Source organism: Ruegeria sp. ANG-S4, assembly GCF_000814005.1.
Taxonomy (GTDB): Bacteria; Pseudomonadota; Alphaproteobacteria; order Rhodobacterales; family Rhodobacteraceae; genus Ruegeria.
In genome coordinates, this window is sequence record NZ_JWLK01000010.1 from 1 (window position 1) to 57,671 (window position 57,671).

Genomic DNA, 57,671 nt, shown 5'->3' on the forward strand with positions numbered 1-57,671 from the left:
ACCGCAGGTCGAGCGGCGTTCGTCCTGCCGCTCATTCCGCCGCCACCTTGTGCTGTGCAACCGTGACTACCGGCGCATCGACGATCTCCAACGTGGCGCTGATCGATCCTTTGCGACCGTCCTCATACGTCACTTCGGTTGTGGTCGAGACGGTCTTGGCCCCGTCATAAAGCGCGTCGATGATGTCCTGAAACTTCTCTTCGACAAAGCGGCGACGGACCTTACGAGTGCGGGTCATCTCACCATCGTCCGCATCCAGTTCCTTGTGCAGAACCACAAAGCGATGGACCTGACAGCCCGACAGCATATCGTCAGCAGCGACCGACTTGTTCACGGCCTCGACATGGGACTTTATCGTCTCTAACACGCGCGGATTTGCCGTCAGTTCCTGGTACGAGCCGTAAGCCACGTTGTTCCGCTCGGCCCAATTTCCGACAGCGGTCAGGTCAATATTGATGAAGGCCACACAGCGGTCCTTGCCGTTGCCAAAAAGGACGACTTCAAGAATATCGGGATAGAACTTCAGCTTGTTCTCGACATATTTCGGCGCGAACATTGACCCGTCGGCCATTTTGCCAACATCCTTGGCGCGGTCGATGATCCGCAGATGACCTGAACTTTCCTCGATAAACCCGGCGTCCCCGGTCGCGACCCAACCCTCGGCGTCCTTGGTCGACGCGGTTGAATCCGGGTTGTTGTAGTACTCAACAAACACACCGGGTGAGCGATAGTGGATCTCGCCCGCGTCATCGATCTTCAACTCCACCGCAGGGGCGGGCACGCCAACCGTATCCGCGCGCACCTCACCATCGGGCTGCTGTGTGATGAAAACGGTCGCTTCGGTCTGACCATAAAGCTGTTTCAGGTTGATGCCCAAAGACCGATAGAAATCAAAGATTTCCGGCCCGATTGCCTCGCCCGCCGTATATCCGACACGGAACCGGCCATAGCCCAGAGTGTCCTTGAGCGGGCCGTAGACCAGCATGTTGCCCAGCGCGTATTTCACCCGGTCCGCAAATCCGACCGGCTTACCGTCAAGCAGCAGACCCCCAACCTTTTTGGCGTGCTCCATGAAGTTGTGGAACATTCGCTGCTTCAGCTTTCCCGCATCCTCCATGCGGATCATTACGTTGGTCAGCTGGGTCTCGAACACGCGCGGCGGAGCGAAGAAATAGGTTGGCCCGATTTCGCGAAGGTCGGTCATCATCGTGTCGGCGCTTTCGGGGCAGTTCACACAGAACCCGCACCAATAGGCCTGACCGATTGAAAAGATGAAATCGCCGACCCATGCCATCGGCAGATAGGACAGAATGTCTTCATTGCGGGTCAGGTGGTCGAATTCGGCAGAATTCTTTGCACTTTCAATGACATTGCGGTTCGACAGCACAACGCCTTTGGGCTTGCCCGTGGTGCCCGAGGTATAAAGCATCACGCAGGTATCGTCATAGGTGATCGCAGCGATCCGCTTGTCCAGTTCCGCGTCAAACCGCGCGTGACTGGCGCTGCCCTCGGCCATGATGTCCTCAAGCGCGTTCATCTGGGAATGATCGTATTTCCGCATCCCGCGCTTGTCGGTATAGAGTATTTGTTTGACTTGATGGAGATTTTCCTGAATCTCGATGACTTTGTCGACCTGCTCCTGATCGCCGCAGACAACATACTTCGCGCCGCAGTGTTCCAGCACATAAGCCATCTCTTCGGCCACTGAGTCCTGATAGAGCGGGACGGGAACCGCGCCCACCATTTGCGCTGCGACCATCGACCAGTAATGCGCCGGACGGTTACGGCCAATGACGGCGATATGGTCGCCCTTCTCAACACCAAGCTCCAGAAACCCAAGCGCGATGGCGCGAACCTCATGGGCAGACTCTGCCCAGGACCAGCATTGCCAGATCCCGAATTCCTTTTCCCGATAAGCCGGAGCGTCCCCGAACTGGGTCGCATTGCGGTGTAACAGCGCCGGAAGGGAGGTCATCCCTTCGGCGCCCGACTGCGTCTGAGCCAATCTTTTTCTCCTCCCCACCCGACCCCTCCCCGGGCCGGAAATGGCGGGTCCGGGTCAGGCCCGAACACCAATGCCCCGATTAGGAGCAAGCGGAGGATCAGCGTCAAGTTTTGCCTGATGTTTTCTCAATTCTTACGAATTGTAACAGGGTTCGAAGGGTGAACTTCCGCGTTGTGCAAGATGTAAATCGAAAGGTTCCAAAACGGCGCGGGTTAGTGTTCAGCTCATTATCCACATGTTGCTTGTATTGCGGCAAGATGCGTTGGTGTGCGACGCGGCGAAAGGCAAGTAAGAACCCGCGAAGAGCCGCGCCAGAACTTCAATATTTCTTTTCGAAATGCCGCGCGAACGTTTCAAATCGCTTTAAAACTCTTTGCGCTTCTTCCGGCACAAAGGATTTTTCTGGGTCGCCACCTGCCATCAGTTTGACACTGTCCATTTTGTCAAAACTATATTTGGTCATGAATTCCGTCTCGTCCTCGGTTTCGCGGCGAAAGACCTCAACATCGAGCAAACCTGGGATTTCCTTGGCAAGAATGGCAGGAATTATCTTGGTGGTTAAAAGGTGCTCGTACGCGTCTGCGTTTTCATGGGTGGTCCATCCTTGCCAAATTCGAACGATCATAGAAAGCCCCTTCGTGAATCCGATCTAATTCATCTCATTTGACACTACACCAGAATCCAAACCAGATTTCGCAAGCGTGTCGAGCAGCCGATCCGCGTACAGTTTGGATAACGACGTGGGCCACCAAGCGCGGCAACCTTGGACCCAGACCCACCCGTCAACTGTGACTACCATTTCGGTTCGTGGAACCGGTCAAATGGGATGACCGCGACCGGGACGAGTTCGACCAAAAGCTCGGGCGTGACCAGACCCGGCGTTTGGATAAGAATGCTTGCCGGCGCGATGTCTGGCGCGAGTTTTTCGGCGCGCACTTTTTGAATGGCGGGCATGTCCTCGGCGTGCAGAAAATAGATGGTGAGCGAGACCATATCCTCGAACCGGCCACCAACCGCGCGTAGAATATGTTCCACGTTATCAAAGCATTGCCTGATTTGCGCCTCGCAGTCGTTTTCCCCGATCAGATTGCCGTCACCGTCCCAGGCAACCTGCCCTGTCATGCGAAGGGTCTTGCCTTCGGGTTCAATAATTCCGTGATTGAAGGCGCGACCAAATTGTGGCCAACCCGTTGGCGGGTTGAAGCGTGTCGTCATAACGATCTCCGAGATGTATTCGGGCGAACCTTACGGTTCACCTGACACGGCAGCAAGGCGGATCTGCGCCGTCTCATGGCGTTGAAAGAAGCCAACACTATAGGCCGATCTGACAGATTTATCGTCGCACCCATCAATGGCCTGCCGCACGAGGTTGGAACGCCGGACCACCCGCAAGCTTGGCTTTCCGTCCGGTAAACGGATCACCCAGCTGAATGTGCCCTGCCTTCCCGTCGGCGGGTGTTGACGGCCCGAATAACGGCTTTTGCGTCTGCGGGCGGCTCTTGCTCCACGCGTCGATAGTTGGTTCCGTCAATGTTGCGCGAGAGCAAGCCGCATGAGATCATGGACCGCCTCAAAGTCGCCGGGTCTTCAAACAGATGTTCACCGGAGAAGTGATCGTTTACAGCCCGCTCTCCAAGCGCCCGCTTTGCGGGAAAGTTTGCCCAAAGTGCCCACAGGGCCAGCGTTTGGACAGAGCGCCGGGACGGCCACTGGCGCAATCGGCCAAATTGATCGAACTGGTTCAGAACACGGTGAGCCGTTCGCGTGTCGGCAACGGTGTTTTCCGATGTCTCTTTAAGACGATCGGCGACAACAACAGAGGCCCGCATATGTTGAATGTTCTGAAATCCGGCCGCACGCGCGACCATGTTCATCAGCTTAAGGTGGGATGGGCTGGTGTCGCCCAACTGCCTTGCGAGAGACCGCGCAAAAACGGCTACGTCTTCGACCCGCAATGGGATAGGTTTTTTGGTCATCATACATCCAAGCCGGGCGTGCCACTGCATTGCCGGTCGCTGCTTGACAAAACGACGCCCTACCGAATGCGATGTCGTTATGGTCTGTTTTGGCAGGTTTAGCACTCCGACTGGAGCAGCGACGCCTCGGTGTCTGCCGACCGTAGCCCACTCATATGCAGAAACAGCCAACGGCGCAACCTTGGGGGGCGTCTACGACCTGACGGGCAACTTCTTCTTGATGTTCGGCACCGTCCACGGAACCGCGTCAGAAGCGATGTGTGAACCTTTTGTTCACAACCAATCCCTGAGCACAGGGATCAGTGGCACGTCCGCCGCGGGCATCGGGTAGCTGCGCAGGTCATTTGCGCGGACCCATTTCAGTGTCTGACCTTCCTTGGATTGCGGGATGCCCTCCCATTTCCGGCAGGCAAAGAGCGGCATCAGCAGGTGGAAATCGTCATAGCTGTGGCTTGCGAAGGTCAGCGGGGCGAGGCAGGAGGTCCAGGTGTTGATGCCCAGCTCTTCTTCCAACTCGCGGATCAGCGCAGCTTCGGGGGTTTCGCCGGGTTCGACCTTGCCGCCGGGGAATTCCCAGAGGCCGGCCATGGATTTGCCCTCGGGGCGTTGGGCCAGCAGGACGCGGCCCTCGATGTCGATCAGGGCGACGGCAGACACTAAGACTGTTTTCATGGTCGCGATCCCGGGCGCAAAACCGGGCTCCACTTTTGCTGGAATTGCTCCGGCTTCACGAGCGATAATCCGCGTTGATCTCGATATAGCCGTGGGTCAGATCGCAGGTCCAGACAGTAGAGGCCCCCTCGCCCAAGCCTAAATCGACCGCGATCACGAGGTTCTGGCCTTTCATATAGGCGGCGGCGTCTTCTTCGCGGTAATCCGGGCTGACCCAGCCTTTTTCGGCGACGAGGATATCGCCGAAGGATATGCTCAGACGGTCGCGATCGGCGGCGGCACCGGATTTGCCGATGGCCATGACGACGCGGCCCCAGTTCGGATCTTCGCCCGCAATGGCGGTTTTGACCAATGGTGAATTAGCGATGGCCAGCCCGTGGGTCTTGGCGTCGGCATCCGTGGCGGCTCCGATCACACGAATTTCCACGAATTTCGTGGCGCCTTCACCGTCGCGCACCACCTGCTGCGCAAGATTCAGCATCACGGTTTCAAGCGCCTGTGCAAAGGCCGCATTGCCTGTGGCATCGACGCCCGAGGCCCCGGTCGCGCACAATAGCAGGCTGTCCGAGGTCGAGGTGTCGCTGTCCACCGTTATGCAGTTGAAGGTCCGATCAGTCTGTGCGCCCAGCATCGATTGCAGCGCCGATTGGTCAACCTGCGCATCGGTGAAGATATAGACCAGCATCGTCGCCATATCGGGGGCGATCATGCCGGAGCCCTTCGCAATCCCTGCAATAGAGACTGTTTTGCCGTTAATCTCGACCTGTGCCGAGGCCCCTTTCGGGAAGGTATCGGTGGTCATGATCGCCCGCGCCGCGTCCTCGATGGCGTAGCGGCTGAGGGTGGATTTCAGCGTCTCAAGCTGTGCGACGATACGGTCATGGGGCAGCGGCTCGCCGATCACACCCGTCGAGGAGGTGAACACCCGATCCACGGCAACACCGGTGGCTTTGGCGACCGCTTGGGTCAACTCGGCCACCGAGGCCTGGCCATAATGGCCGGTGAAAGCATTGGCGTTGCCCGAATTCACCAGGATCGCCGCTGGCCCTTCCGATGGGCCGCCGATCTTGTCCTGACAATCCAGCACGGGTGCTGCACGTGTGGCGGAGCGGGTAAAGACGCCTGCCATCGTAGTGCCCGGATCAAGCACAGCCAGCATCACATCGGTGCGGCCCTGATAGCGCACGCCAGCCTCGACCGTGGCAAAGCGCACCCCGTCGATTGCGGGCAGTTCCGGAAAAGCCGCCGGGGCCAGCGGAGAGACCTTGGTAATCGTCGCCACAGGAAGTTACTCCTGAATCAGGTCGATCTGGCGGATGATCTCGGGTCCTGCGCCTTCCAGCGCAGGCCGATCAATCTGAGCCTGCTGGGTCAGTTCGTCGATGCGGGCCTGAATTGCGTCTTGCTGCAATGTCTGTGCCAGATCCTCGCGAACAGCCGACAGGTCCGGTGCTTCGGACTTGCGTTTGTCGTTCAGAATGACGATGTGCCAGCCGAACTGGGTCTGAACGGGTTCGGATACCTGCCCTTTTTCAAGTTCCAGGACGGCTGCCTCAAATTCCGGCACCATACGGCCTTTGCCGAACCACCCGAGTGCTCCGCCATTGGGGCCGGACGGACCGGTGGATTTTTCCTGTGCCAATTCGGCAAAGTCCGCACCGTCATCCAACTGCGCCTTTATGGCTTTGGCTTCTTCCTCGGTCTCAACAAGAATGTGGCTGGCATCGAATTCGTCTTCGCCTTCGAAATTGGCAAACTCATTGTCGTAGGCCGCCTGAATCGCGTCCTCGGTGACTTCCGCATCCGAAATTGCATTTACTGTCTGAACCGCTTGCAGCGAGCGTTCCTCGTTCTCCAGCGACAACTTGTGCAACGTTGTCAGGGCCTCTTGCTGTTGCCCCAACAATTCCTGCCGCACCAGTTGTTCGAGGATAAAGTCATACAGAACGTCGTCTTCCAATTGCTGATACTGCGGCGGCAGGGCCGCCACGGTGGCGATAACGTGACCCAAAGTGATCTCGTCCCCGTTCACCCGCGCAACGACCGTATTCACATCCGGGGTGGTTTCGGCGGCAAGCGGCAGGGCCATCACAGCAGCAAGCGCCAGCGATGGCAGAAAAGTGAGGCCTTTGGGCATGGAATCATCCTATTTCTTTGCCGCGACAGGGCGCAGCGTTGACACTTCAGAACCTGCCGCTTACATCGCTTTGAAGCCTTGGACAGGGCCGCCTTTCACCCCCCGTATCTATGGGTTGCGCGCAAGGTGGGCAAGCCTGTCGCAACCAAGACAAGAACAGATCCGCTGGAGTGAACATGCTGGGACTCGGAACGCTGGCCAAAAAGGTGTTCGGAACACCGAACGACCGCAAGATCAAGGCGACCCGCCCGCTGATTGAGAAAATCAACGCGCTGGAGCCCGAGTTCGAAAAAATGTCGGATGATGCTCTGAAAGAAAAGACCGAAGAGCTGCGCAAACGTGCGCTGGACGGCGAAGCCCTGGATGACCTGCTGCCCGAAGCGTTTGCCAACGTCCGTGAAGGTGCCAAACGCGCGCTGGGCCTGCGGGCGTTTGATGTGCAGCTGATGGGCGGTGCATTTTTGCATCAGGGCAACATCTCGGAGATGAAGACCGGTGAAGGCAAGACGCTGGTCGCCACCTTCCCGGCCTATCTGAATGCCCTTACCGGCAAGGGCGTTCACGTGGTCACGGTGAACGAATACCTCGCCAAACGCGACTCGGAATGGATGGGCAATGTATTCAGCGCTGTAGGCATGACCACAGGCGTGATCTGGTCGGGCCAGCCGGATGCCGAGAAAAAGGCCGCTTATGAGTGTGATGTCACCTATGCGACCAACAACGAACTGGGCTTTGACTATCTGCGCGACAACATGAAGGCGGACCTGGATCAGGTCTATCAGAAGTTCCATAACTTCGCGATCGTGGACGAGGTCGACTCGATCCTGATTGATGAAGCCCGTACCCCGTTGATCATTTCGGGGCCGTCTCAGGACCGCTCGGACCTGTACACGGCGATTGATGAGTTGATCCCCGCGTTGCAGGACGATCACTTTACGCTCGATGAAAAAGCCCGGAACGTAACCTTCACCGATGAAGGCAACGAGTTTCTGGAAGAGAAACTGATTGCCGCCGGACTCATCCCCGAGGGCCACTCTCTCTATGACCCGGAAAGCACCACTGTGGTGCACCATGTGAACCAAGGCCTGCGCGCGCACAAGCTGTTTACGCGCGACAAGGACTATATTGTCCGGGATGGAAACGTCGTTTTGATCGACGAGTTTACCGGCCGCATGATGCCGGGCCGTCGCCTGTCCGAGGGTCTGCATCAGGCTATCGAAGCCAAGGAAGGCGTTACGATTCAGCCTGAAAACGTGACGCTGGCCAGTGTGACCTTCCAAAACTACTTCCGCCTCTACGACAAGCTGAGCGGGATGACCGGAACGGCGGCGACCGAGGCGGAAGAGTTTGCGGAAATCTACGGCTTGGGCGTTGTCGAGGTTCCAACCAACAAGCCCATTGCGCGCGACGACCGCGACGATCAGGTCTATCGCACCGCGATCGAGAAATACGGCGCGATGATTGATCAGACGAAAGAGGCCACCGAAAAAGGCCAGCCCGTTTTGCTTGGAACAACCTCGATCGAAAAATCCGAAGTGCTGAGCCAGATGCTGACCAAGGAAGGCATCGAGCACAACGTCCTGAACGCCCGCCAGCACGAGCAAGAGGCGCAGATCGTCGCGGATGCCGGGCGTCTGGGTGCAGTCACCATCGCCACCAATATGGCCGGTCGTGGAACCGACATTCAGTTGGGCGGCAATGTCGAGATGAAGGTCCTGCAGGCGATGGCCGAGAATCCCGAAGCTGATCCGGTCGAGCTGCGCGCCGCGGAAGAGGCCAAGCACGCGGAAGAAAAGCAGAAGGTGCTCGACGCAGGTGGGCTTTACGTGATGGCCTCGGAACGGCACGAAAGCCGCCGCATCGACAACCAGCTGCGCGGACGCTCGGGCCGTCAGGGTGATCCGGGTCGGACCGTGTTCTACCTTAGCCTCGAAGACGATCTGATGCGCATCTTCGGCTCGGAACGGTTGGACAAGGTCCTCACCACGCTGGGCATGAAGGAAGGCGAGGCGATCATTCACCCTTGGGTCAACAAGTCGCTGGAACGGGCGCAGTCCAAGGTCGAAGGCCGAAACTTTGACATTCGCAAAAACGTTCTGAAATTTGACGACGTGATGAACGACCAGCGCAAGGTGGTTTTCAGCCAGCGGCGCGAGATCATGTCAGCCGACGACTTGTCGGAAATCGTGTCGGATATGCGCGAACAGGTGATTGATGACCTGATCGATGAATACATGCCTCCCAAGTCTTATGCCGATCAGTGGGATACAGAAGGTCTGCACGAAGCGGTCAAGGACAAACTGAGCATTGACGCGCCAGTTCAGGATTGGGCCGCCGAGGAAGGCGTGGACGACGAGCAGATTCGCGAACGTCTGATCAAATCCGCCGATGAAATGATGGCGCAGAAGGCCGTTGCCTTTGGTCCCGAAAACATGCGCAACATCGAAAAGCAGGTGCTGTTGCAGACCATTGACACCAAATGGCGCGAGCATCTTCTGACGCTCGAGCATCTTCGCTCGGTCGTGGGATTCCGCGGTTATGCACAGCGTGATCCGCTGAACGAATACAAGAGCGAAAGCTTTCAACTGTTCGAAGGAATGCTGGATTCCCTGCGCGAAACCGTCAGCCAACAACTGTCTCGCGTGCGGCCTTTGACGGAAGAAGAGCAAAAGGAAATGCTGTCGCAAATGGCGGCACAGCAGGCCCAGGCACAACAGGCCGTCGATCAGGCAACGGACCGCGCCGAAGCAATCGCCGAGGCCGAAGCATCCGGTGATCGCAGACCGGGTTTCGTCGAGGACGACCCGTCGACATGGGGCAATCCGTCCCGCAACGATCCCTGCCCCTGTGGCTCTGGGAAGAAGTTCAAACACTGTCATGGCCGCCTGGTCTGAGGCGGCCAAATTCCGGTCACAATGACTCCGTTGCGCGGCCACATATAAGCCGCGATTGTTAACGAGAGTACGACTCGCTCCTTCAACCGAGGAGGGTGAGTTGTTTGTTGTTAGAAATTACGTGACCATGGGCGGCACCGTCGTGTGCGCTCTTGCGATCGGCTACTTGATGCAAAATGGGTCCGAGCGCCCTTTGTCCCCCGCCTCTGAAAAAAATCAGGTGGCGTCAACCGGTCAGGCTTCGGTTCTGGCGGGACTTGAAGGCGTGACACTTACCTCGTCCAGTGCCTCGGGTCCGGCTGACACGGTTTCGCAACCAGCCCAGCCTGCGCGTCTGCAGCCATCCAAGCCAGCAAGCTGCTCTCTGACCGCGCGCGCAATTCCTGCACCACAAGCCGCCGCTCGTTTGATTGTCAAAGCGCCCTGCGCTTCGCAGGAATACGTCCAGATTCTCCACAGTGGGCTTTCGTTCACGACAATGACCGACGCGATGGGCAAGCTGGATCTGACGGTTCCGGCCTTGTCGGAATACGCAATCTTCCTGATTTCACTTGAAGACGAAACGGGCACCGTGGCCACAACCCACGTTCCTGATCTGAAGAATTTCGACCGCGTCGCGATACAGTGGCAAGGCGACACCGAGTTGCAACTGCATGCGCTGGAATTTGGCGCCAGCTATGGCGAAGACGGGCATGTTTGGGCAAGCCCGGATGCGTCGGGCGCCGGATTGGTGACCCACCTCGGCGAACCAGAGGTCGAAATGGGACGCCAGGTACAGATTTACTCGGTCCCAAGCAAGGCAGGCGCCGCCACCGGCGACGTGACGCTTAGCGTCGAAGCCGAAGTTACTGAAACCAACTGCGGCAGCGACCTGAATGTGCAGGCGCTGGAAATTCGCGGGGATCGCCGCCTGCGGTCGCGTGATCTGACGGTGACAATGCCAAGCTGTGACACGTCCGAAGATTTTCTGGTGTTGAATAATCTGTTTGAAGACCTGACAATCGCCGCACGATAAAAGCAGGCAAAACAGCGGTCCCAGATGACATTTCTTCGTGCGGCACTTGCCGCGCTGATCGGCGTGGTCGCCCCACTTGGCGCAATCGCACAAGACATCACTCTGACCTCGCACGACGGCAAGGTCGAGGTCGTCGGAACCCTACTGGGGTATGATGGCGAGTTTTACCGTCTGGATACGCAGTTTGGCGAACTGACCATAGATGGTTCAGGCGTGACGTGCGACGGGCCCGCCTGCCCGAACCTGATAGATTTTGTGGCCGAGGTTCACTTTGCCGGCTCTTCGGTAATGGCAGAAACTCTGCTGCCCGCTCTGATCCACGGATTTGCGAAACAAGAGGGCCTGATCGCCAACAAGGATGCCTCGGAAGGCGCAGAGGCTGTCTATTCCCTTTCCCGGCCGGACCGGTCTGCCCCCCTGGCGCGATTGAGGTTGAAGGGCACGGACACCGGTTCGGGCTTTGCGGATATGGTGGACGGCGCAACCGACATCGTCATGGCGCAGCGAGAAATTCGCCCCCCTGAACAAGAGGCCGCACAGGCCGCCGGTCTTGGCGATCTGGCACACCCGCGACGCTCTCGCGTTCTGGCCTTGGATGCGATTGTGCCCGTCGTTTCGCCCGACAATCCGGTTCGGCAGATTTCACCTTCCGATCTGGTGCGCGTGTTTTCGGGGGACGTGTTGAACTGGACGGATCTGGGCGGGCCGGACGCACCCATTGCGCTGCATCTGCCGAAAGCCGGTTCGGGGCTGGATCAGGCGATCGAGGATCAGCTGCTGCAACCGGCCAGGATCACCTTGGCGGGGCAGGTTGTGCGTCATCCGCGCGGGCAGGATATGATGCAGGCGGTTTCCCGCGATCCTTTTGCCATCGGCATTGGCAGTCACGCAGGCCTGGGTTCGGCGCAAGCGCTGCCACTGGCCGGGGGGTGCGGGCACGCGCTGACTGCAACACGGCAATCCGTCAAAACCGAAGACTATCCATTGACCGCGCCCATGTTCCTTTATCTGCCGCAACACCGGTTGCCGCGAATTGCGCGGCAGTTTCTGGCCTATTCCCAAACCCCGGACGCGCAGATGGTGATCCGAGAAGCCGGGCTGGTCGATCAGGCCCCGGAAACAACCCGCATCGGGCTTCAGGGTGACCGTCTGGCCAACGCCATTTCCTCGGGGGCGGCCGAAGTGGGGATGGAGGAACTGCAGCGCATGATCGAAACCTTGCGCCCAATGTCACGGCTGTCGCTGTCTTTCCGGTTCCAAGCCGGATCGTCGCGGCCGGACGCCCAATCTCGCGCCAATATTCTGCATCTGGCTCAAGCGCTCGAGGCCGGATCGTTCGGCGCAAAGACGCTTACTTTTGTCGGGTTCAGCGATGGCGAAGGGCCGGCATCTTCGAATGCGCGCATTGCAAGGCTGCGCGCCAAGACTGTGCGTAACGCGGTTTTGGCTGCTGTAGAAACCGCGATACCCGACAGTGTCGAACTGGCTGTGGATGGATTCGGAGAGGCCATGCCAATGGCCTGTGACGATTCCGAATGGGGCAAAAAGGTCAATCGCCGGGTCGAAGTTTGGATCAAGTAACCGACAGTCGCGATTGACCCGAGCCGCTATAGATACCCTTGCGCCCGAAAGCTGAGTTCCGTCGACTTTCCGATGATCAGATGATCATGCAGGGTCAGGCCCAGCGCCACGCAGGCATCCTGAATGCGTGTGGTCATTTCGATGTCCGACCGTGATGGTGTCGGATCTCCCGAAGGGTGATTGTGCACCAGTATCAGCGCCGAGGCATTCAGTTCCAACGCTCGCTTGGCAACCTCGCGAGGATAGACAGGAACGTGATCAACGGTGCCTTTGGCCTGCTCTTCATCGGCGATCAACACGTTTTTGCGGTCGAGATAGAACACCCGGAACTGCTCTGTCTCGCCATGCGCCATGGTCGTGTGGCAATAGTCCAGCAATGCGTCCCATCCTGAAATCACATGCCGTTTGATCACGCGTGCGCGGGCCATACGGTGGGCGCAAGCCTCCAGAATCTTGAGATCTGTGATTACGGTGTCGCCGACACCCTTGATTTGCCTCAGCCTGTCCTCGGGCGCAGTCAACACGCGGTTGAAATCACCGAACGCGTCCATAAGGGACCGCGCCAGCGGTTTGACATCTTGCCTTGGTATCGATCGGAACAAAACCAGTTCCAAAAGCTCATAGTCCGGCAGTGCTGCCGAGCCGCCAGACATGAACCGTTCGCGCAGCCGCTTGCGGTGGTCTTTGATGTAGGAGGGTAGCCGACCCTTCGGCAACGGCTGCGCGGGGACTTCGTCGGTATCGAACAGCATAGGTGCTTCGGAAAAGGCGTCCTGAGTCATGGGCTCAGTTTGAGGCTGAATCGGTTTCCGATTGGTTAATGCCCGTCACCCGCCATACGGGCAGTTGCCCGGCGCACAACCATGTGCAGCAAGATCGAAAATACGCCCAAAGTCAGCATTGCAGCGAACATCAGATCGGTTTTGGCCCGCCCATTGGCCAGCAGCATCAGATATCCCAGGCCTTGCGACGATCCGACCCACTCGCCAATAACCGCTCCGATAGGCGCGTAAACCGCTGCAAGCCGCATCCCCGATGCCAGAGACGGCAAGGCAGCAGGTATGCGGATATGCCATAGAACCGTGCGCTTGCTCGCCTGCATCGTCCGTGCAAGGTCCAGATACCCCGTGGGGGTGCGCATCAATCCGTCAAAGAAGGACGACGTGATCGGGAAGTAGATGATCAGAACCGCCATCGCCACTTTGGACCACAGGCCGTATCCCAGCCACAGCGTCAAAAGCGGAGCCAGCGCAAACACGGGCAAGGCCTGAGTAAACACCAACATTGGTTGCACCAGGACCCGCGCGGCGCGAGAGTCTGCCAATTGCAGCGCAGTGATCACGCCCAGAACGGTGCCGCAGGCAAAACCGATAACAACCTCTACACCCGTAATCCAGGTATGTTCGGCAATCAGCCAGCGGTTTTGCCACCATGTTTCGGCCACCAGGGCAGGCCCGGGCAGGATGAACTTGGGCAAGCCGGTCAACGACACGATCGCCTGCCAGACGGCAACGGCAAACAACGTCGCGGCGATTGCTGAAAGGTACTTCACGCAGCCTCCTCGCGCAGCAGTCGCAGCAACGCACCTTGCGTTTCCAGCGTCTCAAGATCATCCACGTTTCGGGGTGCGGCGGCGTGCGGCGGTTGGCACGGGGTCAGACCGTGTTGCGTCATAACGACGATTGACTGCCCCAATCGTGCGGCTTCGCCCGGATCATGGGTCACCAATAAAACGGTGCGTCCCTGCAACGCCTCCGCGGCCAGATCCTGCATATCCGCGCGGGTTCGGGCATCTAGGGCCGAAAAGGGTTCGTCCAACAGGACGATCGGCCGATCTTCCATCAAAGTACGCGCAAGGGCCACCCGTTGCCGTTGCCCGCCCGACAGTTCCGCTGGTTTCTTGTGCAGATGATCCTGCAGCCGCATCCGTTCGATCAGCCGGTCACGCCGGGCAAGGTCGGGTTTTTCCCGGCGCAACCGGGCGCCGATCGTGACATTTTGCGCAACTGTGGCCCAAGGCAGCAACAGATCGCTCTGCGCCATGTAAGCAACACGTTCCGGCACGGACAAACCATCGCTGGCGGTCACGGTTCCGGTGAACTCTGCCCCGGTTTCAAGCCCGGCTATAAGCCTTAGCACCGTGGTTTTTCCAACGCCCGACCCGCCCAGCAGACAACTCCATTGCCCCGCCGCTAGGGTCAGGGTGAGCGATGCGAACAACGTCGCACCATCAATGGTTGCCGTACCATCAATGACGAGGTCAGGCGCGGGTGTCATGGGGTCAGGCCCATTTGCCAGAAGTTGACCTCAAGCTCCGTTGCCGTACGGAAGGTCTGACACAACCGCTCCCATCGGGGCGATGCTTGGAAATCCGCTCCAATCCGCCGTGTTAGAGCCTGATCCAGTAACTCTCCGACCGCGGCGCAGGCATCCTGATAGTCCTGCGCGGCATAGGTGTTTATCCAGTCGCGATAGGCGTCCGATGTCGCCTCGGATGCCAGACGCGCGCCGATCTCACCATAGCCCATCACACAGGGTGCCAGCGCGGCCAACAGGTCCAGCAAATCACCGCTGTATCCGGCTTCAAGCACAAAGCGAGTGTAGGCCAGGTTCTCGGCCCGCTCGGGCGTCGCAAAAAGCTTCTCGCTTGAAATGCCCTCGGCCTCGCATATGCCGACATGTAATTGCATTTCCTCTGCCACCAACGCGTTGACCGTCCCGACAGCAATCAGCATCTCTGGGTGGGTTTCCGACTTCACAACCGCAAGCGCCCACGCCCGTGCAAAATGGATCAGGAACACGTAATCCTGCCGCAGGTAGTGCAGGAACGCCGCGCGCGGCAGCGTGCCATCCTTTATGCCTTCGACAAAGGCGTGGCGGGTATAGTCCCGCCACGGTCCCTGAGATGCATCGCGCATCAGGGCAAAGGCTCTGCCGTACGTGCTCATTTCGCGGTCACGTCAATGGCAATGTCACTCACCGGTTTGATGCTATCGATCATACCGCTGTTTTTCAGAAACGCCTCAAAATGCGAATACCGGCCTGCATCCAATGCAGCGGGGCGCAATGCGAACCGAGGCAGCGTATCGACCCAGGCGCGGGCGTTCAGTTCGTCCTGCAGTTCGGTCGATGTGGACGCGAAGATCTCCCAGCTTTTTTCGGGGTTATTGACGATGTATTGGGTCGCTTTTTCCGTTGCCGCCAGAAAACCAGTGATTTTCTCAAGGTCCATCGTTTCGGGATTGGCCACGTAGATCAGCTCGTCATAGGGCGGCACGCCCTCTTCCTCGATGTAGAAACAGGTGCCCGGAGCGCCTTCGATGTCCATCTGGTTCAGTTCGAAATTTCGATACGCACCAATGACCGCATCAACCTGACCGGACATCAGGGAAGGCGACAGCGAGAAATTGACGTTGATCAGTTCCACTTCGTCCAGCTTGACACCGTATTTGCCCAGAACGGTGCTTAGAACAGCTTCTTCAACGCCCGCGACCGAGAAGCCGATTTTCTTGCCCTTCAGGTCTGCAGGCGATTTGATCGGACCATCTTTGAGGACCAGCAGGCAATTCAACGGCGTTGCAACCAATGTCCCCACGCGTTTCAGGGGCAAACCCTCGTGGATTTGCAAATGCAGCTGCGGCTGGTAGGACACCGCCAGATCGGCCTGACCTGCGGCGACCAGACGTGGCGGCGCCGAGGGATCGGCGGGCGGAACGATTTCCACATCCAGCCCCTGCTCGGCAAAGTACCCGTTTTCCTGCGCCACGATAATCGGACCGTGGTCGGGGTTGATGAACCAATCCAGCAGCACGGTCATCTTGTCTTCGGCCCAGGCCGGCGCTGCGGTCAGAAGGGCGATGGCTGTCATCAGCTTTTTCATGTCTCGCGGTTCCTTTCCTCACGAGGTTGAGGCCGCGACGAGAACAATCTCGCCGGACCAATCCGGTTGAATTCGTTCGGCCGCACGCCACGCGCGCAGCCCCGTGGCACAGCACAAAGCGAGCCTTTGTTCCTTGTTAGGCTCTGTTTTCAGCGCGTCTGGTCCAATACGACGGGCATTCGGGTGAATGGGTTCCGGCGCTTCTTCCGCACCGCGAAGCTCAACGATCAGATCGTCCGAGGTCAGCTGGCATGGCGCGACAAAACGGAAGAACCCGCCCGGTTCTTTGGCATCGTCAAAACGAAAGGACGAGCTGCGGCAGGTTCGGCCGTCAAAATTCACCATCTGCCCAAGCGGGGAAGGACCAAGACCAAGGATCAAACGCAGTGCCATCTGCGCCTGCATGGCGCCAATCATGCCGACGACAGGGCCCAGCACACCTGCGGTTGCGCAGCTTGCACCGCTGTCGGGGATATCGGGGAAAACCGCGCGCAATGATGGGGCACCGCCGCAAAACCCGCCGACATATCCCCCCAGCCCAAGCGCCGAGGCGCTGATCAATGCTGTATTTTTCGCCAGACAGTTATCCGAAAGGATATAACTGGCCGCATAGCTGTCCGCGCAGTCGAGCACCAGATCAACCTCTTGGATCAATCCCGGGGCGTTTTCCGCCGTCAGGACCTGGTCAAGCGGTTCGACACGCACCGCGCCATTCAGGGCCCGACACCTTTGCGCTGCAATCTCGGCTTTGGGTTGGCCACAATCCTTTTCAGTAAAGAAAGTCTGCCGGTGCAAGTTCGACAACGCGACGCTGTCGCCATCCATGATTTTCATGTATCCGATGCCCGCCCCGGCCAACAGCGGCAAGACCGCTGCTGCCAAACCGCCCGCGCCAACCACAAGGACCCGTGCGTCGGACAGGCGAGCCTGACCGGCGTCGCCGACCTCTGACAGGATCATCTGGCGGGAATAACGGCTCATCTCGTCGCCTCGATCCATTGCCGCACACGCGCCTCCGGGTCCGGGTTCAGCGTGATGTCGGTCACGACCGAGACAATGTCGGCACCCGCCGCCAAAACACCGGGCGCGCGTTCGACGCTCATCCCGCCAATCCCGACCAATGGAATCGCTCCGACGCGTTGCTTCCATTCCGTCACACGCGGCAGCCCCTGCTCGTGCCATTTCATCTTTTTCAGGATCGTTGGATAGACAGGCCCAAGCGCGACATAGTCGGGATCCATGGCCAGAACCCGCTCCAGCTCGTCATCATCATGGGTGGAAACCCCCAGTTTTAGACCCGCTTTTCGGATTGCCTTGAGGTCTGCATCATCAAGATCCTCCTGCCCCAGATGAATCCAGTCACACTGCGCCTCGATCGCGTGTTGCCAATAGTCATTGACGACAAGGACTGCGCCATGGCGTCGGCACAAATCTCGGGACAGCGCGATTTCATCTGTCACAACATCCTCGGACTGATCCTTTATTCGCAGTTGCACCAGCTTCACGCCCAGTGGCAGCATACGGCGCAGCCAATCCGCATTGTCGAAAATGGGATAGAAACGATCCAGCGTCATGACAGAAATGCCTTTCCGATCACCGGCGTCGATGGTTCAGCCATGTCTCGTTGCTCAATCGGGTCGGCCTGATAGGCGCGCTGCCCCGCCTCGATAGCAAGGGCCATGGCGCGGGCCATTTCAACCGGATCGCCTGCGCGGGCCACCGCCGTGTTAAGCAGCACCGCGTCATATCCCAGTTCCATCGCCTGGGCAGCATGGCTGGGCACTCCGATACCAGCGTCGATGACCAAAGGCACATCCGGAAACGCCGCCCGCATTGCCCGCAAGGCGTAGGTGTTCGACAGACCGCGGCCCGACCCGATCGGAGCGCCCCAGGGCATCAGGACCTCGCACCCGGCCTCGAGCAGCCGCTCGCCAACGATCAGATCATCGGTTGTATAGGGAAACACCCGGAACCCGTCTTCGGTCAGGATACGCGCCGCTTCGACCAGTTGAAAAACGTCAGGTTGCAAGCTGTCCGTGTGGCCGATCAGTTCCAGCTTGATCCATTTCGTGTCAAATACCTCGCGCGCCATTTGGGCAGTCGTCACCGCCTCTTTGACCGTGTGACACCCGGCCGTATTGGGCAGGACCGTCACACCCAGATCGCGGATCATCTGCCAAAAGGCCTGACCTGCCCCGGATTCCCGGCGCAAGGATACAGTCGCCACACTGGCACCGCTGGCCCGAAAAGCCTGCTCCAGAATGGCTGGGCTGGGATATTGCGCGGTTCCCAACATCAGGGCATTGGGCAGCTGGGTGCCATAAAAATCCTTCATCCCTAGCCCCCCTGCATCGGTGACAGGACCTCAACCCGGTCGCCATCCTTCAATCGGCAGGACATGCGCAGGCTGGATGCCACGAATTCCTCGTTGACGGCCGTGGCGACGCGACCGGTCAAGCCGCATTCGGTCAAGAGGTCGGTCAGCGTCATCGCCTGAACCACACGTGGTTCACCGTTAAGTATGATCTTCATCAACCATCTCCGAATGTGTGTTCTCAAGCGCCAGGTCGGCCACGCCTTCTGCCAACGCAGGAGCAAGAAGATAGCCATGGCGGTAGAGACCATTGGCATAAATCACCCGCCCCCGCCGGCGGATACGCGGCAGGTTGTCAGCAAAGGCCGGGCGGAGATCAACGCCGATTTCAAGCACTTCGGCCTCACCAAATGCGGGATTCAGCGCATACGCCGCGCTGAGCATTTCCAGCAGAGACCGGGCCGTAATCCGAGTGCGGTCCTCGGATTCAATCATGGTCGCCCCCAGCATGTAAACGCCATCACCTCGCGGAACCACGTACAGGGGCAGGCGCGGATGCAACAGTCGAACGGGACGGGTCAGGCCTACATCCGGGCAACGGATCACAAGCATCTCACCTTTGACGCCCCTCAAATCCGTCAGCACGTCCCGCGCCGCCAAGCCACGGCAATCCACCGTGTTTCCAAGGTCGCCCGGCGCAGGCTGGTGGCGGATGTCCACGCCCATCTCCTGCAGGCCACGGCACAGGTCATGCAGCGCTTTCCGGGGATTAAGATGCGCTTCTTGCCGGAAGTGGAGCCCCTTGGCAAATCCATGCAGATCAGGCTCTAAATAAGCAATTTCTTCGGTTTGGACGTCCTGAAACCCTTCGGTTCTTCGGGCAAAGCGGCGCAGGTCGGGTAAGTCCCGCTTGGCCGCGACAACCAGAGTGCCGCAGCGATGAACCTCGGTTTTGTCGGCCCACCATTCGATGGCCTTCTGACCCAGCCGCAGCACCGGTTCTTCCGCGTTTTCAAACTCGCACCACGGGGCCAACATGCCTCCGGCCCACCACGAACAGGCATGTGCGCCCGGCAGACCGTCCTTGTCATACACCGTCACCGATGCACCCCGCCGGGCCAGTTCGGTTGCGACAGCCAGGCCTGCGACACCCGCACCTATGACGGACCAATCGCTCACGCGCCCCAAACCTCGTGAAAGTGATGAACCGGGCCGTGTCCGCTGCCAATCTCAAGCTCATCAGCCCGTGCGATTGCACCTTGCAAATAGCCGTGCGCCTGAGCCACGGCTGGTATCAGATCCAAACCGCGCGCCAAACCGGCTGCAATGGATGATGACAAGGTGCACCCGGTTCCATGAGTGTTCTTGGTGCCGTTGCGCAGCGCCTTGAAGTCACCGATCACGCCGGAAGTGTCGATCAGCAGGTCGTGGCAAACCTCTCCGGTTGCGTGCCCGCCTTTCATCAATACCGCTTTGGCCCCCAGGGCCACCAGATCCTGTCCCTGTCGGAACATCTGCTCTGGTGTTTTCGCCGTCTCATTCTGTAACAGACGCGCTGCCTCGGGCAGGTTGGGTGTCAGGACCGTGGCGCGCGGCAACAGTACTTCGCGCAGTGTCAGAACCGCATCCTGCTGCAGCAAGGCGTCTCCGGACTTTGCGATCATGACGGGGTCAAGAACGACCGGGCCAGCGTATCCGTCGATGGCCTTTGCAACTTTCTGAATGATCTCAGGCGTTGCCAGCATTCCGATCTTTATGGCTCCGACGTCCAGATCGGTCAGAACAGCTTCTATCTGCGCCGAGATCACATCGAGCGGTATTCCATGAACGGCGGTTACGGCCTGCGTATTCTGGGCGGTTACGGCGGTTATCACGCTCGCGCCATAAACGCCCAGCGCCGACATTGCCTTGAGGTCCGCCTGAATACCGGCGCCGCCACCACTGTCAGATCCCGCTATAGTCAACGCAATATGCGCCATTCGTTGCTCCGGCTTCTATGGGCAACGCGGTTCGGAAAACGCCTGTGTGCATGACACCGTTCCCTCCGCCGGTATTGCCCGGATCAGGTTCGATGGGTTAACGCAGTCGCGCCTCTCAGCCCCCTGATCGGGGCACCCCAACGGTTGCGGCGGACAATCTCAGACGTCGCGATGGAAATCAAGAAATAAACGTGCGTGGCTAAGGCCAGTAGGCACTGCCAGATAAGGCCAAATGAACACCGGATCCCGCTTCATCTGGCCAAAAATATCCCGGGGGAGTCGCCCGCAGGGCGGCGGGGGCAGAGCCCCCTTGAGCGCGCAGTTCAGCCCTTCATGCCGTCCCAGAAAGACTTCACCGATGAAAAGAAGCTCTTGGATTCGGGGTGATTATCCTCGCCCAGATCTTCGAATTCTTTCAGCAGCTCTTTCTGGCGGCTGGTCAGATTGACCGGGGTTTCCACCGCAAGTTCGATGAACATGTCCCCGATGCCGCCGCCGCGGAGGGCAGGCATGCCCTTGCTGCGCAGGCGCATTTGGCGACCCGATTGGCTGCCTGCCGGGATCTGGACCCGACCTCGGCCGCCATCGATGGTGGGCACTTCGATCGAACCGCCCAGCGCGGCCTTGGCCATGCTGACGGGCACGCGGCAATAAAGGTTCACGCTGTCGCGTTCGAACAATTTGTGCTCGGAGACCTCGACAAAGATATAGAGGTCGCCCGGTGGGCCACCGCGCATGCCGGCCTCGCCTTCGCCCGCGAGGCGAATACGTGTACCGGTTTCGACGCCTGCGGGAATGTTGACCGACAGCGCCCGGTCTTTTTCGACACGGCCAGACCCCTGACAGGATTTACAAGGGTTCTTGATGATCTGACCCAGACCGTTACAGGTCGGGCAGGTGCGTTCGACTGTGAAAAAGCCCTGCTGTGCGCGGACCTTGCCCATACCGGAGCAGGTCGGGCAGGTTGTGGGTTCTACACCGCCTTCCGCGCCCGTGCCATCACACGCGGAACAGGCGACGGCAGTTGGAACATTGATGGTTTTTTGCAAGCCTGCATAGGCTTCTTCCAGTGACACGCGCAGGTTATAGCGCAGGTCCGAGCCGCGCGCGGCGCGACGTCCACCGCTCCCGGGGCGCTGGCCACCCATGAAGTCGCCAAAGAGGTCATCGAACACGTCCGAAAACGCGCTGGAGAAATCTCCCTGTCCAAAGCCGCCACCGGGACGACCGCCACCACCGCCCATACCGTTCTCAAAAGCGGCATGTCCAAAACGGTCATAGGCGGCTTTTTTGTCGGCATCGCGCAGGACGTCATAGGCCTCGTTGGCCTCTTTGAACTGCGTTTCGGCGTCCGGGTTGTCCTTGTTGCGGTCCGGGTGAAGCTCTTTGGCTTTGCGGCGAAAGCCCTTCTTGATCTCATCCGCCGAAGCGCCTTTGGACACGCCGAGCACATCGTAATAGTCGCGTTTTGACATCAGTGTTTCCTTGTGCCTCAACGTGTTCGGGCCGGCCCGGCAACCGGACCGGCCCGAATTGGCCCGGTTACCCGTTAGTTACGCTTGTCGTCGTCCAGATCTTCGAACTCGGCATCGACGATATCGTCGTCACCCGGTGCCGCATCCGCGGCGGCCGGTTCGTCATCCGCCTCTTCCGACTGCGCCTTGTAGATCGCTTCGCCCAGCTTCATGGCCGCTTCGGTCACGTTCTGGATGCCGGACTTGATCTTGTCGGCATTGTCCGATTCGAGTTCGTCCTTGAGCGCGGCAACGGCCAGTTCGATCGCTTCGACGGTCGACGGATCGACCTTGTCGCCATGTTCTTCGATCGACTTCTCGGTCGCGTGGACAAGGCTTTCGGCCTGGTTCTTCGCCTCGACCAGCTCTTTGCGGGCCTTGTCGGCTTCGGCGTTTTCCTCGGCGTCCTTGACCATCTTTTCGATGTCGTCATCCGACAGACCGCCAGAGGCCTGGATCGTGATCTTCTGCTCTTTGCCGGTGCCTTTGTCCTTGGCCGAAACCGAGACAATGCCGTTGGCGTCGATGTCAAAAGTCACCTCGATCTGAGGCATGCCGCGCGGTGCGGGCGGGATTTCTTCGAGGTTGAACTGACCCAGAATCTTGTTGTCCGAAGCCATTTCGCGCTCACCCTGGAACACCCGGATGGTCACGGCGTTCTGGTTGTCTTCAGCCGTCGAGAAGACCTGAGACTTCTTGGTCGGAATGGTCGTGTTGCGGTCGATCAGGCGGGTGAACACACCACCCAGCGTCTCGATGCCCAGCGACAGCGGGGTCACGTCCAGCAGAACCACGTCTTTGACGTCACCCTGCAGAACACCGGCCTGAATGGCGGCGCCCATGGCAACCACTTCGTCCGGGTTCACGCCTTTGTGGGGCTCTTTGCCGAAGAACTTGGTGACCTCTTCGATCACCTTTGGCATCCGGGTCATACCACCGACCAGAACAACCTCGTCCACGTCGCCAGCCGACAGGCCCGCGTCTTTCAGGGCTGCCTGGCAGGGCTTCATCGACTTCTTGATCAGGTCCGCAACCAGCGATTCCAGCTTGGCACGGGTCAGTTTCATGACCATATGCAGCGGCTGACCGTTCGACCCCATCGAGATGAACGGCTGGTTGATCTCGGTCTGCGAGGTCGAGCTGAGTTCGATCTTGGCTTTCTCAGCAGCTTCTTTCAGACGCTGCAGGGCCATCTTGTCAGCGGACAGATCGACGCCGTGTTCCTTTTTGAACTCGTCCGCCAGGTAGTTGACGATGCGCATGTCAAAGTCTTCACCACCCAGGAAGGTATCGCCATTGGTCGACTTGACCTCGAACAGGCCGTCGTCGATTTCCAGAATGGTCACGTCGAAGGTGCCGCCACCAAGGTCATAGACCGCGATGGTTTGGGTTTCTTCCTTGTCCAGACCATAGGCCAGTGCGGCAGCCGTCGGTTCGTTGATGATCCGCAGCACTTCCAGACCGGCGATTTTACCAGCGTCCTTGGTGGCCTGACGCTGAGCATCGTTGAAATAGGCCGGGACGGTGATGACCGCCTGCGTGACGTCCTCACCCAGATAGCTCTCGGCGGTTTCCTTCATCTTGCCCAGAGTGAAGGCCGAGATCTGGCTTGGGGAGTACTTTTCACCGCGGGCTTCAACCCACGCGTCACCATTGCCGCCATCGACGATGGCATAGGGAACCATTTTCTTGTCTTTTTCGACTTCGGCATCATCCACGCGACGACCGATCAGACGCTTGACGCCAAAGATCGTGTTGTCGGGGTTGGTGACCGCCTGACGTTTTGCAGGCTGACCGACCAGTCGCTCATCTTCGGTGAAGGCGACGATCGAGGGCGTGGTCCGCGCCCCTTCGGCGTTTTCGATGACCTTCGGCTGCGAGCCGTCCATGATGGCCACGCACGAGTTTGTGGTCCCTAGGTCAATCCCGATTACTTTTCCCATTTTTGCAATCCCTTTCTCTTCAAGGCGATGTCCCGAGGCCGGGACCCGTTATGGCATCCTTGCCCCGATCTGATTTGCGCGAATGGCTCTACACCATCGCGCGTCTCGGCGTATATAAGGGCGTGACCAGAGGCCTGCAAGCGTTCAGAAATGCAGCTTTTCGGGAATCTTGGACCTTTTTTGACAACGATACGGTAAGGAATGGGGAATCCGCGATGACACAGCTGCTTTTGCGCGGGTTCGACATCCGAAAGTGCTATCTGGAAACAAGCGCTCAGTCCGCCCTTGTCGATGTGCTTCGACCGATTCTGAAATCCGCGCCCCTGTTTCATCCAACAACGCCGTCCGGAAAGAAGATGTCCGTGCGAATGACGTCGGCCGGAGAGTTGGGTTGGGTGTCGGACAAAAACGGCTATCGGTATCAGGGAAAGCACCCAAAAGGCGGCGTATGGCCCGCAATCCCGGAAGAGATCATGACAATATGGCGCGATGTGACGGGATCCGAGCGTGCGCCCGATTGTTGCCTGATCAACTATTACGGCGAAGGCACTCGGATGGGCATGCATCAGGACAAGGACGAAGTTGATTTTTCGTGGCCGGTCGTCTCCGTCTCTTTGGGGGATGACGCCCTATTCAGAATTGGCAATACGACGCGCGGCGGTAAGACAGAGTCGATCTGGCTTGGGTCCGGTGACGTGGTGATCATGGGCGGGCCAGCGCGGCTGGCCTATCATGGGATAGACCGGATCCGCTTTGGCTCATCCAGATTGCTGCCAAAAGGCGGGCGCATAAACCTGACGCTGAGGGTCGCGACCTAGCGACGGGCATTCCAACTGTTCGAGACCTGTTTGCGCGTGTAGAACTCGGCCATCAACCCGATCAATGTCAGCACGATGCCGACGCACAGGGCGTATTCCCAATTGGTATTTCGCGGGAAATAGTTGCGAAACACAAACCCGCGACACTGGTCTATGATGTGAAATAAAGGGTTCCACGCAAACATGGTCAGCATGAAGCCGCCCAGCGCGTTTGCAACAAACATCTTGCCGGAAAACACCATGTTCAACCGGCGATACACCGTGGACAGAATTCCGGACACGCGGGGGAACCACGGTTGAAGCGCCAGCAGCACAAGGCCCACGGCGCACCCTGTGAACCATGCCAGAACCAGCATCGCAAACGCACCGCCGGGATCCTGAACCTCCAGCGGCGCAATCGCCATGCTGTAGCCAAACAGGATTATCAGAATAGATGCCAACTGTGTATAGAACGTCCCAAAAGCCGACGCCAACAGCATGACCATTCGGTTCATGGGTGAATGCAGCATCATCGGATTATTGCCTGATCCCGCCCCCGCGATCGCCTTGACGGACTTAATATGCGTCAAGAACAGAAACACGCCGGACAGCAGGAACAGAATGAACTCTCCGCGAATTTTGGCGACGCGCGTGCCCATAAGCGAGAGGATGAAATAGAAAACCGTCACAATCAGAATCGTCTGGATGATGTTGATGATGATCGCAATCACGGCATTGGAGTGCTGAGACCGGATATTCCGCACAACCGCATGAAAGATGAGTTCGGCGGTCGTGAAAGCCCCGCCAAACAAACTCTGGTTTCGTTTGTACTGGAACACGCGTCTACTCTTTCCTGCTGCGTCACCGTCACTCTGGCACGAAATTCTTGCCGTTCCGTATCCGGCGCAGCATAAGGCCGTTAGAAATTTGGATCAACAAACCATCAGATCGGAGCTTTTTTGTGACCTATGACAGCCTCATCCCAGTCCTCAGACGCCTCGCCTTACAGGCCGGGGACGTCATCATGGGAATTTACGACGCGGATGACTTTGAGGTGAAGGTCAAATCCGATTCCAGCCCGGTGACCGAGGCGGATGAAGCCGCCGATGCCCTGATCTCGGAAGGATTGCGCGCGGCTTTTCCGGGTGTTCTTCTGGTAACCGAAGAACAGGCGGCCTCGCATTCGGAAAAGGATGACATGTTTCTGATTGTCGATCCGCTGGACGGCACAAAGGAATTCATCAACCGGCGCGGCGACTTTACGGTGAACATCGCTTTGGTCGAAAACGGTGTGCCGACCCGTGGCGTGGTTTATGCGCCAGCACGCAAGCGACTGTTTTACACGCAAGCGGATGGGCAATCGGTCGAGGAAACCGGCGCTCTGGACAAGGATCAGGCTGGGGCGTTGACCCCCATATCAGTCTCTAACCCGGACAATTCGGCGCTGATGATCGTCGCGTCCAAATCCCACCGGGATCAGGCGACCGAAGACTACATCAACAAGTATCAAGTGCGTGACAGCAAAAGTGCAGGATCTTCTTTGAAATTCTGTCTGGTTGCCACGGGTGAGGCTGACCTTTACCCACGTGTCGGGCGCACGATGGAATGGGACACCGCCGCGGGTCACGCCGTGCTTTCCGGCGCAGGCGGCACGGTTGTGCGCTTTGACGACCATTCGCCGCTACGATATGGCAAGGACGGCTATGCAAATCCGTTCTTTATCGCCTACGCTCCGGGTGTTGAATTGAAGGAAGCCTGATGTCCGTTCTGATTGTCATTCCAGCGCGTTATGCCTCGACCCGCTATCCGGGCAAGCCACTTGTTCCGCTGACCGGGGCCAGCGGCGCCACGATGACCTTGATCGAACGATCCTGGCGCGCCGCGATGGCCGTGTCCGGTGTCGATCGCGTTGTTGTCGCAACCGACGATGAGCGTATCCGCGACGTATCAGAAGGTTTCGGGGCCGAGGTCGTCATGACCTCGGACACCTGTCGCAATGGCACCGAGCGCTGTGCAGAGGCGCATGCGGCATTGGGCGGTGGTTACGACATTGTGGTGAACCTGCAGGGTGACGCGCCTTTGACGCCGCACTGGTTTATCGAAGATCTGATAACAGGCCTGCGCAACGCGACAGACGCCGGGGTGGCCACTCCGGTCCTGCGGTGTGATGGCGATGCGTTGAACGGGTTGCTGAACGATCGCAAACAGGGGCGAGTTGGTGGGACGACGGCGGTGTTCGGAAATGACCACAGCGCGCTATATTTCTCGAAAGAGGTGATCCCCTTTACGGCAGAAACGTATGACAGCGCAGATCAGACTCCGGTTTTTCACCATGTCGGCGTCTATGCCTATCGACCCGATGCGCTGGCGGCTTATCCCGGTTGGACCACGGGCCCGTTGGAGGGCTTGGAAGGTTTGGAGCAATTGCGATTCATGGAAAACGGCCGCAAAGTCTTGTGTGTGGAAGTAGAAGCACGAGGCCGCCAGTTCTGGGAGTTGAACAACCCGCAGGACGTCGCCAAGATCGAAGAAATGATGGCTGCGATGGGTCTTGAATGACCAATATTCTGGTTACAGGTGGTGCCGGATACATCGGCTCTCACGCTTGCAAGGCGCTGGCGCGGTCCGGCTACACACCAATTACCTATGACAACCTCTCGACCGGTTGGCAGGATGCCGTGAAATTCGGACCGTTCGAACAGGGCGACCTGCGGGATCGGGCCCGGCTGGATGATGTTTTTGCCGCGTACAAACCTGCCGCGGTTATGCATTTCGCCGCACTTAGCCAAGTGGGTGAGGCGATGGCTCAACCCGGCAAGTACTGGTCAAACAATGTCGCGGGCTCGCTCGCGCTGATCGAGGCTGCGGTTGCAGCGGGATGTATGAGGTTTGTGTTTTCCTCTACCTGCGCGACCTATGGAGAGCATGACAACGTGGTCCTCGACGAGAACACGCCGCAACATCCGCTGAACGCTTACGGGGCATCGAAACGCGCAATCGAGGATATCCTGCGCGACTTTGAGGCTGCGCATGGCCTGAACCACGTCATCTTTCGGTATTTCAACGTCGCTGGTGCGGACCCTGAAACCGAAGTGGGCGAGTTCCACCAGCCCGAGACCCATTTGGTGCCGCTGCTGCTGGACGCAATTGACGGAAAGCGAGAGGGGCTGACCGTTTTCGGAACCGATTACGACACACCAGATGGCACCTGTATTCGCGACTATGTTCACGTTTGCGATCTTGTGGATGCGCACATTCTGGGTTTGAACTGGTTGGAACAGGACAACGGCAGTCGGGTATTCAATCTTGGCACGGGGTTCGGATTTTCGGTGATGGACGTTATCGAGAAATCCCGGACCGTGACAAACCGTGCAGTCCCTTTCACCATAGGCCCGCGACGTGCAGGCGATTGCACTCGGCTGGTATCCGGATCAACAAGGGCGGAAAAGGAACTGGGCTGGTCGCCCAAAATGTCAACGTTAGAGACGATGATAGGCGATGCATGGCGCTGGCATCAAACCGGAAGTTATCAAAAATGAGGTTGCGGTGACGTCGCTTTGCCAGGACGCACCGCCACCGGGCTGGACGCAGCGGTATCGGCTGCGCCTCAAACGCAAGCGTCTTTTGTGGCGATCCTTTCGCAGCCGCCGCCAACTCACGAGCGTGGCAAACCGCACCCGTCAGATCTCAACAGGCGCCGTTCTTGCGTTCGCGACAATTCGTAACGAGATCGTCCGCTTGCCCCGGTTTTTTGATCACTATCGCCGGTTGGGGGTGGATCACTTTCTGGTCGTCGACAACAACAGCGACGATGGAACGGCCGAATTTCTAAAGGATCAGCCGGATGTGTCATTGTGGCAGACCCAAGCCAGTTATCGCGACGCGCGGTTTGGACTGGATTGGCTGACATGGTTGCAAATGAAATACGGCCATGGGCACTGGACGTTGATGATTGATGCGGACGAATTGCTGATCTACGCGGATCATCAAACACGCAATTTGCATGAACTGACACAGGATCTTGATGCGCGGGGGCAGCTGGCATTTGGCGCGCTGATGCTGGACATGTACCCGGAAGGGCCGTTGGGTACTCAAAGGTATGATCCGCAGTCGGACCCAACCAAGCTTTTGTGTTGGTTTGACAACGGGCCATTCAGGGTTCAGCGGCAACAGCCTTTGGGCAATCTGTGGGTGCAGGGTGGTGTCCGGGAAAGGGCGTTCTTCCAAGACCGGACCGACAGATCACCTACGCTGAACAAAATCCCGCTTGTCCGGTGGTCGCGAAGGTTTGCTTATATAAACTCAAGCCATTCCGCGCTGCCACGGCGGTTGAATTTTGCGTATGACGGACCGGGGGGCGATGCCCCGTCTGGCATCTTGCTGCATACAAAGTTTCTGCCTGAAATCACCGAAAAGTCGCGCATCGAAAAGTCCCGAGGTCAGCATTTTTACAACCCCGAACAGTTCCGATCATACTATGACGCAATAGTCGCGGCACCCGATCTTTGGACATCCAAATCGGTCCGGTTCACAGGATGGGAACAGTTGGTCGATCTGGGGCTTATGAATGCGGGGTCCGAGGGCTGAACTGATGCCCGCGGGACTCAGGGGGGAAGTATACCGGATTTAAACCCGTTGCTTCGCAAAGTGCAAAAGTGTCATAAAACATCAATTGCCCGGCACCACTCAGGCCTCGGCCATCTTCGGGCAAGCTCGCGTAAAAGGGGTAGGGCAGTCGCGTGAGCCTTTTGGATTCCTATCGCATGAGGTTGCGGCGCAAGCGCCGCCTTTTGCGCTGCATCCGTAAACGTCGCGAATTGAAACCTGCCCAAAGCAACGCGTCTGCGATCCAGCCCGACGACATTCTTTTGATGAGCGTCATCCGCAACGAGAAAATTCGGCTGCCATATTTTCTGGACTACTACCGCGCGCTTGGGATCAATCACTTTCTGTTCGTCGACAACAACAGCGACGATGGTTCTGCCGAGTATCTTGCGCAACAGGCCGATGTTTCGCTTTGGCATGCCAATGCCAGTTACAAACAGGCCACATTCGGCGTCGATTGGGTCAACTACCTTCTGCGCAGCTTTGCCCACGACCACTGGGTGCTAACCGTCGATCCGGACGAATTCTTTGTCTACCCGTTCTGCGACACAAGGCCCATAAGGGCGTTGACCGATTGGCTGGACGACACCGGCGTACGCAGTTTCGGCACCATGCTGATCGACATGTATCCACGCGGCCCTATTGAGGCGTCACCCTATCACGAAGGGGAAGACCCGTTCGAAATCGCGCCATGGTTCGATTCCGGGAACTACATGATCACCCGGAACCCGGCCTATGGAAACTTGTGGATACAAGGCGGCCCACGCAGCCGCGTGTTTTTTCAGAACACGCCGAAAAGCGCCCCGGCGCTGAACAAGATACCGCTGGTCAAGTGGAACCGCCGATACACCTATGTCAGCTCAACCCATGCCTTGTTGCCGCGCGGATTGAATCAGGTCTACGAACAAAGGGGGGGTGAGAAAACCAGCGGGGCGTTGTTGCACGCCAAACTGATCGACACGCTTGGCGACAAAGCGCGCGAGGAAATGCAGCGCGGCCAGCACTATCGCGCGTCGGACGAATACCGCGCCTATGCGCAACAGCTCGAAACGCGTCCCGTGTTCTGGAACACCTTGTCCGAAAAATACATAAACTGGCGCCAGCTTGAGATTCTGGGCCTGATGTCCAAGGGAAACTGGGCATGAGCAGCCTGGGCATCGTCATGCTTGTGCATACGGCGCTGGACCGGGTCGAGCAGGTTGCCCGGCACTGGACTGCATCGGGTTGCCCCGTCGTGATCCATGTGGACCTCAAAGTCGCCAAACCAGACTATGCAAAACTCGTGAACAGATGCGGTGACGATCCGCTGATCCTGTTTTCAGAACGCCATGTCTGCGATTGGGGGCGGTGGGGGATCGTCGCCGCTTCGCAATCCGCCGCAGGGCTGGTGTTGGACCGGTTCCCGGATGTACGCCATGTCTACCTGTCCTCGGGGGCGTGCCTGCCGTTGCGACCGATCGAAGATCTGATCACGTACCTGGCGGACCGCCAGCGCGTCGATTTCATCGAAAGCGCAACAACACGCGACGTCACCTGGACAATCGGCGGGCTGGATCTGGAACGCTTTACCCTTCGGTTTCCGTTTTCATGGCGCAAACATCGCAGACTGTTCGATGCCTATGTCCGTCTGCAACGCGCCCTCGGCATTCGCCGCGCGATCCCTGAAGGCCTTGTTCCACATATGGGAAGCCAATGGTGGTGCCTGACGCGGCAAACATTGTCTGCGATCCTGCAGGACCCCAACCGCAAGGTTTACGACCGTTACTTCCAAAAAGTCTGGATACCCGACGAAAGTTACTTTCAGACGCTGGCGCGGCTTTACTCTACCCATATCGAGAGCCGGTCGCTGACCTTGTCGAAATTCGACTACCAAGGTCGGCCACACATGTTTTATGACGATCATCTGCAATTGCTTAGACGGTCAGACTGCTTTGTCGCGCGCAAGGTCTGGCCCGGCGCGGATCGTTTGTATCAGGCCTTTCTGGCGACGCAGAACAGCGCTATGAAACCGGCCGAGCCTAACCCCGGAAAAATCGACCGCCTATTCGCCAAAGCGGTCGAGCGGCGCACACGCGGGCGCGATGGTCTTTACAATCAAAGCCGGTTTCCCCGGCCCAGCGCGGGGTGCGGCCTGACGGCCCACCCATATTCGGTGCTTCAGGGCTTTACCGAACTTTTCGAGGATTTCGAGACTTGGTTGGCAAATGCAACCGGGGCCCGTGTTCACGGCCATCTCTACGCCCCGGACAAGGCTCAATTTGCGGGCAACGAAACCATGTTGAACGGGGCGCTGAGCGATTGTGCTTCGCTGCGGGATTATAACCCCGAAGCGTTCCTGACAAACCTGATCTGGAACACGCGAGGCGAGCGTCAGTGCTTTCAGTTCGGTCCAGCCGACAACCAAAAAATCAACAGTTTGATGGCGCGCGACAAGAATGCCCGCGTTTCCGTCATAACTGGTGCCTGGGCCGTTCCGTTGTTTCGTTCCAACATGAACTTTGCCGACATCCGGACCGAGGCCGCGCGCCTGCAACAGATCGAGACAAAGCAGTTGAAAGTACTGAACTCTATCGGTGACAAGGCCGGGCTTCGCATCTGGTCGATGGCCGAATTCGTCGAGTCGCCGATGGAACCTTTACAGTCCGTAATTGATGAGATTGGCCCAACACAGCCCAGCCATGTGACCGAGGCACCAACAATGGTTGATCTGACCGGGTTTGGAAAGTTCCTTCAAAACCTGAAAAATCAGGGCATGCACCCATATCTGATGGGCGATTTTCCAGCCGACGATGTGTTTGGCAGCCAAGGCAAGCCCTTCCGAAAACCCTATCTTGTAAAATAAGGCGCGATGACCCCCGATTTTGACTATTTCATCGTGCTTGCCGACATGCGAACAGGCTCGAACCTGCTGGAGCAGCACCTGAATTCGCTCGACGGGGTCACGTGTTTTGGCGAGGCGTTCAACCCATACTTCGTGGGCCTTCCGAAGCTGTCCGAGATGCTGGGCTTCACACCTGAAATCCGCGACCGTGATCCGCTGGCCCTGATTGACGCCATCCGCGCGGCACCCGGTGAACTGAACGGATTCCGTTTCTTCAGCGATCATGATGCGCGCGCGTTAGAACCAGCTTTGGACGATCACCGCTGCGCCAAGATCATCCTGACGCGCAACCCGTTGGACAGCTACATTTCATGGAAAATTGCCGTTGAAACGAAACAGTGGCGGCTGGTGAACATCAAACAGCGACGCGAGGCACAGATCACCTTTGACGCCGAGGAGTTCACCGAGCAAGTGGACCTGCGACGGACGTTTCAGCACACGGTGCTGAACCATCTTCAGAAAACCGGACAAACGCCGTTCTACATCGCATATGAAGATTTGAACGACACACAGGTTTTGAACGGGCTGACCAAGTGGTTGGGGATCAAGGCACGATTTGCCGAACTCGAGGAGCGCTTACGGCGACAAAATCCCGCCTCTGCCTTGTCCAAGGTCACCAACCCCGCGGATGTCGAGGCGGCGGTATCCGGTCTCGATCGGTTCAATCTGTATCAAGTCCCAAACTACGAACCGCGTCGCGGCCCGGCAGTTTCGCGCCATGTCTGCGCGGCCAAGTCGCCATTGATGTACTTACCGGTACGTGGTGGTCCGGAACCGCAGGTAGCGAAATGGCTGGCGGATCTGGACGGGGTTGGATCTGCGGAGCTTCTGACCGAGCGCAGCCAAAAACAGGTGCGTGACTGGATGCAATCCAACCCCGGACATCGTAAATTCACTGTGCTCCGTCACCCGCTGGCACGCGCGCATTCCGTGTTCTGCACCCGTATTCTGAGCACCGGCCCCGACGCCTATGTCAAAATTCGAAATATGATGCGCAACCGGTACAAGCTTCCGATCCCTGAAACGGTCGAGGGGGGCGAATACTCAGAAGATCAGCACCATGCTGCTTTTTCTGCTTTTTTGCAGTTTCTGCAAAACATTCTGACCGGCCAAACACCGATACGAGTGGATGGCCTGTGGTGTTCGCAGGCGCAAATGCTTGAAGGAATGGCAGCTTTTGCGTTGCCCGATTTGATTCTGCGCGAGGAAGACCTGGCCACTGCCCTGCCCGATCTGGCAAGGCAGGTCGGGCACACAAACCCGCCGAAGCCGGTTGTGACGGAACCAGATACGCCATTCGAACTTGCACGGATCTACGATGCCAAGCTCGAGGCACTGGCCAGAAAGACCTATCAGCGGGACTACTTGCTGTTCGGGTTCAGTAATTGGTCACCGATCACGGGCGCAGAGTGATGATCGTGCCTTCGTTGACCATGGCGTAAATTTCTTCCATTTCGTCATTCTTGACCGCGATGCATCCCGCTGTCCAATCCGACGTTTTCTTGGCGCGCTTGCGCTCAGAGCGTCGATTGGGCTGTCCGTGTATGAAAATATCCCCGCCGGGATCGACCCCTGCCGCCTTGGCCTGAGCGATGTCCGACGAATTTGGGTATGAAATGCCCAAAGACAGGTGATACCGGCTGCGCGGGTTGCGCCGATCTATCAGATAGGTTCCTTCGGGCGTGCGTCCGTCGCCCTTGCGGGTCTTGGTACCGGCGGGCGCAAAACCCAAATCCACCTTGTATTCCTTGAGTATCTTCTCGTTATGCAAAAGATACATTTTCCGGGCGCTCTTATTGATGACCAAAGAGGTCACCTCGGGCCCGTTGTAACTTAGAAATCTGGGGTTGGCTGAGGCACATGCCGAAAGGCTCAGCGTAGCCATTGCCCCTAGTCCAAATGCTCGACGATCCATGTTTTCACTGCCTGCTGCTCTTTTTTGTGCATTATGCCAAAAACCGAAAAAACTGAAATCACTTTTTGATGTTCACCTGTTCGATTAAACGCCGTTCGATGTTTTCCAGCCGCTCCAGCACCTCGTCGCGATAGGCGTCTGTCTTGACCTCATCCTCGGCATGGTGCGCATCCTGCATCGAATTAACGATCAGACCAACCAGCAGGTTCACCACCGCGAAGGTCGTCACCATGATAAACGGGACAAAGAACAACCAGGCGTAGGGATAGACCTGCATCACCGGGCGGACAATGCCCATGGACCAGCTTTCCAAAGTCATGATCTGGAACAGCGTATACGCCGAAAGGCCCAGATCACCGAACCAGTCAGGAAAGGAATACGAGAACAGCTTGGTCGAGATCACGGCACCGATATAAAACAGGATCGCCATAAGAAGGAACACGCTGGCCATGCCCGGCAGAGCCGAAATGAAGCCTTCAACCACCCGGCGCAGACGTGGGGCGACCGAAATGACGCGCAAGACCCGCAGGATACGCAGCGCCCGCAGGACGGACAGACCGCCGCCACCGGGAACCAATGCGACCCCGACAATCACAAAGTCAAAGATATTCCAGCCACTTTTGAAAAATCGGTGCCCGGTCGCGACAAGTTTCATTGCGATCTCAGCCACGAAAATTGCCAGACAAACACTGTCCAGAAAAACGATGACGGGGCCGAAACGCTCCATCAAGCTGGGTGCGGTTTCCATACCCAGAAGGACAGCGTTGATCAAAATCACGCCGGTAATAAAGCGGGCAAAACCCGGATGTTCGACAAAGCCCTGCAAACGCTGTCTGATTCCCATTCCGGCGCTCTCCTGTAAATTCATTTCTTACCCGGCAGCCTGAAACAAGCTGCCAATTCCGTGTGCGACGACCAGCGAAACTGGTCGACCACCTGTACCCATTCAAGGGTATAGCCGGCGTCAGCCAAGTGCTTGGCATCACGCGCAAAACTGACAGGGTTACACGACACATATGCGATCACCGGCGGTTTGGCCTGCGCCAGTTCAATAACCTGCGCTTCTGCCCCGGCGCGCGGTGGATCGAGCACAACCCCGTCAAAACGATCGATCTCATCCGGCATCAATGGTCGGCGAAACAAATCTCGGGTCTCGGTGGTAATCTTCTTCAACCCTTCGGCCCTGCGCCAACCCTGATCCAGAGCCCGGGTCATAGCCGCCTCGCCTTCGACCGCGTGAACCTCGGCAGATTGCGCCAATGGCAACGAGAATGTTCCGCTGCCGGCAAATAGGTCAGCCACCTTCTTGCGGTTCTGAACAATCTCTAAAACTGCCCTTGTCAGAGCCTGCTCACCGTCCTTGGTTGCTTGCAGAAACGCACCCGGCGGGGGCGTGACGTGCGCTGATCCAAAGCGTTGCGTGGGAGCATGCCGCATGGCGATCACCTCATCGTCCCACGTTAATCGGGCAAGGTCGTGTTGCTCGGTCGCTTGCGCAAGCGCAAGTTCCAGCGGCCCATCCAGTGATTTCCCGCCCTTGACCGAAACATCCAAACCGGCGTCGGACAGCGTCAGCGTCACCGCTAGTTCAGCTTTGCGGCTGCCACCCAAACTCCCCAGCGCCTTGGCCACAGGTATTGCAGCGGTCAATTCCGGTTCAAGCAGATGGCAGTCCAGGAGTTCTGTTATGGTTTCCGAGGCCCGCCCGTGAAAGCCTGCCAAAGCGCCCTTTTTGGTGCGGCGCACTGCGATGGTCGCGCGGCGGCGGGATCGCTCGGGTGAGGTATGAATCGGTCGCATCAAGGTGTTCAGGCCTTGCGCCGCAAGGGCATTGCGCACCACCTCAACTTTCCAGTCCGCAACAAACCGGTCCGAGGCATGCTGCAACTGGCAACCACCGCAGGACCTGTAGTGCGAGCAGGGTGCTTTGACGCGGTCTTCCGAGGGTGTTTTCACACGTATATCAATAAGTTGATTGCCCTCGACAGTCCCACTCACCACTTCGCCGGGCAGCGTTCGGGGCGCGTAAATCGGTCCCTCGGCAATGCCGTCACCCTGATGACCAAGGCGAAGAATGGTGATGTCCTGTGTCATGGCCCGCCTGATAGCGGGCTATGCGGGGTAACAAAAGCCTTATTCGGCAGCCTCGGTCTGGATGAATCCGCCGGATTGGCGATGCCAGAACCGCGCATACAATCCATTTTTCGCCAGAAGCTCTTCGTGCGACCCGTTTTCGACAATCTGGCCCTGCTCCAGAACGATGATCCGGTCCATTTCACTGAGTGTGGACAAGCGGTGCGCGATGGCCAAAACCGTCTTGCCCTCCATAACCCGGTGAAGCGCGGTCTGGATGGACGCTTCGACCTCGGAATCGAGGGCCGATGTCGCCTCGTCCAATACCAGGATTGGAGCGTCCTTCAGAATCGCGCGCGCAAGTGCAATCCGCTGCCGCTGACCGCCGCTTAGTTTGACACCACGCTCGCCCAGATGCGCGTCATAGCCGGTCCGCCCCTGCGCATCCTGCAGCGCCATGATAAAGTCATGTGCTTCGGCCTTCTGCGCCGCTGCAACCATTTCCTTTTCAGACGCGTTCGGATTGCCGTACAGGATATTGTCCCGCGCCGATCTGTTGAACATTGCGGTTTCTTGCGTGACCATGCCAATCTGACTGCGCAGGCTGTCCTGCGTCACCAGAGCTACATCCTGACCATCAATCAGAATTGCTCCCTTTTCCCTGTCATAGAGTCGAAGGAGCAGCGAGACCAACGTTGATTTTCCGGCACCCGACGCGCCAACGATTCCCAGCTTTTCGCCCGGTTTGACGGTCAGGCTCAGATCGGTGATGCCGCCCACGTCGCGCCCGTAAGCAAAGCTGACATTCCGGAACGCAATCCCTCCGTCCGGGACAGTAAGACTCTGTGCGTTCGGTGCATCTTCGACGCGGTCCCGTTTTGTGAGGGTTTTCATGCCGTTTTCGATCTCACCAACATGGGCATAAAGCCCCATCAAGGTGAAGCTCACCCAACCGGTCATCTGCGCAATCCGGATCGAAACGGCACCAGCCGCAACGATATCTCCCGCCGTCGCGCTCCCGCCCTGCCACAACAGCAAGGTCGCACCCAACAGCAGCACCGGAAGGACGCCAGCCAGCGTCATCAGGATGAACCGGAAGCTGGCGGACAGCTTACCGAAATCCAAGGAGCGTTCGCGCAGTTCAACCATCGAGTCGCGGGCGGCCTGATCCTCGGCAGCGGAATGGGCAAACAGCTTGACCGTCTTGATGTTCGTGATCGTGTCCACAACCTGCCCAGTGACCGTTGCCCGCGCTCCGGCACGCGCGGCCGAGCGGACGCGAATACGAGGCAGGTACCACCGTACCAGCAGGAAATAGACCGCAAGCCAGGCGACAAACGGCAACATCACCAGCGGATGAATAGAGCCTAACAAAAGCAAAGACCCTGCCAGAGACGCCAGTGCAAACACAATTGCGCTGATCGTCTCAGAAACGACCGAGGCCATTGCGTTCGAGGTTTGCATCTGCTTCTGCGCTATGCGTCCGGCAAAATCGTCATCGAAATAGGTAACGGATTGGCCCAAAGTCCAACGGTTCAGCCGAGCCAGCACCAATGGCGGAATATTCGGCATAACGATGTAGTTGTTGGACACCGAAGACAGCCCGAACAAAATCGGGCGCAGCAACATGAAGAACGCGACCGCAGCGAGAATTTTCCAAAGGTTGTCACCGGACAGCAAATTCTCGGGACCGCTAGCGGTTACGACGTCAATCACCCAGCCCAGAATCCAGGCCGTTCCGGCCTCCATGGCACCTGCAAAGGCAGAAAAGAATGACGCGGCAAAAAGCATCGGCCACGCCCCTGACAAGCACCAGAGAATAAACGCCCCCAGCGTTTGCGGCGGGGGCGTTTCGGTGGACCTGAACGGTTGGATCAGATCGGCAAGTCTCATTCAGCGGCCTCCGGGTTCATAAATCCGCCGGATTGCCGCGTCCAGAACTGCGCGTAAAGACCGCCTTGTGCCAAAAGGTCAGAATGCGCACCCTCTTCCACGATCCGACCGCCATCCATTACCAGAATGCGATCCATCTGGGCGATGGTGCTGAGCCTGTGGGCGATGGCGATTACGGTCTTACCTTGCATCATGCCGTACAGCGTCTCCTGAATCGATGCCTCGACCTCGGAATCTAGCGCAGAAGTGGCTTCGTCCAACAGCAGGATTGGCGCGTCTTTCAAGATCACACGCGCCAGCGTCACCCGTTGGCGTTGGCCGCCGCTGAGCTTGACGCCCCGCTCGCCGACATGCGCGTCGTAACCGGTGCGCCCCTGCGGGTCTTGCAGATCGAGGATGAACTCGTGCGCCTCGGCCTGTTTGGCTGCTGCGATCATCTGCTCTTCGGTAGCATCCGGGCGCCCGTACAGGATATTGTCGCGGACCGAGCGGTGCAGCAAGGCACTGTCCTGCTGAACCATCCCAATATGACTGCGTAGACTGTCCTGCGTGACATCCGCGATGTTCTGCCCGTCAATCATGATCGCGCCACGCTCGACGTCATAAAACCGCAAAAGCAGCTTTACCAGGGTCGATTTCCCGGCGCCAGACCGCCCAATCAAGCCGATCTTTTCACCGGGTTGGATGGTCATGTTGACGTGATCCAGACCACCGGTTTTCCGGCCGTAGTGATGCGACAGATTGTGGATTTGGATCTCACCTTTGCCAAGTTGCAACGGCTTGGCGTCCGGCGCATCCAGCAGGTCTATCGGCTGGGCAATCGTTTGCATCCCTTCGGCGACAACGCCAAGTTGGCGGAAGAAGCTGGTCAACGCCCACATGATCCATCCGGTCATTGCATTGAGGCGCAAGGTCAACGCGGTCGCCGCCGCAACCACACCGACGGTGGCACTGCCTTGCATCCACAACGCAATCGCCCAACCAACCACGCCGATGATCAGCAGGCCGTTCAATGTGACCAACGCGGCATCCATGATGGTGAAAATCCGCATCTCAACCTGAAATGTGCGCCGCGTTTCCTCGATGGCCTCGCGGGCATAATCCAGCTCCTGCTCGGCATGGGCGAACATTTTGACGGAATGGATGTTGGTGTAGCTGTCCACGACCCGACCCGTCACCGCGCTCCGCGCATCGGATGCAGCTTGTGAAGCGGGGCCGACGCGCTGCACCGTCCAGTTCACAAGCAACCCGTAAAGCACAAACCATATGAGCAAGGGCAGCAGCAAGCGCGGGTCCGCCGCCATCAGCAAGATTGCGGCACCCACCAGATAGGCGATCGAGAAGGAAATGGCGTCGAACACCTGAAACACTGCCTCGCCCGCCGCTGGCGGGGTCTGCATGATCCGATTTGCAATCCGACCCGCAAAATCATTCTCGAACCAGCCAACCGATTGACGCAGAACGTGTTTATGTGCTCTCCAGCGAATGAGCGTTCCGAAATTCGGCAGAATCGTGTTGTTCAGCAAAAGCACGTCCACAATGTGCAGCAGTGGCCGCAGCAGCAGAACAAATGCGGCCATCAGCAGCAGTTCGGTGCCGTGCAATTGCCAGACCTCGGCCGGGGGACCAGACAATAGGTCCACGACCCGTCCCATATAGTAGATCAGGCCAACCTCGACCGCGGCCACTACAACAGAAATCAACCCAGCCCAAAAGAACACACCGTAAAATGGCCGGGAATAGTCCAGCATGAATGGCCACAACCGCGTCGGCGGCGTGTCGGCTTCCTTGTAGGCGACAAAAGGGTCAACGAGGTTTTCGAAATAGCGAAACATGGAGAGCGCTCCGAGTTGAGCAAATAATAGGTCATGCGAAGAAAGATGGCGCCAAAACACCACCCTTACGGGTCAAGTGTCCTGGCTTTAGCCGAACCAGATCCCGTAATACATTCGCATTCCTCCATCCATGTGACAGGCGCACACTAGCCACAAAAAAACAGGTTTGTCATCCCCTTTTGAGACTTCAATTTATTTGGCCAGCAATTCGTCGCGGGTCATGGTGAAATCTGATGCGATCCACAGCGCCTCGAGTTGGGCCAGCTTTTCGCCCAGCGCAGCGCCGGTAAATTCGGGGATCAGGTCCTGCGCCCTGATTGGAAACCGCGCGTTGGCACCGGTTTCCAAAGCCTGGGCCAGCTCCGGCGACCATGGCTGCTCCAGAAAAGCACAGCGCAGCAGCGTTTCGTGCAGCCCGCCTTCGGCACCATACCGAAATCCCAACTCAGCAACCCCGGCGGACCCGGCCGCCTCATCCCGCATGCGGGTCAGCCGTTGCATCTGTGCGCGACTAAGGCGCAAGGTTGCCGCCACATCCGGCGCCGCAATGGCCGCCAAACGTCGAATGGGATCGGGTGTCGCGCCAGCGTAGCCTTCAAGTTTGACCAGAATCGCCAAAGCCCGATCATCAGCGCCTGGCAGGATCTGTGCCAGAACTCCCGTCTGTCGCATCGTCGCAACCGATGGGGCGGGATCCGGCGCGCCAAGCAGCTTCAACAGTTCGGCCCCAACCCGCTCGCGCGACAACCCGGTCAATCCGTCCAGGTTCCCGGCTATCGCAGACAGCGCGTCGGCATCGAAACCCATGTCCGCATCGCCGTACCATGCGTGAAACCGGAAATAGCGCAAGGAACGCAAATAATCTTCGCGTATGCGGGCTTCTGCCGATCCGATGAAGCGCACGCGGCGCGCTTGCAAATCCGGCAGACCGTTCAACGGGTCCAGAACAGAGCCATCGGGACGGGCATAAAGCGCGTTCATGGTAAAGTCGCGACGGGCGGCATCTTCTTCGACGTTGTCCGAGAACGCCACAACCGCACGGCGGCCGTCCGTTTCCACGTCGCGGCGAAATGTCGTGACTTCATGCGGAACACCATCACTGACAACAGTGATTGTGCCGTGATCAATTCCGGTTGGAATGGCCTTCAGACCCGCCTCTTTGGCCAAAGCAACGACCCGGTCCGGTCGCGCATCCGTGGCAATATCGATGTCCGAGACGACCTGGCCCAACAACGCATTGCGCACGCAACCGCCGACGAACAGCGCCTCTGATCCGGCATCGGTCAGCGCCGCGCAAACCGCTTGCGTTGCGGGCAGTGTGATCCAATCGTCCGTGATCCGTGTCATTCGCTTACCCGTGCCGCCAATCCTCGCAGTATTCGTGCGGTTGCGCCCCAAATGTAATAAGGGCCGTAAGGAACGGTGTAATAGTAACGCCGTTCTCCCCGCCACCTGCGCGACTCGACGATATAATTTGCCGGGTTCAACACGTGTTCAAGAGGAACTGAAAACACCTCTTCCACTTCGCCGGGCTCTGGAACTGGGTCGAAGGGGTGTTCTACCACCGCAACCACGGGTGTCATGGAGAAAGACGTGACCGTTTCATGGGTCGGTAAATGACCTAGGATGCGCGGAAGATCCGGCGGCAGGCCTATTTCCTCTTGCGCCTCGCGAAGCGCCGTTTCGGCGACATTTCTATCACCCTCGTCCTGCTTGCCGCCGGGAAAGGCAATCTGGCCGGGATGATGCTTCAAAGCTGACGAGCGTTTGGTCAGGATCAGCTGTGGCGTTCGTTCCGTCATCAAGACCGGGACAAGAACACCGGCAGGGCGCAGTTTTCGTCCTGCCGGCACAACAACCTGCGGGTTCAGGTCAAAGTCGCTCGACCTGTCGCCCGCACGATTCAGGGCCGCAATCAGATCCGAAATCGTATCAGGCACGGCCTGTATCTTCTGCCTCGAACCCGACTGTTCTGGGATCCAGCACGTAATGGGCGCCGCAGAACTGGCAATCCGCCGTAACCGTGCCTTCCGGGGTGGTCATCGTCGCGATATCCTGTGCCGAGTAGATCGACAGGCTTTGCCGCACGCGTTCTTCCGAACAGGTACATCCGAACTGCACCGGCTGGGCATCATAGACGCGCGGCTGTTCCTCGTGGAACAGGCGCACCAGCAGGTCGGTGGGCGCGATCGAGGGTCCGATCAGCTCGAGATCATCGACGGTGTCGAGCAGGATGTTGACGCGGTCCCAGTTTTCGCCTTCTTCCCCGTCCACCAGATCGGTGGCCGTCAGGATGTCACCGGTCCCTTCGCCCGACGCGGCAAAGGGTGAGGCCTTGGGCATGTGCTGCAACATGACACCCCCGGCGCGCCAGTGTTCACCAACGCCCGGCTCGGTCGATTTGCCGAAGCTCAGCGAGAACCGGGTCGGCAGCTGTTCGGACTGCGCAAAATACGCCTCGGCACAAGCGCTGAGCGACCCGCCCGCCAGTGGAGTGATTCCCTGATAGGGATGTGTGCCTTCGCCCTGATCGATCATGATGGCAAAATATCCCTCACCCACCTGATCAAAGGGGGCGGCATCGGTCAGCCGGTCACGGTCAAAGCTGGCATAGGCGCGAATCTTTGCGGGTTCGCCTTCTTCCGTCGGGGCGTAATAATCGGTCGCGATCATGCGCACCGCGCCTTTGGACTGCACCTGCAACGAAAGCTTCCAGCGCAACGAGATCGTCTGCCCGATCAGCGAAGTCAGCAAGGCCATCTCGGCCACCAGCGCCTCGACCTTTTCGGGATAGTCGTGCTGCTTCAGGATGCCGTCAAGCACACCGTCCAGCCGGGCCACGCGGCCACGCATGTCCGATACATCAAGTTGAAAGGGCAGGACGGTATCGTCCCACGCGATTTTCGTTCCAAGAGACATGAGGGTTTCCTTACACGCCACGGGTTGGCATACCGCCACCATATAGGTCTAACAAACCGGGTTGAAAGGGGGCATTACATGATCAGACGTTTCGGGGAAAGCCCCGTCCCCGGTCAAAAATACACGCGCCGGATCGGCGTTTATTGTCTGTTGCCGCAAAATCATCGTTTGCTTCTGACCTGCCAGCTGGAACCGGGCCCGGACCTGCAGCTGCCTGGCGGCGGCATCGACCCGGGCGAGTCACCGATCACAGCCTTGCACCGCGAAGTGTTTGAAGAGACAGGTTGGTTGATTGCCGCTCCGCGCCGCGTCGGAGCTTTCCGGCGGTATGCCTATATGCCCGAATACGACCTATGGGCCGAGAAAATCTGCCTGATCTATCAGGCACGGCCTGTGCGCCGCCTCGGGCCACCGAGCGAACCGCTTCACGAGGCGATTTGGATGGACACGGGTGATGCGGCTCAAATGCTTGGCAATGCCGGCGATCGTCATTTTGCCATGCGGTGCCTGCGCGGGCTTTAAGGGCCGTTGTATTCGAAGAAAACTGCCGAAACATCATCGTCCATTGCGCCCTTGGGTGACATCGCCTGTGTCAGGCGCCAGAACATGTCATCCAGAAACTCTGATCCGACTTTGGCATCCGTTGCGCAGTCAATCGCCATGTCACGCAGCCCATCTTCGTCCAGCAGTGACCCGTCAGTCAGGCGGCATTCCGTAAATCCGTCTGAATACAGCAACAGCTTGTCGCCGGTTTGCAAGTAGGTTTCGGTTTGCTGAAACTGCGCCTCCGGCAACAAACCGATGGGCAATCCGCCTTCTCCCAGGAATTCGGCGCGTCCATCCTGGCGCAGCAACAGCGGATGCGGATGGCCCGCCTGCACCATTTTCAGGTGACCGTTCCGCAGATCGATGATGGCATAGACCATCGTAAAATACTCTTCGATCCCGGTGTCTGCCACCAGCCGGGAATTCAGCAGGGCGGCAACCTCTTCCGGGGGGAGCAGCGCGTAGAATTTGTTGAACCGCCGCTCCATCGCGACGTTCTGGTCGAAATGCGAGCTGGACAGGTACCCGCCCAACCGTGCGGTCATCATTGCCGACGTGATCCCATGACCCGAAACATCAATGCTGTAAAAGCCAAGCCGGTTCACCCCCGGCGAGAACATCCCCACCAGATCGCCACCGATATGGCCGCAGGGCTTCAACAGCAGACTGACTTGGGACTTGCCAAATGTCCGTCTGAGTTCGGGGACCAAGGATTCCTGAATCTTGCGCGCCTGCATCAGATCCTTGTCAATCGCATCATGCGCCACGCGCAACTCTGCCAGCGCGGATTCGATCAAGCGATTTTTCTCGGACAGTTCACGCTGCATCACCAGAATTCGCGCGCCTGCCGCAATTCGCGCCCGCAGCTCGTCAGCCTCAAGCGGTTTGATCAAAAAGTCATCGGCACCAGCGTCCAGACCGCGCGCCACCTCCTGCTTTTCGCTTTTTGAGGTCAGCAGTATGAAATAGCTGTACCTGTCAGTTCCCATCGCCCGAAACGCCTGACAGAATTCCAGCCCGCTCATCCCCGGCATAACCCAATCGCTGAGAACAAGGTCGGGCGGATCCTCGCTGCAGATTGCAATTGCATCCTCGCCGCTGTCAGCCTCCAGCACCTCAAACCCCCATTTCTTGAGCGAGGCTGCCAGAATGCGGCGTTGCAGGCGGCTGTCGTCAACGATCAACACCTTCCGTATTGCACCAAAATCCGGATTGATCCTGGTTTCCGCATGACTGGTTTGTGACACTTTGACTTTCCTGATCGCCCGCGACGCCGACACACTAGTGGCTGGCCACTTAACATCGGGTGAAGGTGGGATACAGGGTCGCTTTAACCGGCTGTTTACGCAGCTTGGCATACCAATGGGTATCGTCCATCAAGACGGAGGCGGGCCATGATACACTGGCCAAGGGTCAAACAATTGCGTCACGAGGTCGGGGCAGACGAATTCGATGAGGTCGTCCAGATTTTTCTGGATGAAGTGGCTGAGGTTATGGCGCGGCTGCCTCGGGAGATAGAAAACCGTCAGATGGAACAAAACCTGCATTTTCTCAAGGGCAGCGCGCTTAGTCTGGGCTTTGAGCAGTTTTCGAAACTCTGCCAGGACGGAGAAAGGCGCGCTGCCGCGGGCGACGGCAAGGACGTCGACATTCGCCAGATCATTACCAGCTTTGACCAGTCCAAAGCTGTTTTCGATGCTGAGTTGAAGCAGAACCTTGGCTAGATAACAAACTGTGCCAACGTTTCGTCTTCGGTGATGTCGGTGTAAGTGAAACCGGCATCATCCAGATGCGCAAACAGACGCATGAAGTTCTCGGGCCTGCGGGTTTCGATGCCAATCAGGACCGAACCAAAGTTTCGCGCCGACTTCTTCATATACTCGAATCTGGCGATATCGTCTTCGGGGCCGAGGATATTGAGAAACTCCTTCAATGCGCCGGGCCGCTGAGGCAGGCGCAGAATGAAATACTTCTTAACGCCGGAATAGCGCTGCGCACGCTCCTTGACCTCGGGCAGGCGTTCGAAGTCGAAGTTCCCACCCGAGGTGACGCAAACAACGGTTCTGCCTCGGATAAAGCTTTGTACATCGCCAATTGCTTCGATCGCCAATGCGCCGGCTGGCTCCAGCACGATGCCTTCGACATTCAACATCTCGATCATGGTCGCGCATATGCGGTCTTCGGCCAATGTCAGCACGTCCGACAAATGGCGGGATTTAAGCAGCTCGAAGGGTTTCTCGCCAATCCGCCCAACCGCAGCGCCGTCGACAAAGGTATCCACATGATCCAGTGAAACCGGGTGACCCGCAGCCAAAGCTGCACGCAGGCAGGCCCCGCCAGCAGGCTCGACAAACAAGCAATGCGCGCGATCCGCAAACCACGTGGCCACACCTGACGACATGCCACCGCCACCAACCGGTAAAACAACGTGGTCCGGCACGGAACCCAACTGTGATTCAATTTCAACCGCGAGTGAGGCTTGGCCCTCAATCACATCTGCATCATCGAAAGGCGACAGAAAATGCCCGCCCTGCTGGGTGCACCACGCCTGCGCTGCGGCCAGCGTGTCGTCGAAATAGTCGCCGGTCAGATGAATCTCGATATTGTCGCCGCCGAAGATGCGCGTTTTCTGAATTTTCTGCTGGGGCGTTGTCACCGGCATGAAGATCACGCCCTTCACATCCAGATGCTTGCACATATAGGCCACGCCCTGAGCGTGGTTGCCCGCGCTGGCGCAGACGAACAACTCCTGACCCTGTTGCTTGCGCATGGCATTGAACGCGCCGCGGATTTTGTAGGAGCGCACCGGGCTGAGGTCTTCTCGTTTGAGCCAGACATCCGCGCCATAGCGGTCGGACAAATGGGCGTTCCGCTGCAACGGTGTTGCCGGAAAGACGGAACGCATCGCTTGCTCGGCGGCGCGGGCGCGGGTCATGAAATCAGTCATGTCTATGTCACTGCCGGATCACCTCGGAAAGGGCAAGGCGAACATGGGCGCTCAGGCGAGGTCGCGCTTTTCGATGAAAACCCCGTACATGGTTGTGAAGATGCTGACGTTGACAAGCGGAAGCACCAGGGTTCCAAAGAAAACCGCCAGTAAAATACCAAGTACAGGAATTATGGCCAGCACCGTGAACACCAGCTGCACCAGTACCTGAAAGAGAAAGGCGGAAAGCAACAGCACCAAAATGGCACCCGACACACCAGTGGTCGCGTTCCAAGCTTCGGTCAGCGAGATTGGAGAGCCAATCGCCGCTGCCGGCAGGATTATGGACAGACGGTAGAAGCAGATGATGAGAAACACCATGTAAACAACGGCGACGATAACCGAGATGCCCGCCAGGCTTTCGCCCAAAGCGACAAAGACCAGGCCCATGGGTATGAACGCAATCGTCATCAGGATGCCCAACAACAAAAGCCGCCCAAAATAGGCAAGGATTCGATCAAAGCGGAATGTCGGAAGTATTCCCGTCGGGTACTCCTCCATCAGAATGAAGCGGTGCCACGCGACCGCGATCCAGAACATGGTGAAGAAAAGCACCAAAACCACCACGAGCATGAAAACCGAGAAAGTGCCTGCGGTGACACCGGGCGGCAAATCGCTGGTGTTTTCGTCCAGCGCGTCAAGTGGAATGCCAAGGGCAAGGAAGAGCCCCACAATGATCAATGTGGCCAACAATGCTGGCCCAACCGTGATCTGGAGAACCTGTTTCAGGTTTCCAAAAACCATACGCACCGAGTGCATGAAAATCTGCCAACCCAACATTCAAATAGTCCTTGCTATTGATCCTAATTCTAATTCTGCCCTTTCACCTCAATTCCCCTACTTCGTCAACGCTCATAACTTGCCCCCGCGTCCAAAACCCGTTAGGGGCCAGTCGTTCTACGCATAAAGGGAAGTCAGATGTCCGCGCCAAAGAAAGTTGTTCTGGCCTATTCCGGTGGCCTTGATACCTCGATCATTCTGAAATGGCTGCAGACCGAGTATGGCTGTGAGGTCGTCACCTTCACCGCCGATCTGGGTCAGGGCGAAGAGCTGGAGCCCGCCCGCAAGAAGGCCGAGCTGCTCGGGATCAAGCCCGAGAACATCTATATCGAGGACATCCGCGAAGAATTCGTCCGCGATTTCGTCTTTCCGATGTTTCGCGCCAATGCGCAGTACGAAGGTCTGTACCTGCTGGGCACCTCTATCGCGCGGCCTCTGATCTCGAAACGACTGGTGGAGATTGCCGAGGAGACCGGGGCCGATGCCGTGGCACACGGCGCGACCGGCAAGGGCAACGATCAGGTGCGGTTCGAACTGGCGGCTTACGCGCTGAACCCCGACATCAAGGTGATCGCACCTTGGCGTGAGTGGGACCTGACCAGCCGCACCAAACTGCTGGAGTTTGCCGAGGCGAACCAGATCCCGATTGCCAAGGACAAGCGTGGCGAGGCTCCGTTCTCGGTTGATGCCAACCTGCTGCACACTTCGTCCGAGGGCAAGGTTCTGGAAGACCCCGCCGATATGGCGCCGGACTATGTCTATCAGCGCACTGTCCACCCCGAGGATGCGCCGAATGAGCCGGAATTCATCGAAATCGGCTTTGAAAAAGGGGATCCGGTCAGCATCAATGGCGAAGCAATGAGTCCCGCGACGATCCTGACCAAGCTGAACGAATATGGTGGCAAGCACGGCATTGGCCGTCTCGATCTGGTCGAGGGCCGGTTCGTTGGCATGAAATCCCGCGGTATCTACGAAACGCCGGGCGGCACCATCATGCTGGAAGCACACCGTGGGATCGAATCCATCACCATGGACCGCGGCGCGATGCATCTGAAAGACCAGTTGATGCCGCAATATGCCGAGCTGATCTATAACGGGTTCTGGTACAGTCCCGAACGCGAAATGCTGCAGGCCGCCATCGACAGATCGCAAGAGTATGTCACCGGAACCGTTCGCTTGAAACTATACAAGGGCCTCGCCTCGACAGTGGGCCGCTGGTCGGAGCACTCGCTATACTCCGAGGCGCATGTGACGTTCGAAGAAGACGCCGGCGCCTATGATCAGAAAGATGCTGCCGGGTTCATTCAGTTGAACGCTCTGCGTCTGAAACTGCTGGCGGCGCGGGACAAGCGGTTAAGCAAGTAAGAACCTTCGATCCAAAGACCAGCCCCGGTGCCCCAACGGGCACCGGGTTTTTTCTTTGCGCGCTTCCCGTTGGGTCAGGCTTGTCCGAGACGGCGATTGTTCTCTACGCATGCATCAACTCAGGAAAGGACGGATCATGCTGCAGGATATCGCTGACGGAATTCAGAAAGGTCTAAATGGCAAGGGTTTTGACGGGTCGTTGAAATTCGACTGTGGCGAGGATGGCGTGATCGTGTTGGCCGAAAACACCGCCTCGACCCAGGATCGTGAGACCGATTGCACCATCCGCATCTCGCGCGACAACCTGACCAAACTGTTGACAGGCAAGCTGAACCCGATGACGGGCGTAGCGTTGGGCAAGCTGAAGATCTCGGGCAATGTGGGTGTTGCCATGAAGCTGGGGCAGCTTCTGGGGTAAGGTCCGAAGTAACGGTCGTTCACGGGTAAACTCGTCTCACCAGCACGTGACAATCAATGTCAGCGCATTGCAAGCGTCGGAAACAGAAGGCAGCTTGGTCGTGGAAGGAGACCTGACATGACACGGACTGCCTACACAGATTGCCTGAAACCCGTTCTGCTGTTCGCGCTGATCACCTTGGCCGCGATTCTGCGTGCGCTGCCGGCCCCGGCGGCGGGGACCGAAACCCTGACCGTGGCAGGCGGCTGTTTCTGGTGCGTTGAGTCCGACTTTGAATCCGTTCCCGGCGTGATTGGTGCCGTGTCTGGCTATACAGGCGGCAAGACGGCCAACCCCACCTATGATCAAGTCACCAAAGGTGGAACAGGGCATTACGAAGCGGTTCAAATCACTTTTGACCCTGCCAAAGTCTCGCGAGAAACCCTTTTGGATATGTTCTTTCGATCTGTTGATCCAACCGACGCCGGGGGCCAGTTCTGTGATCGTGGCGACAGCTACAGAACCGCGATATTCGTCTCTGATGCAGGCGAAAAATCCCTCGCTGAAACTGCCAAGGCCAACGCGCAAGCGGCGTTGGGCCAGACCGTTGTAACGCCAATCCTACCTGCAGGCACCTTCTACCTGGCCGAAGCGTATCATCAGGACTATTACAAGGGCGACAAGCTCGTTCTGACCCGTTTCGGGCCCAAGCGTCAGAAAAGCGCTTACAAAGCCTACCGAAAAGCCTGTGGTCGCGATGCCCGCGTCAAGCAGCTGTGGGGTGGGGATGCACCGTTTGCCGGGTCCTAATCGAAACGGGCTTCGTGCACTTCTTTCAGATCGGGAATGACATCTGCCGTTCCGTGCCGCGTGACCATCAAGGCCGCGGCACGCATCGCTTGCAAGATGGCCTGCGCCATGGGCATTCCGCGATCCATCCCGGCCAGAACATACCCCGTGAAGGTGTCGCCTGCACCGGTCGTATCCACAGGCTCAACCTGAAAAGCCGCAAAATCGGCCGGATCCCGACCTCGCTGGAAGTAGCGCGCGCCTTTCGCGCCCAGCGTCACGATCACATGCTCAACCGGCAGGTCTGACGGCGCGAGACCCGTTGCGCTTTGCAACTGCTCGGCCTCAATCTCATTCAGGATCAGAAAATCCAGATAGGGCAAAACCGCCGTGACCGACTCGGCCTGAAAGGGCGCGGCGGCATAGCAAACGGTCAGTCCCAGCTCTCGACCCAGCTGCGCCGCATGGGTTTGGCCGTTTGTTTCGTTCTGCATCACCAACAAATCACCGGCCGCAGCCGAGGATAGCGCCTGCCCCAGTTGGTCTTCGGAAATGGCGTGATTTGCGCCCTGAAACAGAATGATGTTGTTTTCGCCGTCAGCATCCACTGCGATAATCGCGTGCCCTGTGGGTACGTCCGCATCGGTGATATGGCGGGTGTCCACGCCGTATTCGGTCAATCTGTCCCGCGCCCAGCCCCCGTCTGGCCCGACCGCGCCAATATGTGACACGCGCGCACCGGCCCTTGCGGATGCGACCGACATGTTTGCACCTTTGCCGCCCAGAAACTGATGCAGCCCGCGGGCAGCCAGTGTTTCCCCCGGCCCCGGAAGATGCGGCAGGTCATAGACCATATCCGCGTTGATCGAGCCCAGATTCCAGATTGTCATGGCGTATCCGAAATATCGCAAGAGGCCAGAATGGCCATGTTCAGAATGTCATTTGCCGTCGAAACGGTGGAACAGATCTGTATCGGTTTATCGACGCCCGACAGGATCGGCCCGATCACGGTGGCACCGCCCATTTCCTGCATCAACTTGGTCGAGATTGATGCCGAGTGCCGCGCCGGGACGATCAGGATATTGGCGGGGCCTGTCAGACGTTGAAACGGATAGCTGGCCTGCTGATCGATGTTCAGGGCGACGTCGACCGTCATTTCACCCTCGTATTCAAAGTCCACGCCCCGCTGATCCAGAACCGCCGGAGCGCGGTGCATCTTTTCGGCCCGCTCTGACACCGGATAGCCAAAGGTCGAAAAACTGACGAACGCAACCCGTGGCTCAAGCCCCATGTGCCGGGCCACAGCCGCCGAACGTTCCGCGATATTGGCCAGATCGTTCTCATCGGGCCATTCATGCACCAGCGTATCGCCGATCAGAACAATTCGGCCCTTGTGCAGCAATGCCGTCACGCCCGCAGCACCATGGGCCGCGTCGGCATCAAACACATGGTTGATCCGGTCGAGGACATGCGCAGACTTGCGGGTGGCACCTGTGACCAGGCCATCCCCATGCCCATGCGCCAACATCAGGGACGAAAAGACATGCCGGTCGCGGGCGGCCAGACGGAACACGTCTTTACTGTCGAAACCCTTTCTTTGCAGCCGCTTATAAAGGAAGTCCGTATAGGTATCGAGGTGCGTTGTATTGGCCGCGTTCACCACTTCGAGTTCTCGCACGGCATCGCCCAGCCCGGCCTCTTCAAGTTTTTGTTTGACATCGTCGGGACGGCCAACAACCAGTGCCTTGCCGAACCCCGAGCGTTGGTACATCACCGCAGCGCGCAACACGCGCGGGTCATCGCCTTCGGCAAAGATCATCCGGCTTTGTGCTGCCCGTGCCCGTGCGTTCAGGCCACGCAGAATGCTTGCGGTCGGGTCCATGCGCGATTTCAGGCTCAGCTCATAGGCATCCATGTCGATGATGGGCCGCCGCGCCGCGCCAGTGTCCATCCCGGCCTTGGCAACGGCAGGTGGAATCCGGTGGATCAAACGCGGATCGAACGGGGTCGGGATGATGTAGTCGCGCCCGAAGGTCAGCGACTTTCCATACGCCATTGCAACCTCATCCGGCACATCCTCTCGCGCCAAACGGGCCAGCGCATGGGCGCAGGCAATCTTCATCTCGTCATTGATGGCCCGAGCGTGAATGTCCAAAGCGCCCCTGAAAAGGTAGGGAAAACCCAGCACGTTGTTGACCTGATTGGGATAATCGCTGCGACCCGTGGCAACGATGGCATCAACACGCACTTCGTGCGCCTCTTCCGGGGTGATCTCAGGATCGGGATTCGCCATCGCGAAGATCACCGGATTGTCGGCCATGCTGGCGACCATATCCTGCGTCACTGCACCCTTGACTGAAACGCCGAGGAACACGTCCGCGCCCTTCATCGCCTCCTCCAGCGTACGCAGCTTAGTCGTGATTGCATGCGCCGATTTCCACTGGTTCATCCCTTCGGTGCGGCCTTGGTAAATCACGCCCTTGGTGTCACAGACGATGCAGTTCTCGTGCTTCGCACCCATGGATTTCAGTAATTCGATGCAGGCAATCCCGGCGGCACCCGCGCCGTTCAGAACGATCTTCACATCCTCGATTTTCTTGCCCGAGATATGCAGCGCATTGATCAGTCCCGCCGCACAGATCACGGCCGTGCCGTGCTGGTCGTCGTGGAAGACCGGGATATCCATCTCTTCCTTCAGGCGCTGTTCGATGATGAAACACTCAGGCGCCTTGATGTCCTCAAGGTTGATGCCGCCAAAGGTCGGCCCCATCAGCCGCACCGCCCGGCAGAATTCGTCCGGGTCCTCGGTGTCGAGTTCAATATCGATCGAGTTCACATCGGCAAACCGTTTGAACAGGACCGATTTCCCCTCCATCACCGGTTTTGAGCCCAGCGCGCCCAGATTGCCCAGCCCCAGAACCGCCGTCCCGTTTGAGATGACAGCCACCAGATTACCCTTGTTGGTGTAGTCATAGGCGGTCTCGGGCGTTTCGGCGATGGCCTCACAAGGAACAGCGACACCCGGGCTGTAGGCCAGTGACAGATCGCGCTGCGTCGTCATGGGAACGGTGGCCTGCACCTCCCACTTGCCGGGGGTGGGGTCCAGGTGAAAGGCCAGCGCCTCTTCCTTCGTGATCTTTGTTTTGGGCATCTTTTCAGGTCGTTTCCATGACTTCGGGGCCTTCGCGTCATAGCGCAGGCGGGCGCACGTCTCAACGACAATACGTTTTCGCCTTTCACCGCGCGGGCCGGGTTTGTAAGGTCGCGCCCGGAATACGCCGGAAAGGGGCCGCTTTTGTCCACAGTCACGCCGATGATGGCGCAATATCTCGAGATCAAAGAAGCCCACCCGGACGCTTTGCTGTTCTATCGCATGGGCGACTTTTACGAGATGTTTTTCGAGGACGCCGTGAACGCGGCTGAGGCGCTGGATATCGCCCTGACAAAACGCGGCAAGCATAATGGCAGCGACATTCCAATGTGTGGCGTTCCGGTTCATTCCGCCGAGGGCTATCTTCTGACGCTGATCCGCAAGGGTTTTCGCGTTGCCGTCTGCGAACAGATGGAAAGCCCGGCTGAGGCGAAGAAAAGAGGCTCTAAATCGGTGGTAAAGCGCGATGTCGTGCGTCTGGTGACGCCGGGCACGCTGACCGAAGACGCGCTTCTAGAGGCACGTCGCCACAACTTTCTGGCGGCCTATTCCGAGGTTCGGGATGAGGCCTCACTGGCTTGGGCCGATATCTCAACCGGGGCGTTTCACGTGATGCCCCTAACCTCTGTGCGGCTGAGCCCTGAACTCGCCCGACTGGCCCCGTCCGAACTGATTATCGCCGACGGCATGCAGGAAGGGCTCAACGAACAAGCGCGTGATCTGGGTATCTCGTTGACCCCAATCGGGCGGGCCAGTTTCGATAGCACAGCAGCCGAAAAACGTATCTGCGCGTTGTTTCACGTGGGCGCGCTGGATGCGTTCGGAAGTTTCGGGCGTGCCGAGGTTTCGGCGATGGGCGCACTGATCGACTATCTTGAGATCACACAAAAGGGAAAACTGCCGCTTCTGCAAACGCCCCTGAAGGAATCCGAGGACCGCGTGGTTCAAATCGACGCCGCCACGCGCCGCAATCTGGAATTGACCCGGTCCCTGTCCGGTGGGCGTGCCGGGTCGCTTTTGTCCGTTGTCGACCGCACTGTAACCCCCGGTGGCGCGCGATTGCTGGAACAACGCCTGTCCAGTCCCTCGCGCAATCTGGATGTGATCCACGCCCGGCTGGATGCGGTCAGTTTTGTCATTGAAGACAGCCTCGTCGCCTCAGACCTGCGTGAAGCGTTGCGCAAGACGCCCGATCTGGACCGGGCCTTATCGCGTCTGTCGCTGGATCGTGGCGGGCCCCGCGATCTGGCCGCGATCCGCAACGGATTGGCACAAGCCTCTGCTATCAATGCAATATGCGATACTCGCGACGTTCCGACCTTGCTGGCAACCGCCTTGCAAAACCTTGTCGGCTTCGACGACCTGCTGAACCTGCTGGACGACGCCCTTGTGGCCGAACCACCCCTGTTGGCCCGCGACGGTGGATTCATCGCGCCCGGCTTTGACCCGGAACTCGACGAGGCCCGCACCCTGCGCGACGAAGGCCGCTCGGTCATCGCCGGGTTTCAGCAGAAATACGCGGAACATACCGGCATCGCGTCGCTGAAAATCAAACACAACAACGTGCTGGGCTATTTTATCGAAACCACGGCCACCCATGCCGAGAAGATGCTGAACCCGCCCTTCAATGAAACCTATATCCACCGCCAGACCACCGCCAATCAGGTGCGGTTCACAACGGTCGAACTCTCCGAGATCGAAACCCGCATCCTGAATGCCGGAAATCTCGCACTTGAGATTGAAAAGCGGCTCTATCAAAGGCTTTCTGACCAAATTCTGGCACTGGCGGCACGCCTGAACCAGGCCGCGCGCGGGCTTGCCGAACTGGACCTGACAACCGCTCTGGCTGATCTTGCGCGGGGCGAAAACTGGTGCCGCCCGCAGGTCGATAGCTCACGGGCCTTCAACGTGCAGGCAGGTCGCCATCCGGTGGTTGAGCACGCGCTTCGCCAGCAGAGCGGCGATACCTTTGTCGCGAATGATTGTGATCTGAGTGCGGAGGACGGCGCCGCCATCTGGCTGCTGACCGGCCCCAATATGGCCGGTAAGTCAACCTTCCTGCGCCAAAACGCCCTGATTGCGCTACTCGCTCAAATGGGCAGCTACGTTCCCGCGGAACAGGCGCATATCGGCATCGTCAGCCAATTGTTCAGCCGAGTCGGCGCGTCGGATGATCTGGCCCGAGGCCGCTCGACCTTCATGGTCGAAATGGTCGAAACCGCTGCGATCCTGAACCAGGCTGATGACCGCGCCTTGGTGATTTTGGATGAAATCGGACGCGGTACAGCCACCTATGATGGTCTTTCGATCGCCTGGGCCACGCTCGAACATCTTCACGCCTCCAACCAAAGCCGCGCATTGTTCGCGACCCATTACCACGAATTGACCGCGCTTGCCGGAAAGCTGGACGGTGTGGACAATGCAACGGTTGCCGTCAAGGAATGGGAAGGAGAGGTGATCTTCCTACACGAAGTACATAAGGGCGCAGCTGACCGGTCCTACGGCGTCCAGGTCGCGCAACTGGCGGGACTTCCACAATCTGTTGTAGAACGCGCCCGTGTTGTTCTGGACCAGCTTGAAAAAACGGAGCGCGAAGGCGGCAAACAAAAGGCTCTGGTCGATGACCTGCCCCTGTTTTCAGTCGTGCCACCAGCGCCACCACCCACACCCCGAGCGTCCCCAGTCACCGATATACTGGATGAAATCCTTCCAGACGAACTCAGCCCGCGCGAGGCGCTCGACCTGATCTACAAACTGAAAGAGGCGGCCAAATCCTGACCGCCCCTTCATCTTTTTGAAAATACTCTCGCCGAAGGCTTGGCTTCTTCGAAGCCAATCAGCTCGCCGGCGTTGAAGACACGCCAACCTGCGCCGGACGCAGCAGACGGTCATGCAACATGAAACCTTCGGCAGAAACCTGAATGATATCCCCTGCGCGGGTTCCGGGCACAGGTGCTTCAAACATCGCTTCATGCACATTCGGGTCGAACCGGTCGCCCACTTCGGGCGTAATCACCTCGATACCATGTTTCTGGAACACGTCCTTCAACGCCCGCATGGTCAGCTCAACACCTTCAATCAGGCCAGCCGCCACTTCTTTCTGCTCATCCGTCGCAGCCTCAAGCGCGCGTTTCATGTTGTCATAAACCGGCAGCATGTCACGGGCCAGTTTCGACCCACCATACTGTTCTGCATCCCGACGCGCCTTGTCGCCACGCTTACGGGCGTTCTCCGCATCGGCCAACGCGCGCATGAATTTATCTCTGTAATCATCCCGCTCGGCACGCAGTTGGTCGATCTCCAATGCCTCATCGGTGATTTCGGCAATTTCCTCGGCCAGCTCTTCCGCTTCGGCGGACATGATATCGTCCAGAAAATCTTCGTTCTTGGGCTCTGCCATCTTTTACCCTCTAGCTCCGGTCGGAAATCAACTTGCCGACCAGTTGCGCCGTATAATCCACGATCGGCACGATTCGCCCGTAATTCAGACGTGTGGGCCCAATGACCCCAACCGCACCGATTATCTTTCGATCAGCGTTCATATAAGGAGACACCACCAAAGAGGAACCCGAAAGTGAGAAAAGTTTGTTCTCAGAGCCGATAAAAATGCGCACACCCTCGCCTTCTTCAGCCAATTCCAGAAAATCCGCGATGTCCCGCTTGCGTTCCAGATCGTCAAACAGTGTCCGGATTCGGTCCAACTCCTCAGCCTGACCCGGTTCGTTCAAGAGATTCGCCCGCCCACGCACGATCAAACGCGCCGAGTCGGACCCGTCGCCATCCCAGGCGGCAATCCCACTATCCACCATCTCACGGGCCAGAACGTTGATCTCTTGTTTGCGCGCGTCAATCTGAGACAGCATCTGGCGGCGCACTTCGCCCAAAGTGCGCCCCTCGATCAAGGAGTTCAGAAAATTCGCGGCTTCGCGCATCGAACTGGGCGTTTGTCCGGGCGGCGGAGCAAACAGGCGGTTTTCGACATGCCCATCCGAGAAGACCAGCACCACCAAGGCACGGTCATGCCCCAAAGAAACAAACTCGATATGCTTGATCTCGGCCTCGTGTTTGGGCGTCAGTACTAGCGATGCGCCCTGCGTCACGTTTGACAAGGCAGAGCCAACACGATCCAGCATACCGCTGACATCCCCTGCGTTAGAGCCTAATGTCTCGTCCAGTTTTTGGCGATCATCGGCGCCCAGATCGCCGACCTCCAGCAACCCGTCGACGAACATGCGCAGCCCCTGCTGCGTGGGAATCCGCCCGGCGCTGACATGCGGGCTGTCCAGCAAGCCCAGAAACTCAAGATCCTGCATAACGTTCCGCACGGTCGCGGCGCTGACTTTCTCCGACAGGGTGCGGGTCAGGGTGCGGCTGCCGACGGGCTCGCCGCTGTCAAGATAACTCTCGACGATCAGCCGGAACACTTCGCGTGACCGGTCATTCATCTCGTCCAGAATTTTGCTTGCTTCGCTCATCCGCGGTCCCCTGCTGGCTCGTCATTAAATAGCAGGTGTCTGAAAGGTCAATCGGGGTTGCATCGTAACGCTGCGGGGCGTTATCCCCAACCCAGCAAACAAAGGAATTCTCATGCGACCCTCAGGACGTGATCTAAACGAAATGCGCGCCGTTTCCATCGAGACCGGCTTTACCAAACATGCGGAAGGGTCCTGCCTGATCAAGATGGGCGACACGCATGTTCTGTGCACGGCAACGATCGAGGATCGCGTGCCACCGTTCATCAAGGGCTCGGGTCTGGGCTGGGTCACCGCCGAATACGGAATGCTGCCCCGCGCAACCAACACGCGGATGCGCCGCGAGGCTGCCAGCGG

General features: G+C 58.2%; 54 protein-coding genes and 1 riboswitch (1 of these 55 running past the window's edge). Of the genes, 18 read left to right on the forward strand and 36 right to left on the reverse strand.

The genetic code is table 11. The features are described from left to right. Positions 1-31: 31 nt before the first annotated feature. The 7 genes from RA28_RS21015 to RA28_RS21045 form a co-directional block, all read right to left on the reverse strand. Positions 32-1,975, reverse strand: coding sequence for an AMP-binding protein (locus RA28_RS21015; protein WP_193747450.1), 1,944 nt, complete (start codon positions 1,973-1,975; stop codon positions 32-34). Positions 1,976-2,324: 349 nt separating this feature from the next. After that, positions 2,325-2,630, reverse strand: coding sequence for a hypothetical protein (locus RA28_RS21020; RefSeq protein WP_039533084.1), 306 nt, complete (start codon positions 2,628-2,630; stop codon positions 2,325-2,327). Positions 2,631-2,797: 167 nt separating this feature from the next. Beyond that, positions 2,798-3,220, reverse strand: a complete 423-nt coding sequence (locus RA28_RS21025; protein ID WP_039533086.1) for a RidA family protein — start codon at positions 3,218-3,220, stop codon at positions 2,798-2,800. Positions 3,221-3,423: 203 nt separating this feature from the next. After that, positions 3,424-3,981, reverse strand: coding sequence for a DUF2087 domain-containing protein (locus tag RA28_RS21030; protein ID WP_039533384.1), 558 nt, complete (start codon positions 3,979-3,981; stop codon positions 3,424-3,426). Positions 3,982-4,254: 273 nt separating this feature from the next. Next, entirely contained in the window at positions 4,255-4,653 is a 399-nt protein-coding gene (mutT, locus tag RA28_RS21035; protein ID WP_039533088.1) for an 8-oxo-dGTP diphosphatase MutT, read from the reverse strand. A 55-nt stretch (positions 4,654-4,708) separates the two neighbouring features. Then, positions 4,709-5,935 (reverse strand): bifunctional glutamate N-acetyltransferase/amino-acid acetyltransferase ArgJ, encoded by a 1,227-nt coding sequence (argJ, locus tag RA28_RS21040; protein ID WP_039533090.1) that lies wholly within the window; start codon positions 5,933-5,935, stop codon positions 4,709-4,711. Between the two features lie 6 nt (positions 5,936-5,941). Further along, positions 5,942-6,790 (reverse strand): peptidylprolyl isomerase, encoded by an 849-nt coding sequence (locus RA28_RS21045; protein ID WP_039533092.1) that lies wholly within the window; start codon positions 6,788-6,790, stop codon positions 5,942-5,944. A 176-nt stretch (positions 6,791-6,966) separates the two neighbouring features. Here RA28_RS21045 and secA point away from each other — a divergent pair, with 176 nt between their 5' ends. The 3 genes from secA (at position 6,967) to RA28_RS21060 (ending at position 12,280) form a co-directional block, all read left to right on the forward strand. After that, positions 6,967-9,684: a preprotein translocase subunit SecA gene (secA, locus tag RA28_RS21050; RefSeq protein ID WP_039533385.1), complete on the forward strand. Its 2,718-nt coding sequence runs from the start codon at positions 6,967-6,969 to the stop codon at positions 9,682-9,684. A gap of 100 nt (positions 9,685-9,784) precedes the next feature. Further along, positions 9,785-10,699 carry a hypothetical protein gene (locus RA28_RS21055; RefSeq protein WP_052261553.1) on the forward strand — a complete coding sequence of 305 codons (915 nt, stop codon included), beginning with the start codon at positions 9,785-9,787 and terminating at the stop codon, positions 10,697-10,699. Between the two features lie 24 nt (positions 10,700-10,723). Beyond that, complete coding sequence (locus tag RA28_RS21060; RefSeq protein WP_039533095.1) at positions 10,724-12,280, forward strand: phosphate ABC transporter substrate-binding/OmpA family protein; 1,557 nt, start codon at positions 10,724-10,726, stop codon at positions 12,278-12,280. Positions 12,281-12,306: 26 nt separating this feature from the next. Here the strand turns inward: RA28_RS21060 and radC are convergent, their stop codons facing one another. From radC to dnaK, 13 genes are all read right to left on the reverse strand, one after another. Then, the gene (radC, locus tag RA28_RS21065) at positions 12,307-13,062 is read right to left on the reverse strand and encodes a RadC family protein (RefSeq protein ID WP_039533098.1); all 756 of its coding nucleotides are present in this window, start codon (positions 13,060-13,062) and stop codon (positions 12,307-12,309) included. A 35-nt stretch (positions 13,063-13,097) separates the two neighbouring features. Next, on the reverse strand, positions 13,098-13,832 hold the full coding sequence (locus RA28_RS21070; protein WP_039533100.1) for an ABC transporter permease: 735 nt from the start codon (positions 13,830-13,832) through the stop codon (positions 13,098-13,100). Next, positions 13,829-14,557, reverse strand: a complete 729-nt coding sequence (locus tag RA28_RS21075) for an ABC transporter ATP-binding protein (RefSeq protein ID WP_039533101.1) — start codon at positions 14,555-14,557, stop codon at positions 13,829-13,831. Before RA28_RS21075 ends, RA28_RS21070 begins: the two co-directional genes overlap by 4 nt. Then, positions 14,554-15,228, reverse strand: coding sequence for a thiaminase II (gene tenA, locus RA28_RS21080; RefSeq protein ID WP_039533104.1), 675 nt, complete (start codon positions 15,226-15,228; stop codon positions 14,554-14,556). The genes RA28_RS21075 and tenA overlap by 4 nt, the downstream gene beginning before the upstream one ends. Beyond that, on the reverse strand, positions 15,225-16,160 hold the full coding sequence (locus tag RA28_RS21085; RefSeq protein WP_039533105.1) for an ABC transporter substrate-binding protein: 936 nt from the start codon (positions 16,158-16,160) through the stop codon (positions 15,225-15,227). Before RA28_RS21085 ends, tenA begins: the two co-directional genes overlap by 4 nt. 18 nt (positions 16,161-16,178) lie before the next feature. Beyond that, positions 16,179-17,159 (reverse strand): HesA/MoeB/ThiF family protein, encoded by a 981-nt coding sequence (locus tag RA28_RS21090; RefSeq protein ID WP_039533107.1) that lies wholly within the window; start codon positions 17,157-17,159, stop codon positions 16,179-16,181. Beyond that, complete coding sequence (locus RA28_RS21095; protein WP_039533110.1) at positions 17,138-17,734, reverse strand: thiamine phosphate synthase; 597 nt, start codon at positions 17,732-17,734, stop codon at positions 17,138-17,140. The genes RA28_RS21090 and RA28_RS21095 overlap by 22 nt, the downstream gene beginning before the upstream one ends. After that, on the reverse strand, positions 17,731-18,495 hold the full coding sequence (locus RA28_RS21100; RefSeq protein ID WP_039533112.1) for a thiazole synthase: 765 nt from the start codon (positions 18,493-18,495) through the stop codon (positions 17,731-17,733). Before RA28_RS21100 ends, RA28_RS21095 begins: the two co-directional genes overlap by 4 nt. A gap of 2 nt (positions 18,496-18,497) precedes the next feature. After that, positions 18,498-18,692 carry a sulfur carrier protein ThiS gene (thiS, locus tag RA28_RS21105; RefSeq protein ID WP_039533114.1) on the reverse strand — a complete coding sequence of 65 codons (195 nt, stop codon included), beginning with the start codon at positions 18,690-18,692 and terminating at the stop codon, positions 18,498-18,500. Then, positions 18,676-19,653 (reverse strand): FAD-dependent oxidoreductase, encoded by a 978-nt coding sequence (locus RA28_RS21110; RefSeq protein ID WP_039533116.1) that lies wholly within the window; start codon positions 19,651-19,653, stop codon positions 18,676-18,678. The genes thiS and RA28_RS21110 overlap by 17 nt, the downstream gene beginning before the upstream one ends. After that, positions 19,650-20,453: a bifunctional hydroxymethylpyrimidine kinase/phosphomethylpyrimidine kinase gene (gene thiD / locus RA28_RS21115; RefSeq protein ID WP_039533118.1), complete on the reverse strand. Its 804-nt coding sequence runs from the start codon at positions 20,451-20,453 to the stop codon at positions 19,650-19,652. Before thiD ends, RA28_RS21110 begins: the two co-directional genes overlap by 4 nt. Before the next feature lie 43 nt (positions 20,454-20,496). Beyond that, positions 20,497-20,603: riboswitch (TPP riboswitch) on the reverse strand. Between the two features lie 173 nt (positions 20,604-20,776). Next, positions 20,777-21,928 (reverse strand): molecular chaperone DnaJ, encoded by a 1,152-nt coding sequence (dnaJ, locus tag RA28_RS21120; RefSeq protein WP_039533121.1) that lies wholly within the window; start codon positions 21,926-21,928, stop codon positions 20,777-20,779. Positions 21,929-22,002: 74 nt separating this feature from the next. Beyond that, positions 22,003-23,910, reverse strand: coding sequence for a molecular chaperone DnaK (gene dnaK, locus RA28_RS21125; RefSeq protein WP_039533123.1), 1,908 nt, complete (start codon positions 23,908-23,910; stop codon positions 22,003-22,005). Between the two features lie 215 nt (positions 23,911-24,125). Here dnaK and RA28_RS21130 point away from each other — a divergent pair, with 215 nt between their 5' ends. Continuing rightward, complete coding sequence (locus RA28_RS21130) at positions 24,126-24,728, forward strand: alpha-ketoglutarate-dependent dioxygenase AlkB family protein (RefSeq protein ID WP_039533387.1); 603 nt, start codon at positions 24,126-24,128, stop codon at positions 24,726-24,728. Here the strand turns inward: RA28_RS21130 and RA28_RS21135 are convergent. After that, positions 24,725-25,546 carry an ABC transporter permease gene (locus RA28_RS21135; RefSeq protein ID WP_052261554.1) on the reverse strand — a complete coding sequence of 274 codons (822 nt, stop codon included), beginning with the start codon at positions 25,544-25,546 and terminating at the stop codon, positions 24,725-24,727. The genes RA28_RS21130 and RA28_RS21135 overlap by 4 nt on opposite strands. Positions 25,547-25,668: 122 nt before the next feature. Here RA28_RS21135 and cysQ point away from each other — a divergent pair, with 122 nt between their 5' ends. From cysQ to RA28_RS21170, 7 genes are all read left to right on the forward strand, one after another. Further along, entirely contained in the window at positions 25,669-26,466 is a 798-nt protein-coding gene (gene cysQ, locus RA28_RS21140) for a 3'(2'),5'-bisphosphate nucleotidase CysQ (RefSeq protein WP_039533127.1), read from the forward strand. Further along, on the forward strand, positions 26,466-27,266 hold the full coding sequence (locus RA28_RS21145; protein ID WP_039533129.1) for a 3-deoxy-manno-octulosonate cytidylyltransferase: 801 nt from the start codon (positions 26,466-26,468) through the stop codon (positions 27,264-27,266). The genes cysQ and RA28_RS21145 overlap by 1 nt, the downstream gene beginning before the upstream one ends. Continuing rightward, entirely contained in the window at positions 27,263-28,246 is a 984-nt protein-coding gene (gene galE / locus RA28_RS21150) for a UDP-glucose 4-epimerase GalE (RefSeq protein ID WP_039533132.1), read from the forward strand. The genes RA28_RS21145 and galE overlap by 4 nt, the downstream gene beginning before the upstream one ends. 7 nt (positions 28,247-28,253) lie before the next feature. Continuing rightward, complete coding sequence (locus tag RA28_RS21155) at positions 28,254-29,294, forward strand: glycosyltransferase family 2 protein (protein WP_039533389.1); 1,041 nt, start codon at positions 28,254-28,256, stop codon at positions 29,292-29,294. Between the two features lie 176 nt (positions 29,295-29,470). After that, complete coding sequence (locus RA28_RS21160) at positions 29,471-30,457, forward strand: glycosyltransferase family 2 protein (RefSeq protein WP_039533134.1); 987 nt, start codon at positions 29,471-29,473, stop codon at positions 30,455-30,457. Continuing rightward, entirely contained in the window at positions 30,454-32,154 is a 1,701-nt protein-coding gene (locus RA28_RS21165) for a DUF5927 domain-containing protein (RefSeq protein ID WP_039533136.1), read from the forward strand. Before RA28_RS21160 ends, RA28_RS21165 begins: the two co-directional genes overlap by 4 nt. Positions 32,155-32,160: 6 nt before the next feature. Continuing rightward, positions 32,161-33,606 carry a sulfotransferase family 2 domain-containing protein gene (locus RA28_RS21170; RefSeq protein WP_039533137.1) on the forward strand — a complete coding sequence of 482 codons (1,446 nt, stop codon included), beginning with the start codon at positions 32,161-32,163 and terminating at the stop codon, positions 33,604-33,606. On the opposite strand, the gene RA28_RS21175 is transcribed toward RA28_RS21170, so the two are convergent. From RA28_RS21175 to hslO, 8 genes are all read right to left on the reverse strand, one after another. Further along, positions 33,590-34,108, reverse strand: a complete 519-nt coding sequence (locus tag RA28_RS21175) for a L,D-transpeptidase family protein (protein ID WP_039533141.1) — start codon at positions 34,106-34,108, stop codon at positions 33,590-33,592. The genes RA28_RS21170 and RA28_RS21175 overlap by 17 nt on opposite strands. Before the next feature lie 58 nt (positions 34,109-34,166). Further along, on the reverse strand, positions 34,167-34,952 hold the full coding sequence (locus RA28_RS21180) for an ion transporter (RefSeq protein ID WP_039533391.1): 786 nt from the start codon (positions 34,950-34,952) through the stop codon (positions 34,167-34,169). Positions 34,953-34,972: 20 nt separating this feature from the next. Next, positions 34,973-36,202 (reverse strand): class I SAM-dependent RNA methyltransferase, encoded by a 1,230-nt coding sequence (locus RA28_RS21185; protein WP_039533143.1) that lies wholly within the window; start codon positions 36,200-36,202, stop codon positions 34,973-34,975. A 39-nt stretch (positions 36,203-36,241) separates the two neighbouring features. After that, the gene (locus RA28_RS21190) at positions 36,242-38,074 is read right to left on the reverse strand and encodes an ABC transporter ATP-binding protein (RefSeq protein ID WP_039533145.1); all 1,833 of its coding nucleotides are present in this window, start codon (positions 38,072-38,074) and stop codon (positions 36,242-36,244) included. Next, the gene (locus RA28_RS21195) at positions 38,071-39,909 is read right to left on the reverse strand and encodes an ABC transporter ATP-binding protein (protein ID WP_039533147.1); all 1,839 of its coding nucleotides are present in this window, start codon (positions 39,907-39,909) and stop codon (positions 38,071-38,073) included. The genes RA28_RS21190 and RA28_RS21195 overlap by 4 nt, the downstream gene beginning before the upstream one ends. 192 nt (positions 39,910-40,101) lie before the next feature. Next, positions 40,102-41,256 (reverse strand): CCA tRNA nucleotidyltransferase, encoded by a 1,155-nt coding sequence (locus tag RA28_RS21200; RefSeq protein ID WP_039533148.1) that lies wholly within the window; start codon positions 41,254-41,256, stop codon positions 40,102-40,104. Further along, the gene (locus RA28_RS21205; protein WP_039533150.1) at positions 41,253-41,849 is read right to left on the reverse strand and encodes a CoA pyrophosphatase; all 597 of its coding nucleotides are present in this window, start codon (positions 41,847-41,849) and stop codon (positions 41,253-41,255) included. Before RA28_RS21205 ends, RA28_RS21200 begins: the two co-directional genes overlap by 4 nt. Beyond that, the gene (hslO, locus tag RA28_RS21210; RefSeq protein ID WP_039533152.1) at positions 41,842-42,828 is read right to left on the reverse strand and encodes an Hsp33 family molecular chaperone HslO; all 987 of its coding nucleotides are present in this window, start codon (positions 42,826-42,828) and stop codon (positions 41,842-41,844) included. The genes RA28_RS21205 and hslO overlap by 8 nt, the downstream gene beginning before the upstream one ends. Before the next feature lie 78 nt (positions 42,829-42,906). Here hslO and RA28_RS21215 point away from each other — a divergent pair, with 78 nt between their 5' ends. Continuing rightward, entirely contained in the window at positions 42,907-43,350 is a 444-nt protein-coding gene (locus tag RA28_RS21215; RefSeq protein WP_039533154.1) for an NUDIX hydrolase, read from the forward strand. Here RA28_RS21215 and RA28_RS21220 read toward each other — a convergent pair. Further along, entirely contained in the window at positions 43,347-44,621 is a 1,275-nt protein-coding gene (locus RA28_RS21220) for a PP2C family protein-serine/threonine phosphatase (protein ID WP_052261564.1), read from the reverse strand. The two genes, RA28_RS21215 and RA28_RS21220, sit on opposite strands and share 4 nt — an antisense overlap. Positions 44,622-44,768: 147 nt before the next feature. Between RA28_RS21220 and RA28_RS21225 the strand changes: the two genes are divergently transcribed. Next, positions 44,769-45,098 carry an Hpt domain-containing protein gene (locus tag RA28_RS21225; RefSeq protein WP_039533156.1) on the forward strand — a complete coding sequence of 110 codons (330 nt, stop codon included), beginning with the start codon at positions 44,769-44,771 and terminating at the stop codon, positions 45,096-45,098. Here the strand turns inward: RA28_RS21225 and ilvA are convergent. Together ilvA and RA28_RS21235 are read right to left on the reverse strand one after the other, a co-directional pair. Then, positions 45,095-46,321 (reverse strand): threonine ammonia-lyase IlvA, encoded by a 1,227-nt coding sequence (ilvA, locus tag RA28_RS21230; protein WP_039533160.1) that lies wholly within the window; start codon positions 46,319-46,321, stop codon positions 45,095-45,097. The genes RA28_RS21225 and ilvA overlap by 4 nt on opposite strands. A 51-nt stretch (positions 46,322-46,372) precedes the next feature. Continuing rightward, the gene (locus RA28_RS21235; protein ID WP_039533163.1) at positions 46,373-47,140 is read right to left on the reverse strand and encodes a hypothetical protein; all 768 of its coding nucleotides are present in this window, start codon (positions 47,138-47,140) and stop codon (positions 46,373-46,375) included. Between the two features lie 138 nt (positions 47,141-47,278). Here RA28_RS21235 and RA28_RS21240 point away from each other — a divergent pair, with 138 nt between their 5' ends. From RA28_RS21240 to msrA, 3 genes are all read left to right on the forward strand, one after another. Further along, positions 47,279-48,505, forward strand: a complete 1,227-nt coding sequence (locus RA28_RS21240) for an argininosuccinate synthase (RefSeq protein ID WP_039533165.1) — start codon at positions 47,279-47,281, stop codon at positions 48,503-48,505. Positions 48,506-48,641: 136 nt separating this feature from the next. Then, complete coding sequence (locus tag RA28_RS21245) at positions 48,642-48,923, forward strand: SCP2 sterol-binding domain-containing protein (protein ID WP_039533395.1); 282 nt, start codon at positions 48,642-48,644, stop codon at positions 48,921-48,923. 117 nt (positions 48,924-49,040) lie between these two features. After that, the gene (gene msrA / locus RA28_RS21250) at positions 49,041-49,712 is read left to right on the forward strand and encodes a peptide-methionine (S)-S-oxide reductase MsrA (protein ID WP_039533167.1); all 672 of its coding nucleotides are present in this window, start codon (positions 49,041-49,043) and stop codon (positions 49,710-49,712) included. Here the strand turns inward: msrA and RA28_RS21255 are convergent. Both RA28_RS21255 and RA28_RS21260 read right to left on the reverse strand, forming a co-directional pair. Continuing rightward, positions 49,709-50,581 (reverse strand): ribokinase, encoded by an 873-nt coding sequence (locus tag RA28_RS21255; protein ID WP_039533169.1) that lies wholly within the window; start codon positions 50,579-50,581, stop codon positions 49,709-49,711. The two genes, msrA and RA28_RS21255, sit on opposite strands and share 4 nt — an antisense overlap. Further along, on the reverse strand, positions 50,578-52,842 hold the full coding sequence (locus RA28_RS21260) for an NADP-dependent malic enzyme (protein WP_039533172.1): 2,265 nt from the start codon (positions 52,840-52,842) through the stop codon (positions 50,578-50,580). Before RA28_RS21260 ends, RA28_RS21255 begins: the two co-directional genes overlap by 4 nt. A 162-nt stretch (positions 52,843-53,004) precedes the next feature. Between RA28_RS21260 and mutS the strand changes: the two genes are divergently transcribed. Continuing rightward, complete coding sequence (gene mutS / locus RA28_RS21265) at positions 53,005-55,620, forward strand: DNA mismatch repair protein MutS (RefSeq protein ID WP_052261555.1); 2,616 nt, start codon at positions 53,005-53,007, stop codon at positions 55,618-55,620. 58 nt (positions 55,621-55,678) lie between these two features. Here the strand turns inward: mutS and RA28_RS21270 are convergent, their stop codons facing one another. Then, positions 55,679-56,242 (reverse strand): nucleotide exchange factor GrpE, encoded by a 564-nt coding sequence (locus RA28_RS21270; RefSeq protein ID WP_039533176.1) that lies wholly within the window; start codon positions 56,240-56,242, stop codon positions 55,679-55,681. A gap of 10 nt (positions 56,243-56,252) precedes the next feature. Then, positions 56,253-57,317 (reverse strand): heat-inducible transcriptional repressor HrcA, encoded by a 1,065-nt coding sequence (gene hrcA, locus RA28_RS21275; protein WP_039533177.1) that lies wholly within the window; start codon positions 57,315-57,317, stop codon positions 56,253-56,255. A 112-nt stretch (positions 57,318-57,429) separates the two neighbouring features. Between hrcA and rph the strand changes: the two genes are divergently transcribed. Continuing rightward, positions 57,430-57,671 carry the start of a ribonuclease PH gene (gene rph / locus RA28_RS21280; RefSeq protein ID WP_039533179.1) on the forward strand. 472 nt of this gene lie beyond the right edge of the window, so only the first 242 of its 714 coding nucleotides appear in the window; its start codon is at positions 57,430-57,432; the stop codon falls past the right edge of the window.

Excerpts from the sequence above, each read along its gene's own strand:
- RA28_RS21015 (WP_193747450.1), bottom strand. The coding sequence starts at position 1,975 with ATGACCTCCCTTCCGGCGCTGTTACACCGCAATGCGACCCAGTTCGGG.
- RA28_RS21020 (WP_039533084.1), bottom strand. The coding sequence starts at position 2,630 with ATGATCGTTCGAATTTGGCAAGGATGGACCACCCATGAAAACGCAGAC.
- RA28_RS21025 (WP_039533086.1), bottom strand. The coding sequence starts at position 3,220 with ATGACGACACGCTTCAACCCGCCAACGGGTTGGCCACAATTTGGTCGC.
- RA28_RS21030 (WP_039533384.1), bottom strand. The coding sequence starts at position 3,981 with ATGACCAAAAAACCTATCCCATTGCGGGTCGAAGACGTAGCCGTTTTT.
- mutT (WP_039533088.1), bottom strand. The coding sequence starts at position 4,653 with ATGAAAACAGTCTTAGTGTCTGCCGTCGCCCTGATCGACATCGAGGGC.
- RA28_RS21045 (WP_039533092.1), bottom strand. The coding sequence starts at position 6,790 with ATGCCCAAAGGCCTCACTTTTCTGCCATCGCTGGCGCTTGCTGCTGTG.
- secA (WP_039533385.1), top strand. The coding sequence starts at position 6,967 with ATGCTGGGACTCGGAACGCTGGCCAAAAAGGTGTTCGGAACACCGAAC.
- RA28_RS21060 (WP_039533095.1), top strand. The coding sequence starts at position 10,724 with ATGACATTTCTTCGTGCGGCACTTGCCGCGCTGATCGGCGTGGTCGCC.
- radC (WP_039533098.1), bottom strand. The coding sequence starts at position 13,062 with ATGACTCAGGACGCCTTTTCCGAAGCACCTATGCTGTTCGATACCGAC.
- RA28_RS21075 (WP_039533101.1), bottom strand. The coding sequence starts at position 14,557 with ATGACACCCGCGCCTGACCTCGTCATTGATGGTACGGCAACCATTGAT.
- tenA (WP_039533104.1), bottom strand. The coding sequence starts at position 15,228 with ATGAGCACGTACGGCAGAGCCTTTGCCCTGATGCGCGATGCATCTCAG.
- RA28_RS21085 (WP_039533105.1), bottom strand. The coding sequence starts at position 16,160 with ATGAAAAAGCTGATGACAGCCATCGCCCTTCTGACCGCAGCGCCGGCC.
- RA28_RS21090 (WP_039533107.1), bottom strand. The coding sequence starts at position 17,159 with ATGGATCGAGGCGACGAGATGAGCCGTTATTCCCGCCAGATGATCCTG.
- RA28_RS21095 (WP_039533110.1), bottom strand. The coding sequence starts at position 17,734 with ATGACGCTGGATCGTTTCTATCCCATTTTCGACAATGCGGATTGGCTG.
- RA28_RS21100 (WP_039533112.1), bottom strand. The coding sequence starts at position 18,495 with ATGAAGGATTTTTATGGCACCCAGCTGCCCAATGCCCTGATGTTGGGA.
- thiS (WP_039533114.1), bottom strand. The coding sequence starts at position 18,692 with ATGAAGATCATACTTAACGGTGAACCACGTGTGGTTCAGGCGATGACG.
- thiD (WP_039533118.1), bottom strand. The coding sequence starts at position 20,453 with ATGGCGCATATTGCGTTGACTATAGCGGGATCTGACAGTGGTGGCGGC.
- dnaJ (WP_039533121.1), bottom strand. The coding sequence starts at position 21,928 with ATGTCAAAACGCGACTATTACGATGTGCTCGGCGTGTCCAAAGGCGCT.
- dnaK (WP_039533123.1), bottom strand. The coding sequence starts at position 23,910 with ATGGGAAAAGTAATCGGGATTGACCTAGGGACCACAAACTCGTGCGTG.
- RA28_RS21130 (WP_039533387.1), top strand. The coding sequence starts at position 24,126 with ATGACACAGCTGCTTTTGCGCGGGTTCGACATCCGAAAGTGCTATCTG.
- RA28_RS21145 (WP_039533129.1), top strand. The coding sequence starts at position 26,466 with ATGTCCGTTCTGATTGTCATTCCAGCGCGTTATGCCTCGACCCGCTAT.
- galE (WP_039533132.1), top strand. The coding sequence starts at position 27,263 with ATGACCAATATTCTGGTTACAGGTGGTGCCGGATACATCGGCTCTCAC.
- RA28_RS21160 (WP_039533134.1), top strand. The coding sequence starts at position 29,471 with ATGAGGTTGCGGCGCAAGCGCCGCCTTTTGCGCTGCATCCGTAAACGT.
- RA28_RS21165 (WP_039533136.1), top strand. The coding sequence starts at position 30,454 with ATGAGCAGCCTGGGCATCGTCATGCTTGTGCATACGGCGCTGGACCGG.
- RA28_RS21170 (WP_039533137.1), top strand. The coding sequence starts at position 32,161 with ATGACCCCCGATTTTGACTATTTCATCGTGCTTGCCGACATGCGAACA.
- RA28_RS21175 (WP_039533141.1), bottom strand. The coding sequence starts at position 34,108 with ATGGATCGTCGAGCATTTGGACTAGGGGCAATGGCTACGCTGAGCCTT.
- RA28_RS21180 (WP_039533391.1), bottom strand. The coding sequence starts at position 34,952 with ATGGGAATCAGACAGCGTTTGCAGGGCTTTGTCGAACATCCGGGTTTT.
- RA28_RS21185 (WP_039533143.1), bottom strand. The coding sequence starts at position 36,202 with ATGACACAGGACATCACCATTCTTCGCCTTGGTCATCAGGGTGACGGC.
- RA28_RS21190 (WP_039533145.1), bottom strand. The coding sequence starts at position 38,074 with ATGAGACTTGCCGATCTGATCCAACCGTTCAGGTCCACCGAAACGCCC.
- RA28_RS21195 (WP_039533147.1), bottom strand. The coding sequence starts at position 39,909 with ATGTTTCGCTATTTCGAAAACCTCGTTGACCCTTTTGTCGCCTACAAG.
- RA28_RS21200 (WP_039533148.1), bottom strand. The coding sequence starts at position 41,256 with ATGACACGGATCACGGACGATTGGATCACACTGCCCGCAACGCAAGCG.
- hslO (WP_039533152.1), bottom strand. The coding sequence starts at position 42,828 with ATGTCTCTTGGAACGAAAATCGCGTGGGACGATACCGTCCTGCCCTTT.
- RA28_RS21215 (WP_039533154.1), top strand. The coding sequence starts at position 42,907 with ATGATCAGACGTTTCGGGGAAAGCCCCGTCCCCGGTCAAAAATACACG.
- RA28_RS21225 (WP_039533156.1), top strand. The coding sequence starts at position 44,769 with ATGATACACTGGCCAAGGGTCAAACAATTGCGTCACGAGGTCGGGGCA.
- ilvA (WP_039533160.1), bottom strand. The coding sequence starts at position 46,321 with ATGACTGATTTCATGACCCGCGCCCGCGCCGCCGAGCAAGCGATGCGT.
- RA28_RS21235 (WP_039533163.1), bottom strand. The coding sequence starts at position 47,140 with ATGTTGGGTTGGCAGATTTTCATGCACTCGGTGCGTATGGTTTTTGGA.
- RA28_RS21240 (WP_039533165.1), top strand. The coding sequence starts at position 47,279 with ATGTCCGCGCCAAAGAAAGTTGTTCTGGCCTATTCCGGTGGCCTTGAT.
- RA28_RS21245 (WP_039533395.1), top strand. The coding sequence starts at position 48,642 with ATGCTGCAGGATATCGCTGACGGAATTCAGAAAGGTCTAAATGGCAAG.
- msrA (WP_039533167.1), top strand. The coding sequence starts at position 49,041 with ATGACACGGACTGCCTACACAGATTGCCTGAAACCCGTTCTGCTGTTC.
- RA28_RS21255 (WP_039533169.1), bottom strand. The coding sequence starts at position 50,581 with ATGACAATCTGGAATCTGGGCTCGATCAACGCGGATATGGTCTATGAC.
- RA28_RS21260 (WP_039533172.1), bottom strand. The coding sequence starts at position 52,842 with ATGCCCAAAACAAAGATCACGAAGGAAGAGGCGCTGGCCTTTCACCTG.
- mutS (WP_052261555.1), top strand. The coding sequence starts at position 53,005 with ATGATGGCGCAATATCTCGAGATCAAAGAAGCCCACCCGGACGCTTTG.
- RA28_RS21270 (WP_039533176.1), bottom strand. The coding sequence starts at position 56,242 with ATGGCAGAGCCCAAGAACGAAGATTTTCTGGACGATATCATGTCCGCC.
- hrcA (WP_039533177.1), bottom strand. The coding sequence starts at position 57,317 with ATGAGCGAAGCAAGCAAAATTCTGGACGAGATGAATGACCGGTCACGC.